At 41.7% G+C, this 57,671-nt stretch carries 45 protein-coding genes and 4 pseudogenes (1 of these 49 running past the window's edge); 22 read left to right on the top strand and 27 right to left on the bottom strand.

The window, feature by feature from the left end; translation table 11 throughout:
* From IPH84_13170 to lysA, 3 genes and pseudogenes are all read left to right on the top strand, one after another.
* Window positions 1–1,629, top strand: partial view of a glycoside hydrolase family 3 C-terminal domain-containing protein gene (locus tag IPH84_13170; GenBank protein MBK7174153.1) — the 3' portion only. Its footprint begins 621 nt before the window's first position; 1,629 of the gene's 2,250 nt are visible here — the last part of the coding sequence; its start codon lies off the left edge, out of view; its stop codon occupies window positions 1,627–1,629.
* Between the two features lie 245 nt (window positions 1,630–1,874).
* Window positions 1,875–3,209 (top strand): aspartate kinase, encoded by a 1,335-nt coding sequence (locus IPH84_13165; GenBank protein ID MBK7174152.1) that lies wholly within the window; start codon window positions 1,875–1,877, stop codon window positions 3,207–3,209.
* A gap of 14 nt (window positions 3,210–3,223) precedes the next feature.
* A pseudogene (gene lysA, locus IPH84_13160) lies at window positions 3,224–4,380 on the top strand (diaminopimelate decarboxylase).
* A gap of 33 nt (window positions 4,381–4,413) precedes the next feature.
* Here the strand turns inward: lysA and IPH84_13155 are convergent.
* On the bottom strand, window positions 4,414–4,737 hold the full coding sequence (locus IPH84_13155; protein MBK7174151.1) for a hypothetical protein: 324 nt from the start codon (window positions 4,735–4,737) through the stop codon (window positions 4,414–4,416).
* 321 nt (window positions 4,738–5,058) lie between these two features.
* Complete coding sequence (locus IPH84_13150; protein MBK7174150.1) at window positions 5,059–5,634, bottom strand: hypothetical protein; 576 nt, start codon at window positions 5,632–5,634, stop codon at window positions 5,059–5,061.
* A gap of 156 nt (window positions 5,635–5,790) precedes the next feature.
* Between IPH84_13150 and IPH84_13145 the strand changes: the two genes are divergently transcribed.
* Window positions 5,791–6,501, top strand: coding sequence for a hypothetical protein (locus tag IPH84_13145; protein MBK7174149.1), 711 nt, complete (start codon window positions 5,791–5,793; stop codon window positions 6,499–6,501).
* A gap of 76 nt (window positions 6,502–6,577) precedes the next feature.
* Window positions 6,578–6,976, top strand: a complete 399-nt coding sequence (locus IPH84_13140; protein MBK7174148.1) for a cyclase family protein — start codon at window positions 6,578–6,580, stop codon at window positions 6,974–6,976.
* Window positions 6,977–7,192: 216 nt separating this feature from the next.
* Here the strand turns inward: IPH84_13140 and IPH84_13135 are convergent, their stop codons facing one another.
* The 4 genes and pseudogenes from IPH84_13135 to IPH84_13120 all read right to left on the bottom strand — a co-directional run bounded on the left by IPH84_13135 (window position 7,193) and on the right by IPH84_13120 (window position 9,457).
* Window positions 7,193–7,459 (bottom strand): hypothetical protein, encoded by a 267-nt coding sequence (locus IPH84_13135; protein ID MBK7174147.1) that lies wholly within the window; start codon window positions 7,457–7,459, stop codon window positions 7,193–7,195.
* Window positions 7,460–7,541: 82 nt separating this feature from the next.
* Window positions 7,542–8,048, bottom strand: coding sequence for a hypothetical protein (locus IPH84_13130; protein ID MBK7174146.1), 507 nt, complete (start codon window positions 8,046–8,048; stop codon window positions 7,542–7,544).
* A gap of 83 nt (window positions 8,049–8,131) precedes the next feature.
* Window positions 8,132–8,308, bottom strand: a complete 177-nt coding sequence (locus IPH84_13125) for a hypothetical protein (protein MBK7174145.1) — start codon at window positions 8,306–8,308, stop codon at window positions 8,132–8,134.
* Window positions 8,309–8,419: 111 nt separating this feature from the next.
* Window positions 8,420–9,457: pseudogene (locus IPH84_13120) on the bottom strand (patatin-like phospholipase family protein).
* Between the two features lie 361 nt (window positions 9,458–9,818).
* On the opposite strand from IPH84_13120, the pseudogene IPH84_13115 reads away from it, so the two are divergent.
* Window positions 9,819–11,739 (top strand): annotated as a pseudogene (locus IPH84_13115) (DUF4914 family protein).
* 65 nt (window positions 11,740–11,804) lie between these two features.
* On the opposite strand, the gene IPH84_13110 reads toward IPH84_13115, so the two are convergent.
* The 12 genes from IPH84_13110 to ndhC form a co-directional block, all read right to left on the bottom strand.
* Window positions 11,805–12,170, bottom strand: coding sequence for a hypothetical protein (locus IPH84_13110; protein MBK7174144.1), 366 nt, complete (start codon window positions 12,168–12,170; stop codon window positions 11,805–11,807).
* A 42-nt stretch (window positions 12,171–12,212) separates the two neighbouring features.
* Complete coding sequence (locus IPH84_13105) at window positions 12,213–13,640, bottom strand: NADH-quinone oxidoreductase subunit N (protein MBK7174143.1); 1,428 nt, start codon at window positions 13,638–13,640, stop codon at window positions 12,213–12,215.
* A gap of 56 nt (window positions 13,641–13,696) precedes the next feature.
* On the bottom strand, window positions 13,697–15,211 hold the full coding sequence (locus IPH84_13100; GenBank protein ID MBK7174142.1) for an NADH-quinone oxidoreductase subunit M: 1,515 nt from the start codon (window positions 15,209–15,211) through the stop codon (window positions 13,697–13,699).
* A gap of 15 nt (window positions 15,212–15,226) precedes the next feature.
* Window positions 15,227–17,143, bottom strand: a complete 1,917-nt coding sequence (gene nuoL / locus IPH84_13095; GenBank protein ID MBK7174141.1) for an NADH-quinone oxidoreductase subunit L — start codon at window positions 17,141–17,143, stop codon at window positions 15,227–15,229.
* An 83-nt stretch (window positions 17,144–17,226) separates the two neighbouring features.
* Entirely contained in the window at window positions 17,227–17,544 is a 318-nt protein-coding gene (gene nuoK, locus IPH84_13090; GenBank protein ID MBK7174140.1) for an NADH-quinone oxidoreductase subunit NuoK, read from the bottom strand.
* 64 nt (window positions 17,545–17,608) lie between these two features.
* Window positions 17,609–18,127 (bottom strand): NADH-quinone oxidoreductase subunit J, encoded by a 519-nt coding sequence (locus IPH84_13085; GenBank protein MBK7174139.1) that lies wholly within the window; start codon window positions 18,125–18,127, stop codon window positions 17,609–17,611.
* A gap of 30 nt (window positions 18,128–18,157) precedes the next feature.
* On the bottom strand, window positions 18,158–18,640 hold the full coding sequence (locus IPH84_13080; GenBank protein MBK7174138.1) for a 4Fe-4S binding protein: 483 nt from the start codon (window positions 18,638–18,640) through the stop codon (window positions 18,158–18,160).
* 32 nt (window positions 18,641–18,672) lie between these two features.
* Window positions 18,673–19,761 carry an NADH-quinone oxidoreductase subunit NuoH gene (nuoH, locus tag IPH84_13075; GenBank protein MBK7174137.1) on the bottom strand — a complete coding sequence of 363 codons (1,089 nt, stop codon included), beginning with the start codon at window positions 19,759–19,761 and terminating at the stop codon, window positions 18,673–18,675.
* A gap of 51 nt (window positions 19,762–19,812) precedes the next feature.
* On the bottom strand, window positions 19,813–20,880 hold the full coding sequence (locus tag IPH84_13070) for an NADH-quinone oxidoreductase subunit D (GenBank protein ID MBK7174136.1): 1,068 nt from the start codon (window positions 20,878–20,880) through the stop codon (window positions 19,813–19,815).
* A gap of 68 nt (window positions 20,881–20,948) precedes the next feature.
* A complete protein-coding gene (locus tag IPH84_13065; GenBank protein ID MBK7174135.1) occupies window positions 20,949–21,404 on the bottom strand; it encodes an NADH-quinone oxidoreductase subunit C in 456 nt (151 codons plus the stop codon).
* A gap of 91 nt (window positions 21,405–21,495) precedes the next feature.
* Complete coding sequence (gene nuoB / locus IPH84_13060; GenBank protein MBK7174134.1) at window positions 21,496–22,032, bottom strand: NADH-quinone oxidoreductase subunit NuoB; 537 nt, start codon at window positions 22,030–22,032, stop codon at window positions 21,496–21,498.
* On the bottom strand, window positions 22,023–22,373 hold the full coding sequence (gene ndhC / locus IPH84_13055; GenBank protein ID MBK7174133.1) for an NADH-quinone oxidoreductase subunit A: 351 nt from the start codon (window positions 22,371–22,373) through the stop codon (window positions 22,023–22,025). The genes nuoB and ndhC overlap by 10 nt, the downstream gene beginning before the upstream one ends.
* 366 nt (window positions 22,374–22,739) lie before the next feature.
* On the opposite strand from ndhC, the gene IPH84_13050 reads away from it, so the two are divergent.
* Window positions 22,740–23,099 (top strand): cation transporter, encoded by a 360-nt coding sequence (locus IPH84_13050; GenBank protein MBK7174132.1) that lies wholly within the window; start codon window positions 22,740–22,742, stop codon window positions 23,097–23,099.
* An 11-nt stretch (window positions 23,100–23,110) separates the two neighbouring features.
* On the opposite strand, the gene IPH84_13045 is transcribed toward IPH84_13050, so the two are convergent.
* Window positions 23,111–24,115, bottom strand: a complete 1,005-nt coding sequence (locus IPH84_13045) for a YhdH/YhfP family quinone oxidoreductase (GenBank protein MBK7174131.1) — start codon at window positions 24,113–24,115, stop codon at window positions 23,111–23,113.
* A gap of 173 nt (window positions 24,116–24,288) precedes the next feature.
* On the opposite strand from IPH84_13045, the pseudogene IPH84_13040 reads away from it, so the two are divergent.
* From IPH84_13040 to IPH84_13020, 5 genes and pseudogenes are all read left to right on the top strand, one after another.
* Window positions 24,289–25,646, top strand: a pseudogene (locus IPH84_13040) (peptidoglycan synthetase).
* A gap of 32 nt (window positions 25,647–25,678) precedes the next feature.
* Complete coding sequence (locus IPH84_13035; protein ID MBK7174130.1) at window positions 25,679–25,966, top strand: hypothetical protein; 288 nt, start codon at window positions 25,679–25,681, stop codon at window positions 25,964–25,966.
* Window positions 25,963–26,952: a hypothetical protein gene (locus IPH84_13030; GenBank protein MBK7174129.1), complete on the top strand. Its 990-nt coding sequence runs from the start codon at window positions 25,963–25,965 to the stop codon at window positions 26,950–26,952. Before IPH84_13035 ends, IPH84_13030 begins: the two co-directional genes overlap by 4 nt.
* 94 nt (window positions 26,953–27,046) lie before the next feature.
* Window positions 27,047–28,474, top strand: a complete 1,428-nt coding sequence (locus IPH84_13025) for a hypothetical protein (protein MBK7174128.1) — start codon at window positions 27,047–27,049, stop codon at window positions 28,472–28,474.
* A gap of 364 nt (window positions 28,475–28,838) precedes the next feature.
* Window positions 28,839–33,113, top strand: coding sequence for a CoA activase (locus tag IPH84_13020; GenBank protein MBK7174127.1), 4,275 nt, complete (start codon window positions 28,839–28,841; stop codon window positions 33,111–33,113).
* Window positions 33,114–33,249: 136 nt separating this feature from the next.
* On the opposite strand, the gene IPH84_13015 is transcribed toward IPH84_13020, so the two are convergent.
* Window positions 33,250–33,813: a hypothetical protein gene (locus tag IPH84_13015; GenBank protein ID MBK7174126.1), complete on the bottom strand. Its 564-nt coding sequence runs from the start codon at window positions 33,811–33,813 to the stop codon at window positions 33,250–33,252.
* A gap of 139 nt (window positions 33,814–33,952) precedes the next feature.
* Between IPH84_13015 and IPH84_13010 the strand changes: the two genes are divergently transcribed.
* Entirely contained in the window at window positions 33,953–34,567 is a 615-nt protein-coding gene (locus IPH84_13010; GenBank protein MBK7174125.1) for a nicotinamide mononucleotide transporter, read from the top strand.
* Window positions 34,567–35,088: an ATP-binding protein gene (locus tag IPH84_13005; GenBank protein ID MBK7174124.1), complete on the top strand. Its 522-nt coding sequence runs from the start codon at window positions 34,567–34,569 to the stop codon at window positions 35,086–35,088. Before IPH84_13010 ends, IPH84_13005 begins: the two co-directional genes overlap by 1 nt.
* An 83-nt stretch (window positions 35,089–35,171) precedes the next feature.
* Here IPH84_13005 and IPH84_13000 read toward each other — a convergent pair whose 3' ends face one another.
* The gene (locus IPH84_13000) at window positions 35,172–36,164 is read right to left on the bottom strand and encodes a DUF255 domain-containing protein (protein ID MBK7174123.1); all 993 of its coding nucleotides are present in this window, start codon (window positions 36,162–36,164) and stop codon (window positions 35,172–35,174) included.
* Between the two features lie 338 nt (window positions 36,165–36,502).
* Here IPH84_13000 and IPH84_12995 point away from each other — a divergent pair, with 338 nt between their 5' ends.
* Together IPH84_12995 and IPH84_12990 are read left to right on the top strand one after the other, a co-directional pair.
* On the top strand, window positions 36,503–37,690 hold the full coding sequence (locus tag IPH84_12995; GenBank protein MBK7174122.1) for a glycosyltransferase: 1,188 nt from the start codon (window positions 36,503–36,505) through the stop codon (window positions 37,688–37,690).
* Window positions 37,691–37,964: 274 nt separating this feature from the next.
* Complete coding sequence (locus IPH84_12990) at window positions 37,965–39,230, top strand: polysaccharide biosynthesis C-terminal domain-containing protein (GenBank protein MBK7174121.1); 1,266 nt, start codon at window positions 37,965–37,967, stop codon at window positions 39,228–39,230.
* Window positions 39,231–39,235: 5 nt separating this feature from the next.
* Here IPH84_12990 and IPH84_12985 read toward each other — a convergent pair whose 3' ends face one another.
* On the bottom strand, window positions 39,236–40,021 hold the full coding sequence (locus IPH84_12985; GenBank protein MBK7174120.1) for a class I SAM-dependent methyltransferase: 786 nt from the start codon (window positions 40,019–40,021) through the stop codon (window positions 39,236–39,238).
* Window positions 40,022–40,265: 244 nt separating this feature from the next.
* On the opposite strand from IPH84_12985, the gene IPH84_12980 reads away from it, so the two are divergent.
* The 4 genes from IPH84_12980 (at window position 40,266) to IPH84_12965 (ending at window position 45,755) form a co-directional block, all read left to right on the top strand.
* A complete protein-coding gene (locus IPH84_12980) occupies window positions 40,266–41,669 on the top strand; it encodes a M20/M25/M40 family metallo-hydrolase (GenBank protein ID MBK7174119.1) in 1,404 nt (467 codons plus the stop codon).
* A 131-nt stretch (window positions 41,670–41,800) separates the two neighbouring features.
* On the top strand, window positions 41,801–42,745 hold the full coding sequence (locus IPH84_12975) for an SPOR domain-containing protein (GenBank protein MBK7174118.1): 945 nt from the start codon (window positions 41,801–41,803) through the stop codon (window positions 42,743–42,745).
* A gap of 185 nt (window positions 42,746–42,930) precedes the next feature.
* Complete coding sequence (locus IPH84_12970; protein MBK7174117.1) at window positions 42,931–44,811, top strand: type IIA DNA topoisomerase subunit B; 1,881 nt, start codon at window positions 42,931–42,933, stop codon at window positions 44,809–44,811.
* A gap of 137 nt (window positions 44,812–44,948) precedes the next feature.
* A complete protein-coding gene (locus IPH84_12965; protein MBK7174116.1) occupies window positions 44,949–45,755 on the top strand; it encodes a choice-of-anchor J domain-containing protein in 807 nt (268 codons plus the stop codon).
* A gap of 246 nt (window positions 45,756–46,001) precedes the next feature.
* Here IPH84_12965 and IPH84_12960 read toward each other — a convergent pair whose 3' ends face one another.
* From IPH84_12960 to IPH84_12940, 5 genes are read right to left on the bottom strand one after another with little or no spacing between them, the layout of a single operon-like run.
* On the bottom strand, window positions 46,002–47,219 hold the full coding sequence (locus tag IPH84_12960) for a PKD domain-containing protein (GenBank protein MBK7174115.1): 1,218 nt from the start codon (window positions 47,217–47,219) through the stop codon (window positions 46,002–46,004).
* A 25-nt stretch (window positions 47,220–47,244) separates the two neighbouring features.
* Window positions 47,245–48,582: a RagB/SusD family nutrient uptake outer membrane protein gene (locus IPH84_12955; GenBank protein MBK7174114.1), complete on the bottom strand. Its 1,338-nt coding sequence runs from the start codon at window positions 48,580–48,582 to the stop codon at window positions 47,245–47,247.
* Between the two features lie 16 nt (window positions 48,583–48,598).
* Window positions 48,599–51,505 carry a TonB-dependent receptor gene (locus tag IPH84_12950; protein MBK7174113.1) on the bottom strand — a complete coding sequence of 969 codons (2,907 nt, stop codon included), beginning with the start codon at window positions 51,503–51,505 and terminating at the stop codon, window positions 48,599–48,601.
* Between the two features lie 23 nt (window positions 51,506–51,528).
* The gene (locus tag IPH84_12945; GenBank protein MBK7174112.1) at window positions 51,529–52,818 is read right to left on the bottom strand and encodes a cyanophycinase; all 1,290 of its coding nucleotides are present in this window, start codon (window positions 52,816–52,818) and stop codon (window positions 51,529–51,531) included.
* On the bottom strand, window positions 52,812–54,773 hold the full coding sequence (locus IPH84_12940; protein MBK7174111.1) for a cyanophycinase: 1,962 nt from the start codon (window positions 54,771–54,773) through the stop codon (window positions 52,812–52,814). Before IPH84_12940 ends, IPH84_12945 begins: the two co-directional genes overlap by 7 nt.
* A gap of 96 nt (window positions 54,774–54,869) precedes the next feature.
* Here IPH84_12940 and IPH84_12935 point away from each other — a divergent pair, with 96 nt between their 5' ends.
* Together IPH84_12935 and IPH84_12930 are read left to right on the top strand one after the other, a co-directional pair.
* Window positions 54,870–56,045, top strand: a complete 1,176-nt coding sequence (locus IPH84_12935) for a beta-aspartyl-peptidase (GenBank protein MBK7174110.1) — start codon at window positions 54,870–54,872, stop codon at window positions 56,043–56,045.
* Window positions 56,046–56,180: 135 nt separating this feature from the next.
* On the top strand, window positions 56,181–57,671 hold a 1,491-nt coding region (locus IPH84_12930; GenBank protein MBK7174109.1), incomplete at its 3' end, for a M20/M25/M40 family metallo-hydrolase.

Below are 57,671 nucleotides of genomic sequence, written 5' to 3'. Positions count from 1 at the left end.
CCTGAATCGGAGAGACATCGTTTTGATGCCTGGCCTCCTTTAAGAGATCTCTATGATACTTATCTCCCTGCTTTTGAAGTGTTGGTAAAAGAAGCAAAGGTGTATTCTGTCATGAGTTGTTATAATAGGGTATATGGTGTACCCAGTTCAGCCAGTAGTTTCTTATTTGCTGATCATCTGAGGAATAAGTGGGGATTCAAGGGATATGTGGTCTCTGATTGTTGGGCAATATCAGATATATATAATTTCCATAAGTATGTTCCCACTGCTGAACAGGCTTCAAGTCTCTCAGTCAGGGCCGGAACTGACCTGGCTTGCGGCCCGGAATATGGAAGCCTGCTTAAAGCCGTGGAATTGGGTTATATTTCAGAATATGAGATAGATATCGCTGTAAAGAGATTGATGGAAGCCCGTTTCAGGTTAGGCATGTTTGATCCTGCCGGTTCAACCCCGTATGCTCTCATTTCACCTGTCGAAAATGACACAAAAGAACATCATGAGTTGGCACTCAAAGTAGCCAGGGAGAGTATTGTACTTTTGAAAAATCAGGACCAATGCCTGCCCATTTCTTCCTCAATACGTAAAATCGCTGTAATTGGGCCTTATGCGGCCGATACTTCCGTTCTTTTAGGAAATTATAATGGCACTCCTTCCTCACCCATTACCATCCTCAGGGGAATTCAAACACATGCCGGGAAGAAACAGAAAATAAGCTACGCCCAGGGTGTTGAAAGGCCTGAAATACTGAGCCGCCGGCTTCAGGGGATCACGGAAGGTGAAGTTGATGCAGCTGGCATCAAATTGAAAGAGGAAGCCATTCAATTAGCCAAAATTTCTGACATGGTGGTTTTTGTTGGGGGGATTTCACCAAACCTGGAAGGGGAGGAGATGGATGTCAAAGTAGAAGGGTTTGCCGGTGGCGACCGTACAACATTGGATATTCCCGTATCCCAGCAAAAGCTGCTTGAAGAATTATCTAAAACCGGGAAACCAATTGTACTGATTCTCACCAATGGAAGTGCCTTATCTGTTCCATGGGCAAAAGAGCATATCCCTGCGATTGTTGAAGCCTGGTATCCCGGGCAGGAAGGTGGAAATGCAGTAGCCGATGTTATTTTTGGGAAATATAATCCTGCCGGCCGCTTGCCTGTCACCTTTTATAAATCTGTTGAAGACCTTCCGGCTTTTGATAACTACTCGATGGAAAACAGGACGTACCGGTACTTTAAATCTGAACCTTTATTCCCATTTGGCCATGGATTGAGTTTTACTGAGTTCACGTATGGAAACATAAAAATAGACAAGCGATCCTATAATATCACGGATACCCTGACTATTTCCATACCAGTCACCAACAAAGGAAAAGTATCCGGGGATGAAGTCGTACAATTGTATGTGGAATCACCTGAAAACTCTGGCGACAACCGGAACAGGTACCTCGTTGGTTTCAGCAGGATTCATATTCCGGCCGGAGAAACAATGATTGTCAAACAAAAAGTTCCGGTTTCCAGGCTGAGAATGTATGATTCCATGATTGGTAACTATGTGATTTCTAAGGGTACTTATCTATTAATGGCTGCTGCTTCTTCATCCGATATAAGACAAAAAATACCTCTGGTGATCCAATAAAGTACGTTTTGCTGAGTCTGACAGACCTTCTATGTAGCATCAGTAGCTGAACGTTCTCTTATGTTGATGGTCATTTATCGGTCAGCAGGAAACAATATGGTACTTTTAAATGTTAGTTTTCTTAATCATGACAATGGTTTCTGAAGATTTCTTCAGGATAGACATTAATGGACTAAGACCCGGGAAATAAATACAGTAATCAACAGGCCCTTTAAGTAGTCGAGGGCGAAAAATTCAGACAGATCATGCTGATCCAGAAATTTGGAGGCACTTCCGTAGGTTCTGCGGAAAGGATGAAACTTGTAGCAGCACTAATTATCCGGGATGATTTACCCAAAATTGTGGTATTATCTGCAATGAGCGGAACAACCAATCAATTGGTGGAGATTGCTGCTTTTTATACTTCTAAAAAGAATGAAGCAGCATTACAATCTATTGATAAGCTTCATGATCAATACAAAACTGTGGTTCATCAGCTATATTATTTCGATGAATATAAGCAGAAGAGTTTACATTTACTCGAGTCACATTTTGAATACCTGAGAAGTTTCGCTTATGATATTTTCACTGCAAATGAAGTAAAATGTGTCCTTGCCCAGGGTGAATTGATCTCGACTGCATTATTCCAGTTTTATCTCGAAGAGTGTGGAATTGAATCAAAGTTAATTCCTGCATTGAATTTTATGCGGATTGACAGAGATGGGGAACCGGATACATTCTATATCAGGCAAAACCTTGAAAGAGAGCTGTCATCATTGCCCGGGACTTCCATCTTCATTACCCAGGGATTTATATGCAGAGATGTTTTTGGTGAAATTGATAATCTGAAAAGGGGAGGAAGTGATTATTCGGCTTCACTGATCGGGGCTGCTGTTGATGCCAGTGAAGTACAGATCTGGACCGACATTGACGGATTTCATGATAATGATCCAAGGATTGTTAAAGATACCCATCCAATCGCTGCTCTTTCTTTTGATGAAGCAGCTGAGTTGGCCTATTTCGGAGCCAAGATTCTTCATCCTGCTACCATTCAACCGGCGAAAACGGCTTCAATTCCCGTCAGGGTTAAGAATACCCTGGATCCTGATGCTTTTGGAACATTGATTTCTGACATCAGCATTGGTGCTGCCGTAAAAGCTGTGGCAGCCAAGGACGGTATAACCGCGATCAGGATCAAGTCGGGCCGGATGTTACTGGCTTATGGATTTTTAAGTAAGATTTTCGAGCTTTTCGAGATCTATCGTACACCTATTGATATGATCGCCACTTCCGAAATAAGTGTTTCCCTCACGATTGACGACACCACGAACCTTCATCGTTTAATTGCAGATATCGGGAAATATGGAACAGTGGAAATTGATAAGGATCAGGTAATTATATGCATTGTTGGTGAAGGAATTGCTGGGAATACTAATGCCATGCGCCTGGCACTGGAGGCATTAAAGGAAATTCCGGTGAGGATGATCTCATATGGAGGATCACAAAACAATATATCAATCCTGGTTTCCTCTTCTGATAAGAAACAGGCTTTGAACTGCCTGAGTGCAAAACTATTCAGTCATAAGGATCAATTGAGTTAAATAAAAGGGCATACATGTTTACTAAAGAGACCATAGAAGCATTTGGAAGGATGAATACTCCTTTCTATTTCTATGATTTGGATTTACTAAGGAAAACCCTGGCAAAAGCGATTTCATTGGCTGATTCCTATGGTTTTCACCTTCATTACGCGCTGAAAGCTAATTCCAATCCTGAAATTCTGCGAATTATATCTGCTTCAGGCTATGGTGCTGATTGTGTGAGTGGTAATGAAGTATTAAGGGCAATAGAAACCGGCTTCCAACCCGACCAGGTAGTTTTTTCCGGCGTTGGAAAAACAGATCTTGAGATCAGTCAATCCATTCAATCAGAAATACTATGTTTCAATTGTGAATCTCTGCAGGAATTGGAAATAATTGATTCCATTGCACGGGGATCAGGCCGGAAAGCCAGGATAACTTTGAGGATCAATCCGAATGTACCTGCTTACACACATAAATATATCACTACCGGGTTGGAGGAGAATAAGTTTGGGATCAATCCCTGGGAATTTGATGTAGTGCTTGAAAAACTTTCCGTCCTTCCTAATCTTGAAGTTATTGGGCTTCATTTTCATATTGGTTCTCAGATCACTGACCTGGATGCCTATAAAAATTTATGTATCAGGGTAAATGAAATCAACCAGTGGTTTCAGCATCAGCATCTGTTCCCTAAAATTCTTAACCTGGGGGAGGCCTTGGAATCGATTACCAGCAACCTGATTCTTCAGCGATTCCTGATTTTGAATCCTATTTCTCCATCTTCCATGAATTCCTGGAAATGGAACCCGGTCAGGAACTCCATCTCGAACCCGGAAGGGCACTTGTTGCACAATGCGGAAGCCTGATCACAAAGGTGCTATATATTAAACAGGGTATAAATGTGGATTTCGCTATTTGTGACGCAGGAATGACTGAACTGATTCGTCCTGCACTCTACCAGGCTTATCATAAAATTGAGAACCTCACAACCACCTCTCCACACATAAAGAAATATGATGTGGTTGGTCCTATCTGTGAATCCAGCGATTGTTTTGGTAAAATGGTGACACTGCCTGAAACAGTCAGAGGTGACCTATTGGCAATCCGATCTGCAGGGGCATATGGAGAAACTATGGCATCCCGCTATAACCTGAGGAACCTGGTGGGAGCTGTTTATTCAGAAGAGTTGTGATTTCCTTATCATTATGTGTTCCATGCCAGATTTTCAAACGAAAACCAGGATAAACTGGCATAGAAAGCCTATCGTGAATAATATCGCACCCACAATTAAGGCGGATTTTCGTGTCGATTGCTGATTAATAAGCTTATAAGATAATGGCTTGGCAAGGTGTTCTACCAGCCAAATATGTATCCTTTTATAGAAAAAGACAAATATGAAGTAAAGGATTAAAGCAAAGAGCAAAATGAGATAGTAGGAATAGAGCTCTGAAGAATTTACACCTTCTCTGCTGGCATTCATTCCCTTAAGGATACCACTTACTGCTGAGGAGACACTGAAAACGGTAATGAACAGGATGAGTAAGATCATTGGAATAGCGGCAATAAGGTTTTTCAGGCCTTTCTCAAAAGCCTTTAATTTCGTATCACCCAGAAGTTCAGGGGCCGCAAACCAAAAGCCAAAAACTGCAAAAGCATACCCGTTGCATTAATCCATTTCATAAGTTAAGATTTTTGAATCAGAAACCGATCATTAATAAAATAGCAAAGCCTCCAATTAAAGGCTCATCACATTCATCATAAAGCTTAAAAGAATGCTCCCCGGGTTTGAACCATGTCTTGCAGGTCCATAAAGAACATGGCTTCGAAGGCAAAGGCAAACAATTCACCAAGTATAATGACCATCCAACATTCAAAACATTGGAAAAAGAAACCAAAAGACGGGCAGGGTAATCAGGTTAACCAGGATGACAAAAAGAAGGATTTTCAGTGGTTTTTTTGCCAGCTTCAAATACACAAATGCCACCATGATTTCAAGGGCAAGAGTGAGCATCAGGGCTTTAAGAAAAGCTGACCATACGGAAGAATCTTTCATAAAAGGAGTGACATCCCTCACTTCCAGGCGATCATCCAACACTGTGATTTCATATTGCGAATTGAAACTTTCATTTTCGAAGACATTGCTTTCCCTGGTTCTATCCTCAAACTGAATGATGATTTTATGATAATCCTCATAACCATAAGAAACAGATTTTGCAGTTTCCTGGTTTGCATTGAATCTCTGTGGACCTTGCCGTTGCAAGGTATCACATACGTTAAAGGTCTGAAAACGACTCTCAAGCTGCCAACCCTGGATAACTTTCACCGGGTTAGTGGTTTTATAGACCAAACGGAACTTCATTGAAGGTTTAGGTCCGGCGTCAGCAAAAAGGAATGAATGACATGCAAAAAGGAAAACAATAAGGATTAAGCAGTACTTTTTGATCATAATTCTTTATTGATGTTGATTTTGAGTATGATTCACAAGGACATGAAAAACAATTCCATGATGCCTGTTTCAAACATGAATAGTTATTGACAACTTGATTCGAAATTAGTCATAAACAACAAACATCCTATACCTTTGTTGCAAACATAAACATTTATGGCATCTTTTATCCTTTCCAAATCGACCTATATACGTGGCATACAGTGTTTGAAATCATTGTATCTGAACAAGCACCGGCCTTTTCTAAGGGACAAGCTTTCGGAAGAGCAACTCGCCAAATTCTCAAGGGGCCATATTGTTGGAAAACTTGCACAGGATCTGTTTCCTGGTGGAGTAGAAATGCCACGACCTAGTGATGCCTCTGCCAGCAAGACAGCTAAAGCCATAGCCGAGGGCATTCCTGTTATTTATGAAGCTTGTTTTATTCATAATGAAGTTGTAGTAGCCCTTGATATATTAGTGAAGCAGGAAAGTGGTTGGATTGCTTATGAAGTAAAAAGCAGCAGTGCTCTCAGCGAAACCTATTTTCAGGATGCCTATATACAGGAATATGTCATCAGGGGATCGGGACTTGACTTGAAGAATTTTTTCCTTATTCACCGAAATATAAACAATGAGATTACCGAAGCGACACCTTTGGATGAGTTATTCATTTTTACGGAACTTCCCACTCCGGCAGATGATCTTACTTCGTTAATTGAAAACAGGCTCATTCAGATGAAAAGCACCCTGGAGTTAAAGAACTCCCCCGGAATACCTCCCGGGAAACAATGTATGAATCCTTATCCCTGCGATTTCAGGGGAATTTGCTGGAAAAATCTTGGCGAAGAAGAAAAATCAGAACTACTTTTGGCTGGCAGGAAATAGAAAGGCCGGGGAGTGATTTTGCCAGGTATTTCTGAACTTCCAGATGTTTATTGCTGAATTTCAAAATGAAAAGAAAATGACGATTGTTGACCTTACTCATACCTTGTATCATGAAATGCCTGTATTTCCAGGTGAAAAATCACCGGGCCTTACCCGTGATCCATTACCGGAGAGTGCCGGTTATGTTACGCATCGGCTTGAAACAAATATGCATACCGGGACTCATATGGATGCCCCAATGCATGCGAAATCAGGTGAATTGACCATTGATAGCTATCCTGCAGAGTTTTTTATCAGGGAAAGCGTGGTATTGGACGTAAGAGGTGAAGCAATAATCAGGATGCGGAAGGAATGGTTTTCAGTTTTTGAAAATATCCCATTATCCTGTTTTGCAGCGGATACGACAAGAAATGGGGTGATGATAAATACTATTATGATTACCCTGTTTTTGAGGATGAAGTTGCCCTGGAATTAAAGAACAGGGGTGTAAGAATTGTTGGATTTGATTCACCATCGCCTGATAAATCACCATTTCGGTTTCACAGCATATTCCTTGAAGGGAGATAGGTTCATGATTGAGAACCTGGCAAAGCTTGATCAGTTGTTAGAGGTTTCAGAAGTGGAGTTTATGGCTTTCCCCTTGAAAATAAGAGCTGAAGCCTCGTTAATCAGAGCGATTGCCCGTTACTGATCAATGGAGTAATTCTGAAAGTTTTTTCTCCAATTCCTCACCACGAAGTTTCTTGGCTACAATTTTTCCTTCCTTATCAATGAGGACAGTAAAGGGAATTGCGGTAACACCATAGGCCGCTGCACCTGCCGATTTCCAGTGCTTGAGATCACTTACATGGTTTGGCCATACAAGTTTATCGGTTGCAATCGCTTTCAACCAGCTTTCACGATCCTTGTCGAGTGAAACGCTGAATACTTCAAAATCCTTTTTCTTTGAATTTAGCATAAGCTTTCCACAACATTCGGGTTCTCTTTTCTGCAAGGCCACACCAGGATGCCCAGAAGTCAATCAGGACTACTTTTCCCTCTTAAGGATGAAAGGCTTCTTTCCACACCTTCCGGGTCAGCAAGTTTAATGTCAGGGGCCAGAGATCCAACGGCCGTTTTTCTTTCCACGTCAATCTGTTTGTGGTATTGCTCCACAAATGGAATATGAAATAAGATTTATACAATGCCTTTTCCATCTGATCAATGAAAGCAAAATCTGTTGTCATATCAAATTTATCCTGCAGGAACATCCAGGCCAGGGTGCCCGGCATCTTTTGAAATTCCCTAAGCAGCAGATTCTTCTGTAGGGAGTCGTTTTTCATGAATTCAGCGATAACCATTGGTGAGAGAGAATCCCTTTCCGTCGATTTCTGAATGTTATTATACTGAGTGTTCAAACTATCTCTCCTGGCATCAAAGGGTTGAAGGAGGTTAATGGTACGATAGAGGAATTCTGTTTGTGGTGACCCATCAATCTTCGCATCAATGCCTAGTTTGGCAGTGGGAGAGATCAGGTTTACCTTTTCGCCGGGGGATAAGATTAACATTAAATAATTATTATCATCCAGCCGTAATTTATAGACATCTGTCTTACTGATAGGTGCATTGATTTTAAAATTTCCTTCTGCTGTTACTTCACCGGCGCAAAATCTTCGGAACCGGCCTGGCTTAGGGTATCCAGGTAGATCATTGAGAATCCGCTATTGCCTGGTAGTTTACCATTAAGTGTTGCTATTTCAGCCACCTGAGCATGAACGGAGATGATTGAAAGAAAACCGGTAATGAAAGTAAGCAGCTTAATTCTCATAGGAAATGAAATTGAAAAGAGTGTTATTAATATAAACAGGCAGGCAAAGATACTGATTTTCTGCCTGCCTGTTTTATCATCACATTAGCCGTATGACTCTGTGATTTTGATTTATTTATTGGCGATGAGTTGTTCCACGATATACTCTAACTTTTCTTCGTTTTCAGAAACAAAGCGCATACCAGCTTCCTTCAAAGCAAGCATATTTACCGGACTTGCATTATCCATAGCCGCTGCGCAGGTGCACGCTCAGGTTCCCAACGATAATAATCCGAATTGTCAGGCAGTGTGATAGTAGCGAACATTTTTTGCAATTGATAGTTAACAGTTTCAGAGTTTCCTGACATAAGAATATCAATCAAGGGCAGTATCCAGCCCGCTAAACCCCAATCTTTAGCCTGGTTATAATTGTATGGATCACCTTTGGAACCGGTCCCAATCGAGAGCATTAGCATGTTCTTAGCCATGGGTTTATCCATTTTCCGGGGTGATGCAATACCGAATCGAAATCAGGGTACGTGCCTCTGCATAAGCACACATCGCTGGATTATTCGCAAACACTCCTCCATCAATAAGATAGTAAGGTGTTCCATAAACGGATTTAATATTTGCCGTTTCAAAAATAGTAGGTGCCGCTGAAGTAGCCCTGGCAATATCTCTTACAAGGAAGTCTTTCACCGGGTTGTCGACCGCATCTGCTTTATTGAAAAATTGGGCTTTACGCCTGAATATATCATAAGATGTAATCAAACAGGGTTTTAGTAATTCACTCAACTTGAGGTTCCCAAGATAATCTTTCAGGCTGTCTTCAAGAGCATCTGCTTCATATTTCTCATCAGTAACACTTAATCCACTTCTTAGCTTATGCCATAATCCTACATCAAAGATCTTATTACCTTTTTCCAGGTAAAGGTCAACTGCCTCCTGGGCTGTAAACTTAGGCCGCCCATCTTTATTGGGTGTCAAATAAATACATGAGAGTATTCCGCCTGTGCTTGTACCGGCAATCAAATCAAAATAATCACTTAATCGCACAGCGTCACCTTCTTTTGCCCTCAGCCGGGATTCGATGTAAGCTAATACTACACCCGGAAGGATACCCCTGATCCCGCCACCATCTATTGATAGGATAGTCACTTTTTTTGCCATAGAAACTGTTTTATTAAGCATTAAACAATATAGATATATAGATTTGTTTGTCTCTAAACAATTCAATATGGACTTTGGTTCTTTATCCTTTCCAATAATAATTCATTTTCTTTCTCCTAAGTTACGAAATATTTACCGCATGCTTGATTTGGGGTTAGCATCCTGAAAAACTGGAAATATCATCTTTATACACTGAGACAAAAGCAATTATTAAAAAAGGCCTTCTTTCAAAAACTTTTTAACTATTGGACACGAGTATTATTTAATTGTAAGATCATTACCAAAAATGATATTTCAGCCGGATTGTAAGTAATTTTGTTCCCGATTTGAGGTACAGTTATACTTGCTAATATTGCTAATAATGAATAAAATTGATATATTAGAAAATGTTGGTAGTTTTCTGCCACTTTCAGTTTCTAACCTTCTTCGGAATTGTAAGGATTTTACATTATATAATTATACAGATGAGCTATTAGCTGCATCCATGGGAAGCGACCATTCTCTGACTTATGAAGTGAAATACGATATTCCGGGGAAGGGTTTATACACCGAAGTAGTCCTGCACAAAGTAAGCAATGGCATTTCAGCCAATTTCACGGATCCATATATGCGACGCCGGGATCCGGATACCATGTTCATTGCTGATCAGCTTCCTACCGATAAGGTCCGTTTTTCAGATAAATTCGGGTATCCCTTTTCACAACTACAGAATGAAACCTTTGCCTGGTTAAAGGAACAGACGCTTTCAGTCTTTCTTTTCCAGGCGGGTCCCGATTCTATGGGAGTGGGAGGTATAGCTATTGTTCCCTCAAATGCAGCGTTTTTTGCTTTTGGACTGGCAATGCTTCAGAAAATGATTTCCTTTGAAAGCATACCTAATGGATTTAGCATCGAATCAGTTGTATTTGTGGCTCCGACCTTCCGTCATACCCATTTTGGCGGCAAACAGGTGGTGGTGCATAACAGGACTGAATCTGCGCATGAGGTGTATTCCTATAACTTGTATCCGGGACCGAGTGCCAAGAAAGGACTTTATGCGGTATTACTTGATAAGGGTGAAAAGGAGGGCTGGATCACGGCTCATTGTTCAGCCGTCCAGGTTTCAAGTCCATACGATAACATCACTACCTTTATGCATGAAGGGGCTTCAGGCGGGGGAAAAAAGTGAAATGTTGGGACATATTGTTCGGGAACCGGAAGGCCAGGTACTGATAGGTGTAAACCTTGAGACCGGTGAACGACGTCTTATTTCTATTCCCCAGTTCTGCACATTCAACCCGGTTGCAGATGATATGGCTTTGTGTCATCCTTCTGTCCAGATGAATAATGGCAAACTATCAATAATCGACGGGGAGAATTCATGGTTTATAAGGGTTGATGGAGTAAAGGACTATGGTGATGACCCTTTCCTTGAAAAACTTTCCATAAAGGTGAAAAGTCCGCTTCTCTTTTTGAATATTGAAACACAGCCCGGATGTACTGCATTGATATGGGATCACATTGAAGATGCTCCTGGTAAGAAGTGCCCCAATCCGAGGATTATTGTTCCCCGTTCAATTGTTCCGGGAATTGTGAATGGACCGGTTAAAGTGGATGTGAGAAGTTTCGGTGTGCGCACTCCGCCTTCCTCCAGAAATCATCCTTCCTATGGTATTATTGGACTTTTCCACATATTGCCTCCTGCGCTTGCCTGGTTATGGAGGCTTGTTGCTCCCAGGGGTTATGCGAATCCTAGCATCATTGGAACTGAAGCAATGGAAAGTGAAGGGGTAGGTTCTTACTGGCCTTTTGCAACCGGTGAAATGATCCATCATGCCAATATGCTGCTGGATCAGATTGCAAGGACACCGCGTACCCGCTTTACGCTTACCCCAAATCAGCATATTGGTATCTGGAAGGTAGGATTTAAGCCTCAGCTTTTTATGAGAGAATATCTTACCCGCAGAGGCAATGCAAAACTAAGGAGTGATCAATATCAGCCTGCCCGTTGCCCGTTACTGGGTTACGAATTAAACTATATAACTATTGAAGGTGGCAAAATCCCTTCCCGCTTTCTTAAAGTCTATAATCAGCCTGAAGTAGGTAACGATGGTTATGATGCAGGTGCAATGATTCTTACTGAATTCTTCAGGGAACAATTGAAGAAATACTATAAGCCTGAATTATCTGAAATGGGAAGGAATATTATTGATGTTTTCCTAGCCGGGGGAAGTGTTGTGGATTATGAAGCAATCCTGCCTATGGATTATCAATATGCATTTAATCAAACAGATTCAGAATAAATCCAAAAAAAAGCAACCGGAGAAAATCCGGTTGCTTTTTTGATTGTTTGAAAGTGGTTGGAAATCTATTCTTTATAATACCAAGCAGATCCACCTGGTTTCATTTCGTCTTTTTTAAGCCAATACTGATCTACTGAGTCCTGGCTTTTTTGATCCCAATAAGCTGGAGATACTTTCTGGCCTTCTGGTGTTTTTAAAGCCATTTCATAAACAGCAATAACCGGGTTAAACACCAGGTCTGTTACCCCAAGGGTGAATAAAGTGGGACTTTCTTCAGTTTCCTTTTTTTCTTCTGCCTGTATGACCACGAATTTATTGAATTCCAGCAGTTTCTTCAGGAATGCAGCCCTGTCGGCAGTTGCACCTTTCTCAACGATGGTACACCGGGTACCTTCAATTTCTTCTACTATATGTTTGGCTTTCAGTGGCATGATATGCTGATTTTTTTGGTTACCCTATTGCGGATCATGTGATTAATAACTAATCCCTATGCTCCAGGTATTAATAAGTTCATAAATCTGGCTCCAGAAACCTAGAATGGCGATACCAGCCACGCAGGCCAGTAAACCGATTCTTGTGGCCCAATCACTCTTAAAGTAGGAAATCGGGGTCTCATTTTTATTGATGAACATCGCTTTCACAACCAGCAGGTAATAGTACAAGGAGATCGTAGCATTGAGAACGGCTATTAAAACGAGCCAGTAATACCCTGCAGATGCTGCTGCTGTAAAAAGGAAGAACTTCCCGAAGAAACCGGCAACCGGTGGAATTCCAGCCAGGGAAAACATCGAGAGGGTCATTAATAGGCTCAATTTAGGATTAGTTGAATATAATCCATCATAATCATCCATTGTTTCTTTACCGGTTTTTGCTGATATAGCTGCAACAACACCGAAAGCTCCCAGGTTGGAAAATATATACACCAGTACAAAATAGATTACTGAGGTCATTCCAGTAACATTGCCACCCAGGATACCTAAAAGGATGAAACCTGCTTGTGCAATCGAAGAAAATGCCAGGAATCTTTTCATGTTCTTCTGACGCATAGCAAATAGGTTACCAATGGTCATGGTGAGTACTGCAATGAGGTAGACCATATCTCTCCACAAATAAGCAATGGAGTGAAAGACTGTAAAAAGGATGATGATCAGGATAAATGAAGCTGCACCTTTCGAAATCACTGAGAAATAGGATGTCACATTAATTGGCGATCCTTCATATACGTCGGCAGTCCACAAATGGAAAGGAACCAGTGAAATTTTGAATGCCATCCCTGCAAAGAAGAAAATGAAGGCAAGTATCTGCATGGGACTGTTGGAATATAGCTGTGCAACATTTTCAAAATAGAGTGATCCTGTGGATCCATAGATAAGAGAAAGTCCGAACAATAGTATTCCTGATGAAAGGGCAGAAGAAAGAATGAGTTTAATCCCTGCTTCAGCGGATTGTGTCTGATGATGGGTATAAGCAGCCAGTGCAGCCATTGGAATGGTGGCTAATTCAAGACCAAGATAAAACATCAGGAAATCACCCGAAGATATCATGAAATACATTCCAACCAGGGTGGAGAAAAGCAGGATGAAATATTCACTGATCTTTTCCTTATTATCAGGCTTTTTGAGCCAGGCAACCGATTGGAATAATATGATCAGAACCCCTACATTGAGGATGTTCTTCATCATGGAGGTGAGTTCTGATGACCTGTACATACCACCGAATAAAACTCCGTTATCAGAAGGAAAAAATCCAACCACCGTATGCGCCAGGAAAAGGGTGATTACAATGGGGATGATAAATTCCTTTTTTCCCGGTTTCAGGTTAAGGTCAATAATGAGGACAAGCAATGCCAGTATGCTTAGCAATATTTCCTGTCTCATTGTTAAAAAATCCGTAAAACTCATAGGTTGTATTGGTTTTGAATCCTTATTTCATTCATTTAATTAACATCCCGGTCAGCCTAAAACAAGCTGGCGAAAGGAAGTCCTGTAAGCTTTTCAACCATCGGAGCCAGGCTGTATCCGATCATATCTGATAACCAGAGAGGTGCTAGTCCAATAGCTGCAATGGAAACAATAAGAGTAACTGTTGAAAGTCTTTCATACCATTTTGCATCCGTGAGGTGGAGATGGTGCTCATCTACCACTGGTCCGAAAAGGATCATTCCCACAACCCTGAGGATGTAGACCGCTGTTACAACGATAGATGAAGTAGCCAGGATGGTCACAACACGGTGGAAGGTGTCAGTGTGTTGGAAGGCTCCGATGAAAACTGTCATTTCTGCTACGAATCCACTTAATCCGGGTAAACCGAGTGAGGCAAGTCCACCAATCACCCATGCAACTCCGAGGAAAGGAATAATCTTCATCAATCCACCCATCTCATTAATCATCCTGGTATGGGTACGGCCATAGATCATCCCGATCAGGGCGAAGAAGAGGGCTGTCATCAAACCATGGGAAATCATCTGTATGATGGCTCCATTCATCGCGGTTTCATTCATCATTAACACAGCAAACAGAACGAGTCCGCAATGGCTCACTGAGGAATAGGCATTGATATATTTCAGGTCTTTTTGCCATATGGCACCAAAAGCACCATAAACTACACTGATGGAGGTTAAAATGATAAATATCCAGGCTTGTTCCCTGGCTGCTTCTGGCATCAGGAACATAGCAACCCTGAAAGCACCGTAACCTCCCAGTTTCATTAATACGCCTGCATGGAGCATAGAAACAGCGGTAGGGGCAGAGGCATGACCATCAGGTGACCAGGTATGAAAAGGAAAAAGTGCTCCAAGTATTCCGAATCCTATGAAAGTAAAAGGAAAGAGGAAGCGCTGCATTTCAATAGGAATGGTAATGGCCGAAATATCAAGCAGGTTCCAGGTGAGTGGACCACCATCAGGTGCTGAGTTGAAATATATCCCCAGGAGGCCTACCATGATAAGTGCAGAACCTGCCATCAGCATAATGGTCAGCTTCATAGCTGAGTACTCCTTTGGACCTGACCCCCAGATACCAATAAGCAGGTACATCGGGATTACAGCCACCTCATAAAACAGGAACATAGTAAATAGGTCCAGGGAAATAAAGAAACCAAATACCCCTGATGCCAGTAGGATCAATGAGATGAAGAACTCCCTTGAAAGGTATTCTACCATCCAGGATGCAAATACCCCGGCAAATACCACAATAGAAGTCAATGCTATCATTGCGACAGAAATCCCGTCGACCCCGATGGTATAATGAATATTCAGGGTGGGAAACCAAAGGGCATCATACATGAAAAGCATGTCAGCCGTATTGCCGGCATTTCTTTCGGCAAGGTACATGTAGATGAGTATACCTGAGAGGATGAGCTGTATTCCCATACCTATCGCGCTTACCAGGCGTGTTTGCTTCATATTCTTAGTGAATACGATAGCAATAATAGTGAGGATGGGGATCAGTACAAAAAGGCTTAATATATTCATTGATTTTGTTTTTTATTACCAGAGATACACGAAGATGATAACAAGGGCTATGGCACCAGAGATAAATACAAAGGCATATTGTTGCACCCTTCCTGATTGGAGTCCCTTGATGCTGACAGAGGCAAACTGGGTAATACCGGCAATTCCATTCATGGTTCCATCCACTACATGCCTGTCGAACCATGCTATCGGACGGGAAATATAATTGAAGATGATCTTTTTTGTAACGAACAGATAGACTTCATCGATGTAGAACTTCCTGTAGGCCCATTTGTAAAAATAACCGAAGATTCCAGCCATTTTTTCCGGCATCCCGTTTACTTTTCTGTACATTATTGTTGCAATTGCAATTCCTAAAACAGCGATCAAAATGGAAGGAATTGCAATTCCCCATTCGGTATGCAGATCAAGAGGCAAACCATCGGAAGTTACCAGGTCATGGAAAGGAAGAAATCCGGTGGTTACAGCACCAAAAGCAAGTATCATCAAAGGGATTGTCATTACATAGGGCGCTTCATGAGGGGTGTGATGATAATGTGTTTCCTTGCCCCAGAAAATGCTGTAATAAAGCCTGAACATATAGAATGCGGTGAGCCCGGCAACTGCATATTCAATGAAGAACAATATTTTGTTATGATGGTAGGCAGCAACCAGTATTTCATCTTTGCTGAAAAATCCTGAGAATGGCGGTATCCCTGCAATGGTTATACAAGCTATCAGGAAGGTGATATGTGTTATAGGCAGGTATTTACGCAAGTTACCCATTCCGCTCATATCATTTGAATGCACAGCATGGATCACTGCCCCGGCACCCAGGAAGAGGAGGGCTTTGAACATGGCATGGGTAAACAGGTGAAAATTTGAAGCCATAAAGCCTAGTCCATCATGCCCGCCGAAACCGGAAACCCCGAGGGCAAGCATCATATAGCCGATCTGCGACATGGTTGAATACGCCAGTACACGCTTTATATCAGTCTGGGTACAAGCTATAATTGCCGCAAACAGTGAAGATATTCCACCCACCCAGGCTACAACCGTTAGTGCATCCGGCGCTCCAAGTGCATATACAGGGAAAAGCCTTGCTACCAGGTAAACCCCTGCAACAACCATTGTAGCGGCATGGATTAATGCTGAAACAGGAGTGGGGCCTTCCATTGCATCCGGCAACCAGATGTGCAGCGGAAACATAGCCGACTTCCCGGCACCTCCCATAAAGATGAATATCAACGACCAGCTTAATACAGATAATCCCATGAAAGCAGCACCACCACCTTGTGAGATGGCAGGACCGGTTGGATTCACCAGGGTCTGGAAATCAAAAGTATTGGTATTGAATGAAAGCATCAGGATACCGATCAGGAATCCCAGGTCAGCAAACCGGGTGACGATGAAAGCCTTCTTGGAGGCAGCAACAGCACTGGGTTTCTCATAATAAAAACCAATGAGCAGGAAGGATGAAACCCCAACAAGCTCCCAGAAGATGTACATCTGGAAAATATTGGTTGCCAGCACAAGGCCCAGCATCGAAAAGCTGAAAAGAGACAAGAATGCAAAGAACCTGTGAAATCCCCGTTCTCCCTTCATATATCCAAGGCTGTAGATATGCACCATCAAAGAAACTGTAGTGACAACCACAAGCATCATAACTGAAATAGGATCAATCAGAGCTCCCAGTTTGATGGTTAATGCATCCGTCAGATTCAGCCAGGAGATCTCGAATGCCTTGATTGAAGTATAGGCGGTTCCTTCAGCATGCCCGGTCCAGAAATAACTAATGGCAGTAACATAGGAAAGAATAGCACCAAAGGCAAGCCCCGCAGTACCGATCAAACCTGAAACCATCGGTTTCATCTTATGCCCTGCAAGCCCCGTAAATAAGAATACTGCAAGGGGAACCAGCGGGATTAGTATCGTATAGGAATAGTTACTCATAAGCTTAATTGTATTCAGTTCTTATTTCTAATGTTTTTATCCAGGTAATCAATCTTAATAAGCTGATGCTGATTCAATTGTGATTAATTCTTCATCTGGTCTACATTATCCACATCAATCGATCTGAAATTCCTGTAGATATTGATAATGATGGCGATAGCAACGGCAGCTTCTGCTGCAGCAACGGCAATCACAATAAGACTGAAGAAATGTCCTGCAAGCTGGTCAGGATAGAGGTATTTATTGAATGCAACGAAATTGATATTCACTGAATTCAGGATTAGCTCTATCGACATTAACATGGTAATCAGGTTTCGCCTGGTGAGAAACCCGAAAATCCCGATGAAAAACATCAATGTACTGATTACCAGGAAAAATTGAAGGGGTATGGTTCCGGTCATTAGGTGGTATATTTTGGGTACGCTTTGTGATAAACTATGTTTCTGTTCCAGGAATTACTGATTCCTAGTTTTCTCCTTTTAATTTCTCTTTACGGGCAACAATAATGGCTCCGATCATTGCAGCCAGAAGGAGTATAGAGATCACTTCAAATGGAAGGGCATAACCGTTTTCTCCATAAGAGATCAGGGCTGTACCAATATCTTTTACTGAAGTTCCGGTAGCAGGTTGGGTAGTGGGAACAAAAGTAAACCTGAGAATGGTCATTAGGGTAAGCACTGCTCCTGCAACAGCTGCAAGGGCAGATAACAAGGTCTGTTTTATGTCAGCAACAACAGCTCTTTCACTGATATGGCTGGTTAGCAGGATGGAGAATATAATAAGTACTACGATACCACCGGCATAAACCGTTAGCTGCACTGCGGCAAGGAAGCTGTAACTGAGCATGAAATACAATCCTGCGGTACTGATGAGCACAAATAACAGGTAGACAGCAGCCCGGAGGATCCTGCGGCTGGTAACCGTCATCACGGAGAAGATGAGGATCATTCCGGCCAATATATAAAACATGATCTCGCTATTCATGGTTCTTTTCTTATAAGTTTCCTAATTGTTTTATTCCTTCACTCCGGCCATAATCTTTGAACCGGGTTTATTCAATACTTTGGTGAGTTGAGTGCGATCCCAATAGGCGTGTTCGAAGGTCTGAGCCATCACAATTGCATCTGAAGGACAGGTTTTTACGCATAAATTGCAGAATGTGCACATCCCCAGGTGATAAATATGCTGGTCGATGATTCTTTTCTTCTTGCCTTCTTCAGTAAGGATCGATTTAGTGATGATTTCAATAGAGCCATTCGGGCAATTCAATTCACAAATCCCACAGCCTGTGCATGCATGCTCATTGTTTTCATTGTGGGGCATCACTACCTCACCCCGAAAACGTTCGGCAATAAACAGCTTCTCCCTGTTTTCAGGATATTGCTGGGTAACATGTTTCCAGGGAGTGAAGAAGTATTTTGCCGTGACCTTCATCCCAATGAGTAAGGTCCATACTCCCTTGAATATTTCTGATATATAGTTGAGGAATGATTTCATCTCTTTTCAGTCTATTTACTTTGTAGATTATCTTACCAATGCCAACCCATCAGGACCAGGAAAGCCATTAAGAGTATGTTGAACAGGTTGATTGGAAGCAGGTATTTCCACTCCAGGGTAAGGATCTGGTCGACCCTGAGCCTTGGGAAAGTCCATTTGAACCACATAATGAGGAAGATAATACCCAATACTTTCATGAAGAACCAAACCAATCCGGGAATGAAGTCCATGATGGCATTGAATCCATCCCAGCCGCCAATATGGAAAGGCATCCATCCACCCAGGAATACTATTACTGCCATGGCTGAAACGATGAACAAGTTGATGTATTCTGCCAGGAAGAAGAAGGCAAATTTTATCCCTGAATATTCTGTATGGAATCCTGCGGTAAGCTCCGATTCTGCTTCGGCAAGGTCAAAAGGACCACGATTGGTTTCTGCAGTACCAGCCACGATAAATACCAGAAAGGCAATTACAGCAGGAATATGTCCTTTGAAAAGAAACCAGCCTTCCCTTTGCAGGAGGACAATTTCTGAAATCTGCATTGTACCGGCCAAAATTACCATTGTGATCAATGAAAGACCTACTGATAACTCATAACTGACGATCTGGGCTCCCGAACGCATACCCCCGATCAGGGAGTATTTGTTATTACTGGCCCAACCTGCTAATAATACACCGATTACTCCCACTGAAGAAACTGCAGTAACAAAGAAAATCCCGATATCGAAATCCAGGGCTTGTAAGCCGGGGGCAAATGGAATTACAGAAATGGTGAGAAATGGCACTATAATTACTACAAATGGTGCCAGGTTGTATAAAAAGGAATCAACACTCTTGGGTTGTATTAATTCCTTCATTAACAATTTAATGAAGTCGGCAATGGTTTGCAGTAAACCCCATGGACCAACCCTCATAGGGCCAAGCCTTTGTTGAAAAGCTGCACAAACCTTACGCTCGGCATAAACGAGGAAAAGTCCGAAGACAGCTACAAACAGGAGATAAAGAACCCCAATGATTGTCCATTCAATGATTAAAGTAAGCAGGGGAGTAGTGCTCTCCAGCAAAGCCTGATGAATGGATTGGGTGATGGGTGTAAAATCGTATTTTTCGAATTCCATTCTATAATGGGTTTATCGTTTTACTTGCAATTAGGACTTCTCATTCAAAACTCATCGGTCGATATCCGGGATTACCAGGTCGAAGGTAGCCATGATGGCAACCAGGTCGGCGATTTTCCAACCTTTAGCTATGTGATTGATAGTGAACAGGTTTGAAAATCCAGGTGAGCGGAATTTAACCCGGTAAGGATTTTTCTTTCCATCACTAACGATAAAGACTCCAAATTCACCCCTGGCTGATTCAACCCGCTGGTAGTATTCGCCTTCAGGAAGTTTGATCACCCCTTTCATTTTAGCTGAATAATCACCTTCAGGGATGTTATCAATCAGTTGTTCAATAATGGCCATCGATTCCCACATTTCAGCGATCCTCAGCTGGTAACGCCTGAAAGTATCTCCTTCGGTTCCCAGTGCTTCATTGAATTTAACCAGAGGATAGGCACTATATGGATGGTGCTTCCTGACATCGCAACTGAATCCTGATGCCCTGCCGGTAGGTCCTGTTACACCAAAAGCGATGGCATCTTCCTTACTCAGGATTCCCACACCTTTGCTGCGTTCCTGGAAAATCACATTCCCGGTGAGCAACTGATCATATTCAGGTAGTTTCTTTTTGAATTTCTTGATAAACTCTTTTACTTTCCTCTGGAAATTTGGGTGAATATCGAACATCAAACCACCCGGAAGGCTATAATTAACGGTAAGCCTTGCACCACAGGTTTCTTCAAAAATGTCAAGAATATCTTCCCTGTCGCGCAATCCATAGAAAAAGGTTGTTAGTGCACCAAGGTCCATCCCGGTGGCACACCACCATAGCTGGTGAGAAGCAATACGTTGCAACTCGGCCATGATAGTCCTGATATATTTAACACGATCAGGAATCTCAACCTGTAAAGCATTTTCAACACAAAGTGATACCGCTTCATTATTCATATGGGCTGAGAGATAGTCCATACGGTCGGTGAGATGAGGAATCTGAGTATATGACAGGGATTCTGTCATTTTTTCGATACCGGAATGGATATAGCCGATGTGAGGTTGTACATTATGTACTATTTCACCTTCCAGTTTGACCAGCAAACGCAGAACACCGTGAGTTGACGGGTGTTGTGGACCCATATTAACCAGGTATTCATCAGTCGCAATGGTATCGGAAGTGACCTTTTTTTCTATCAGTTCGATCATAACTATCTTTCTACGATATGGATTTCATCAACATAATCTTTGCGGAGAGGGTATCCCCAGCCTTCATCAAGAAACAACCTTCGCAAATCCGGATGATTATTGAATTTCACTCCAAGCAGGTCAAAAACCTCCCTTTCATGGAATTCAGCGGTCGGCCAGATATCACAAACAGTATCAATCGCAGGGTTTTCACGTCCGGATGTTTTTACTTTCAGGACAATGAAATGCTTGAATTTGGTTGATTCCAGGTGATAAACTACGCTCATATATTCCGGGTAATCAACCCCTGAAAGGCAGACGAGATAATCGAAAGCAGTTTCCTGCGATTCTTTAAGGCTCTGTGCTACCTTATGAAGTTCATCAGCACCTGCAATCACCTCAACATACTGGGTGCCTTGCTTCACCTCAGCCCCGGGAAACTGTTTGCTGAGATAGGTGATTAATTCTTCGTTTAACATATCATGAATTTTAAGTAATCGATGTGTAACTGCTTCCGGTTTAATAAATAATGCTGCCTGAAGCTGTTTTCACAACACTTACCTGTTATGATTATTTTTTGATCATCCCTTTGAAATTCTTCTCCCTCTTAATCTTCTTCTGAAGCTGTAGGAAAGCAAAAAGCAATGCTTCGGGCCTTGGCGGACAACCCGGGACATATATATCAACAGGGATCACATGGTCGGCTCCTTTTACAATTGAATATGAATTGTAGTAAAAAGGACCACCGGAAACAGCGCAGGCGCCCATTGCAATTACATATTTTGGATCTGCAATCTGGTCGTAGAGCCTCTTCAGTACCGGGGCCATTTTATAATTGATGGATCCGGAAATGATGATCATATCTGCCTGGCGTGGTGTCGCACGGGCGACTTCATAACCGAAACGGGCAAAATCATGCCTTGAAGCACCGGTTGCCATCATTTCTATTGCACAACAGCGGGTACCAAAAGTCAATGGCCAGACAGAATTTGACCTGGCCCAGTTAACCAACGCATCGAGTTGTGTAAGTATGATACTTCCCCCTCCATATTGCTCGAGGATGGGGAAATCATTGGTTTCGAATTCCTTTTTAGAGCTTATTCCCATTTCAATGCATGTTTTTTCCATCCATACAACAGTCCTAGTCCGAGTATGAAAAAGAAGATGATGATTTCAATGAATCCCGTTAACCCGGCAGTTTTCATTACAGTTGCCCATGGAAAGATAAATACTGTTTCCACGTCAAAAATGAGAAACAAAATGGCAAAGAGATAATACCCTACGGTATATTGCAGCCAGGTACCTCCAATGGTCTCAATTCCACACTCATAGGGCTCAAATTTAACCGGATTGTACGAAGTGGGGGGGACGTAACTGGAGAACACTAAGGCTAGCCCAACAAGGACTACTGCAACAATAAAGAAAAGTACAAGTGATTGACTTTCCATAGTTTACGAATTATTGTTAATTTTTTTTAATGCGTGCCAAAAGTATTGAATTAGAAATATCAAATTATGTAAGTTATTGAATATTTTCGTAATTTAGAAAGTGTCTAATTAATATAGGTTACATATATCTATGTTTAAAGCCATGCTGTCATTATAATTCCAGGAAGAATTTCAGATGATTCATGTCACGTTTATATTATTGACACATTAGAATTGAGAAAGATATTTATTTTCTTTTGTCAAGGAATTGTTAAAAGTGAAATCTGCATCCAAATTGATGCTTACTTTGTATCTGAAACTAGTTAATTGTTTACCAAAAGATTAATCAGGCGTAATTAATGATCATGTGAATTTAATAAAATCCCTATGAAAGCAAGACTCGTCAGCGTTATATTAATGACAATCTTAATAGCCTGTCAAATTCAGGCTCAGGATACCAAAAAAGCCAGTATTGCCATCCAGACCTCAGCACAATGTGAACAATGTAAAGAACGAATTGAAAAAGCTCTGGCATTTGAAAAGGGAATTATCAGTTCAAACCTGGACCTTGAGACTAAAATTGTTACTGTAAGCTTTAAGACCTCCAAAACATCACCTGAAACAATTCGTAAAGCCATTGCAGCTGTTGGTTATGATGCTGATGAAGTGAGAGCTGATGTTGAGGCTTATGAAGCATTACCTGGTTGCTGCAAAAAGCCGGGTGATCCTAATCATATTCCTCACTGATACCTGAAGATTTATTCATTATCATGCTTCAGGACAACCCTGCCAGCAATTTTGCCTTGCAGAATTTTTGTTATGTACAGATCAAGGTCCATGAGATTGGTTTCATGAATCAATTCCGCTGGTAGTGTAGGTTTCCAGACATTTGACAGTTTTTCCCATAAAATCTTTCGGTTTGCCATTGGTGTAGTGGCTGAGTTCACTCCTAACAGGTTTACTCCATTCAGGATAAAGGGGAACACGGTGGTATGAAGTTCAGGGGATGATACATTTCCGCAACAGGCAATATTTCCATGCTCAGCACACGACTTTAAAAGAGTTGCCAGTATATTCCCTCCTACGGTATCGATTGCCCCTGACCATCTTGGGCGAAGTAGTGCTTTTCCCGACAGGTCATCGGTTTCTTTCCTGTCGATAACAGTCTTTGCCCCAAGTTTTCGAAGTAGGTTTTCCTGTTCAGGTTTGCCGGTGGCTGCTATTACATCAAATCCCAGTAATGTTAACATAGCTACAGCAAGACTCCCAACCCCGCCGGTAGCACCTGTCACCAATATTGGTCCGGCCTGCGGTTCCTGTCCTGATCTCAGGAGGTGATGAATCGAAAGTGCAGCTGTGAATCCTGCAGTTCCAAAGATCATACTTTCTTTAAGTGACAATCCTGCAGGTTTTGGAACAATCCATTCTGCCGGCACATTGATATATTCTCCAAAACCTCCGGAGGTATTCATTCCCAGGTCGTAACCTGTAACAATCACCTCATCACCTTCCCTGAAAAGTCCGGAATTGCTTTTTATCACAATGCCTGCAGCGTCGATTCCCGGGGTATGAGGATAACGCCTTGTAACGCCCTTGTTTCCATGTGAAGATAAGGCATCTTTATAGTTTAGTGATGAATACCTGACCCTGATTAAGACTCCACGTTCAGGGAGTTCACTGGTATTTAACTGTTCAATTTGCCTGCTGAACAGGCCATTTGGGGTTTCTGTTACCCGAAATGCTTTATACTGGGTTTGAGACATGGCTATTGAGTTACAAATTCTTAGTATTGTCAATCAGGTTGTAATAATACTCATTTTCTGATTTCCGATTCAAGGATGAAGCAGGAAACTATTATCCAAAAACAAAAGATGAAACAGGCAAATTGAATAATTATCCTTTGGGCTTACCTATATTTGCATGAAATATCCCTTTGATGAAAATTCATTTTATTGCTATTGGCGGTTCAGCCATGCATAATCTTGCATTAGCCCTGCATTTTAAAGGTTATAAGATCACAGGATCAGACGATGAGATTTTTGATCCTGCCAGGACACGACTGGCTGCCCAAGGCTTATTGCCAGAGAAATTGGGCTGGTTTCCCGAAAAAATTACCCATGACCTCGATGCTGTTATCCTGGGTATGCATGCCCGTTCCGATAACCATGAATTGGTCAGGGCTAAAAGGATGGGACTGAAAATTTACTCCTATCCCGAATTTCTATATGAACAAAGTAAGGATAAATTACGGATAGTGATTGGGGAAGCCATGGGAAAACCACTATTACGGCAATGATCCTTCACGTGATGAAGCATGTGGGTATGGACTGTGATTTCATGGTTGGTGCAAAGCTTGAAGGCTTCGAAGTGATGGTAAAATTGTCCGAAAAAGCACCATTCATGGTATTTGAAGGCGATGAATACCTGACAAGTGCTTTGGATCCCAGGCCAAAATTTCATCTTTATAAGCCTGATATTGCCCTCATCAGTGGAATTGCATGGGACCATATGAATGTTTTCCCCACTTTTGAAAAGTATGTGGAACAATTCAGGATTTTTGCAGAAATGGTGCCTGACAATGGATGTATTATCTATACCCAGGATGACCCTGAAGTAACCAAACTTATCTCCAGCCTTGGTGGAAAAGCCCTGAAGCAACCTTATACAGTGCCATCCTACCAGATACACGATGGAGTAACCATCCTTGATACTGCTGAAGGGAAAGTTCCTTTAAAGGTTTTCGGAAGACATAACCTGATGAATATGGAGGGGGCCAGGCATGTTTGTAATCTGTTGGAAATTAGTGACAAACAATTCTATGAAGCCATCTCCAGTTATCATGGTGCTTCCAATCGATTGGAAGTAGTGGCTGGCAACGAACATTGCACTGTTTTCAGGGATTTTGCCCATGCACCCTCGAAATTGAAAGCAACCATCCAGGCTGCCAAGGAGCAGTTTCCGGATCGTTGGTTAGTAGCTTGTTTCGAATTGCATACTTATAGCAGCTTAAGTAAAAACTTCCTTTCGCAGTATGCAGGATCTATGGAAGCTGCTGATGAGGCAATTGTCTATTTTTCTCCACATGCCCTTGAATTGAAAAAGCTGCCAATGCTTCAAGCAGCCGAGATAAAAAAAGCATTTAAGAAAGAAAAACTCCAGGTTTTCACCTCTCCAGCCGTTTTGAAGGAAAACCTGTTAACATCCAACTGGGAAAAAATGAACCTGTTGATGATGAGTTCTGGTAATTTTGATGGATTGAATATCAAAGAATTAGCAGTAAAGATTACGGGTTAAGCATTTGTATTATCAATTTTTAAACTTCAATTATGAACAAATTTTCATTTATACTGATTTGCTTAACACTTTCTTCTGTCATCGTTTTTGCTCAAAATAAGTTTTTACCGGCTTATGTAATTCAGAATGATGGAGATACTATTAAGGGCTACATCGAATATAAGCAATGGGGACAAAATCCTGAGAAAATCAATTTTAAAGCCGATCTTTTAACTCAGGTTGAAATTTTTAAACCGTTGGATATAAAGGCGTTTTTTGTCCAAAATGAATTGTATCGATCAGCTATCATTTTCGTGAAACGGGTTCAAACTCGACCATGAATCTTAAAGTTGGAGGGGATCTGGACCTAAAGCAAGATACTACCTTTCTGAAAGCCTTATTTATAGGAGAAAAAAGCCTTTTTTTTCTTTTGGATAAAAACAAAAAAGAACAGTTTTATATTCCAATTGATACGGGCTATGACCTTTTGATTTATAAAAGATATCTGAAGAATACCGGCCAGGAAATGCGTCCCGGGGAGGGGAGCCAGATTATTGAAAACGCCAGGTATAAAGGACAATTATTGAATTATATGAAGGATTGTAATTCGATAGTGCCAATGATTTCAAAAACGGCCTATACCCAGAAAGATCTGTTTACACTTTTTGATTCCTATTATAAATGTGTTCCTTCGGGAATAAAATATAAAAGCACGCAGGAAAAGGTAAGCACCAAGTATTCAATTCTTGCCGGAATGTCAATGACTACGATGAATTTCAAAAGTGATATGTATAAAGTTTTGAGACAGACAGAATTTTCACCGTCCTATAATTTATATGTTGGATTTAGGTTTGATTTTATTTTTCCCAGGAATTTTAACAAATGGTCGGCAGGAATCGAATTAGGCAATTCATCCTATAAATTTAATGGCATACATAATGAATATGAAAGTGCTCAGGTATATACAATTACTGAGACGAATATTTCTGCTTCTTACCTCAAAATCAACAGCATACTCAACTATTCCGAGTTTTTTGGGAAGTATAAGGCAACATGGGATCTTGGATATTCGTATGGTAGAGCTTATAATCTTACAAACTTACAGACAAAAGAAACCAAGATTTATACTACTGAACGAACAGAATCAATTCCTGCCATTAATGAGATCCGGCGTTTCGAGCAAGGTTTGCTTTTTGGAATGTCATTGAAGTACTCATTCTTCAGTGTTGGACTTAGGTATGAAGGTGGAAATGGTTTTTCAAATTCGAGTAATATTGGCACCAGGACCAATCGCTTTTATGGTCTGCTGATATTCACTTTTAAATAATAATAGAGTGAAACTGTTTTAGATTCTCCTGATAAGGCCTTACTTATTGACCTTTAATCAAGTCATGTTCTCCGATAAAAAAATCCTTACTCTAATGCGTAATACTATAAGCCTTCATTACTTCGGTTTATTTTCATTTGCATTATTACTGATTCTTATTTCATGTAAAAAGGACGATACACAAGGAAAGGCACTTATACAATTTTTATTGATAGATCATTATAATAAAGCAACTTTTATACTTGACGATATCGAAGGTTATGAAAGCTCGAATATTACCTATAAAGTATATCTGGACGACAGTCTGGTTGTAGAACAATTAGGTGTAAATACCCTCACTATCAATGGGTTAATCGAAAATTCAGAATATTCCGGCCATATAGAAGCTTTTTTTAATAATACACTGGTTGGGACTGGCGATTTTCATTTCATTACCCAGGTGAATATGCCTCCCGACAAGTTTGAGATTACAAGTCTTACGGCTACAGCCAATGAGATTGAAATCGAGTGGTCACAATCCAAAGATCCGGAACATGAATCTGTGATTTATAAGGTTTTCATTAATAATGTTTTACGTGATTCTCTTGTCGGCGAAACCTCCTGCATGGTAGCAGGACTAACCCCATCACAGGTGTATCATGCAGAATTGATCGCATCCGATTTTTCAGGAAAATCAAGTAACTGCAAGTTTTCTTTCTATACCACCGAAAATGAGGATTGCGAATTAGTGTACAAGCTCCTGGAGTTTCAGGGCCTAAAAAGGGAAGCAGTTTGGTTTAAACCTAAAGAGCCTTCAGTTCAGGGGTTTCCATTAATAGTGGATCTGCACGGTGCAAATGGGAAAGCCTGGAACCTGATGCAGGGAAATCATTTCAATACCATGGCATCGAGGGAAGGATTTATCCACCTGATGCCCCAGGCTCTGCAAGGTTCTTACAATGGGGAAACGCTTTTTCAATGGAATGCCCATTTTATTTTCCCTTGGGATGATGCAGCTTATCTTGGTTATTTGGTTGAAATAATGAAGCATGAATATTCGGTGGACAGCAGCAGGCTTTATCTAACAGGAATGTCAAATGGAGGATTTATGACCTTCTTCGCGGCAGTGCATTCAATGACGAAGTGGGCAGCAATTGCGCCTATTGCAGGTTTGATCAGCAATAATGTATTCTCAGATTATACTCCCGGAAGATCCATCCCTCTTTGTTATATGCATGGCACAGATGACCCTGTTGTACCTTATAATGGTTCTCCTTCTACACAGGATATCATTGATTTCTGGGTAGCCAATAATCAGTGTGGTCCGATTCCTGAGATTACGCAACTACCTGACATTAACAGCCAGGATGAATCCACTGTAACACTTTATGTTTATCCCGGGTTTTCAGGTCAATCAGAAGTCCGGTTATACAAGATCAATGGCGGGGGACATTCGATCCCGGGAATAGAACCTGGTGCAAACAGGGATATCAATGCTTATGAAGAAATCTGGAGTTTTTTTAGCAGGCATCAGGTTCAATGAAGTTTTCAAGCTTCTCTAATCGTTAGCCATCCTTAAGCGGGTGAAACCCGCTTGATCAAAATGAGGATATAACTCAATCATTTTCAGTATTTGATACTATTATAAAAGGCTAAAATGCCGTGAATAGGAATGATGAGTCTAAAAAAATGATCTCATTTCTACACATTATTATTGATTTTCTTTACATCATACTTATCTTTATTGATAGTTTAAGTATCTCGTTCCATTTTTTGTCTGCTTGTATTCTCAGGGGATTCACTTCCTGAATTTCATTATTCTTCGCAAGCGAGGCTTCTGACTCCTGAATTCTTAGGTAAAAAGTATTTTTTGACAATCTCTATATTTTCATGTAATCTCAATGAATATGATACTTCAAAAAGGTCAAAAGGAGCGGAAAGCTAATCAGAATGTCCATGTTGGTATTGATATTGGCTCTATTTCAGTCAATACTGTGGTAATTGACGATTCTGATTCAGTAATTGAGGATAGGTATGATTACTGTTATGGTAAGCCCTTCGATGTGCTGGTAAGGGTTTTTGAGGATATAATACTTTCTTTTGGATTTGATTCCATACGTTCAGTAGCTTTCACTGGATCAGGAGGCAAGCAGGCAGCAGAGTTAATGGGTGGCAGTTTTGTTAATGAAATCATCGCTCAATCCACTTCTGTTGGAGTTTTGTACCCTCAAATCCGCACCATTATTGAAATGGGGGGTGAGGACTCAAAGTTGATTTTCATGGAGAATGGTACATCTGCTTCTTATTCCAGGTTGTCAGATTTTGCCATGAATAGCCTTTGTGCAGCAGGCACTGGTTCTTTTCTGGATCAACAGGCAAACCGTATTGAAGTGCCCATAGAAATTGAATTCGGGAAACTGGCATTACAATCGGTTAATCCACCCCGGATTGCTGGTCGTTGCAGCGTTTTTGCCAAGAGTGATATGATTCACCTTCAGCAAATTGCCACTCCGCTTCATGATATTGTGGCAGGGCTGTGTTTTGCGGTTGCAAGGAATTTCAAGAGCACACTCGGCAGGGGAAAGAAATTTGAAAAACCTTTCGTTTTCCAAGGTGGAGTAGCAGCCAATGCGGGGATGGTCCGTGCTTTCAGAGAGATCTTTGAACTCAATGAAGAAGAACTGATCATTCCAACCTACCATGCGTCCATGGGTGCTTTAGGCGCTATTTTTCATAGTATCAGGCATTTGAACGGCAGTATTGAGGCTTTCAGAGGGATAAAAGAAATGAAGGATTACCTGGATTCTGACAGGAGCAATTCTGCCAGGCTGACTCCTTTGAAAATGTCAAAAGCCTTGTATAATAAGGATGTTAAGCAAATCCCGCCGGGGGTTAAAAAAACAGAAGTTTACCTGGGAGTGGATGTAGGTTCACTTAGCACAAATGTAGTGTTGATTGATGCAGAAAATAATGTACTTGCAAGGAGGTATCTCCCAACGGCTTCAAAACCCCTGAATGCCATTCAAAGAGGGTTGAAGGAAATTTACCTGGAAATTGGGGACAAAGTTGATATTATAGGGGTAGGAACCACAGGGTCAGGACGCTATCTTACAGGTGACTTTATTGGTGCCGACACTATTCAGAATGAAATCACTGCCCAGGCTACTGCAGCCATTGCCTATGATCCTGAAGTAGATACCATTTTTGAAATTGGAGGGCAGGATTCGAAATATATCAGTATTGAGCATGGTGTTGTCGTTGATTTTGAGATGAATAAAGTATGTGCAGCCGGTACCGGCTCTTTCCTGGAAGAGCAATCTGAAAAACTGGACATCAGTATTATTGACCAGTTTGCCGGAATGGCATTGGAGTCTGAAAAACCGGTCAGATTAGGAGATCGATGCACGGTTTTCATGGAGTCGGATCTGAATTCCCACCAGCAAAAAGGAGCAGGACTTTCTGACCTGGTTGGTGGACTGGCTTATTCCATTGTTCAGAATTATATTCAGAAGGTGGTAGGTGATAAGCCCATTGGAAAAAAGATTTTCTTCCAGGGTGGTGTTACCAATAATAAAGCTGTGGTTGCGGCATTCGAAAAGGTGACCGGGAAACCAATTATTATACCGCCTCATTTTGATGTCACCGGGGCAATCGGAGCCGCAATCCTTGCACGGAATTCAATGGTGCCTGGTCAGAAGACAAAGTTCAAAGGGTTTCATATCAGTGAGATGCCTTTTTCTATTTCAAGTTTTTCATGCAATGCATGCACCAACCATTGTGAGATTCAAAAGGTAAAGGTAGAAGGGGAGAGCAGGATACTTTTCTATGGAGGACGCTGTGAAAAATATGAAATTGAAGAACGAAAGGGAAAAGGCCGGGATATTCCAAATCTTTTCGAGGAACGGCTATCAATGCTTATGAATGATTTCAGGGAGGAACCGGAAAATGGAAAAATATCGGTCGGAATTCCGCGGGCATTGATGGTGTTTTATCAACAGTTCCCTTTCTGGAGAAGTTTCTTTGAGGAGCTTGGATTCAGAGTGGTGATTTCTGATCCCTCTGACCAGCAAATCGTCACACGCTCCATTGACCTGATGGTTTCGGAAACATGCCTCCCGGTAGAACTCGTGCATGGACATGTAAATAACCTCCTGGAGAAAAAGGTAGATTTTATTTTTCTTCCTTTCATAGTGAATGCAAAAGGTTCAAAGGAAAACCCTACGAATAACTGCAATTGTCCCTGGATACAATCCTATCCCTTCATGGTCAGAAGTGCTTTTACAGATTCTGATTCCAGGGATAAATTCCTGACTCCGACCCTTCATTTTCGCTATTTTGAACGCGCCTTGAAGAAAGAATTGCCTGGATTTATGAAAGAGAAATTTGGCATCCCTTTATCAAAAACGCTCAGAAGTATAGAAACTGCTGATGCTAAGCAAATCAACTTTGACGAATGGGTTATCAGGCGCGGGAAGGAAGTACTTGCCAACCTGCCTGAAGATAAGAAAGTCCTGGTGTTGCTCGGACGTCCTTACAATACTACTGATCCTCTGCTCAACCTGAGGCTTGTGGAGAAACTGATCAATCTTAACACGCTTCCTGTACCTGTAGATTTTTTGCCATTATTGGATGAGAATATTTTTAGTGATTATCGGATGATGTATTGGCCCAATGGTCAGAAGATCATGTCTGCAAGCAGGATCATCCGGAAAAATGATCAACTGTTTGCTGTTTATTTGGGCAACTTCAGGTGTGGTCCGGATTCTTTTCTCACTCATTTTGTGCGAAATGAAATGAAAGGTAAGCCATATCTCCATCTTGAAGTGGATGAGCATAGCGCAGATGCAGGGTTAATAACCCGCTGTGAAGCCTTCCTGGATAGTCTTGCCGGTTATCAGAAAGTAAAAGCAGCAAGCAGTCAGGCTGTTACTTCACAGATTCTACATTCAAGGAGTCTTGACGGACGAAAACTTTACTTGCCTTATGCCGGTGATACTGTTCATGTGATAGCTGCAGCAGCCCGAAGTTGTGGAATTGATGCCGAAGTTCTTCCCATGCAGGATGCTGAGGATCTGGAAATTGCAAGAAAATATACCAATGGACAGGAGTGTTTTCCTGCCATCTGTACAACAGGCAGTTTCCTGAAAAAGCTCATGGAACCCAATGTTGATCCCAAAAAGGTTAGCTTCTTCATGCCTGACCATAATGGGCCTTGCCGATTTGGGGATTATAATAAACTGCACCGTATCATTTTCGATAAACTGGGGTATAATGATGCCCACATTATGACCCCCAGCAATGAAGACGCCTATGCTGACCTTGCAGGTGATAAATCAAGAACTTTTCGGATGAATGCCTGGAGTGGAATCGTGGGATTGGATATACTCAGAAGGCTTCTCCAGGAAAGAAGGCCCTATGAGATCATAAAAGGGGATACAAATCTCGTTTACCAGGCATGCCTGAATGATCTCATTCATTCGGTAGAAAATGGGGCTAAAGATTTGGGTGTAATTTTGGAGAATGCAGGCAGAAAATTCAGCGCTATAAAAGCTGATTATACTGTCCGAAAACCTGTGATAGCTGTAGTCGGAGAAATTTTCATGCGTGATAATCCATTTTGCAGCGGACACCTCATTGAGAGACTCGAAGCCTTAGGTGCCGAAACCATTATCTCACCATTTGGTGAATGGCTTCATTATTCATCTTACAGGTATTGGCGCGACAGCATGTGGAAAGGAAACATTAAAGGGTTGTTCAAATCAAAATTTCAGCAGGTTTACCAGCATTTCACGGCAAAGCAACTCACTAATAAGGTGAAAGGTTATCTCAACCTTCGGGAAGACCTGGAAATAGATCGTATCCTTGAACTTTGCAGTCCTTACATTCATAAGGATTATGACGGTGATCCGCCCATTGCCCTGGGATCAGCAGCAGGATTGGTTGAAATGAAAATTTCCGGAGTCGCGAATATACTTCCATTCACCTGTATGCCGGGGACTATTATATGTGCTGTTTCCAATGATTTCAGGAAAGATCATCATAATATCCCATGGTTAAATTATGCTTACGACGGACAGGAAGATAGCAGCATTGAAACCAGGTTACAGGCCTTTATGCACCAGGCGAAGGAATACTCCGAATCCAATGAATTTAATAAAGCCATTGACTGGTTCAGAAATTAGGTATACTCATGCCTGGCAGGTTTGCGATCCGTCGGCTGACGGAAACTGCTTAGAATGAGTTATACCGGGAGAAGGAATTGCTCCGCCGGTTGGCGGATCGCAAATCTACACGATTCGGTATAAATGGATTGCAGGATTACTTACCCCTGGAGCTTTGTTTCCATGCGTCAAGCATGCTTACTGTGCTCGAATCAGGTCGTGCAATAATGGTTGTAAAGCGCATGGTTTTGGTATCTGCCGGCCAGAAAATCACAGGCATATGTTCACCCCCGAATTCCCCGTTGCATTGCTGGAAGTTTTCCCCATCATCGTTAACAGCACCCATACTAAACATAAATGGCCCTTGTTTATGATGCTGATATAGTCTTACTGCCGATAAATCAGTGAATTCCATGACAACTTCTCCACAAAGTTGCCCATCCTGTTCAAATAACCGTTTTTTGAATTTTGTGGCTTTAGGAAAATCCCTTTCTATTTTTTCTCCATTCAACCACATATCCATCAGCTCATCATAATCCACTTTTAGCTCACCTGCAGAATCAAGAGAGTTGGAGAAAATATTGATATACCGAATGGTTAATCGTCCCGAGTTTTCACCGGTCATTTGAAATGTGTACTCTTTCTTTTCACAGGTCAGGCAACTGCTTAATCCGGCAATCAAGAATAGTGTTAGTGCTATGAATGCATAAGGCTTCAGCATGAAACAGAGATTTAGGTCAAAATTACTAAAATACCGCTTCAGGCAAATGTCTTTTATTTGAACCGTATGAATTGGCTATTGATACTTAGTCCTGGGGATCAATGAACTTTTCTACCTTTGCCAATTCTTGCCCTATATCATGGAGTTAGCTACCCTCTTTTCCGAGGTTTATCAAAATCTGTTGAACACTTCCCTCACTGAATTCATCGCAGTGATTTTTGGTTTGTTAAGTGTTTGGTATGCCCGTAAGGAAAATATCTGGGTTTATCCCACCGGAATTATCAATGTATTGATTTATGTATACCTGTGTTTTCATGCCGGTTTGTATGCTGATATGGGTATCAATGCATTTTATTTTCTCATGAGTGTATATGGATGGTATCGATGGACACATAAGGATAGCGAAAGTCATCAACTCCCGATCTCGGTCCTTAACAGAATTCAATGGATATATGCCATAGTAGCAGTTTTGGTCTTCTATATAATTGTAAGATTCGTCCTAGTACGTTTTACAGATAGTACTGTTCCGGATTTTGATTCATTTACCACAGCCTTGTTTATTATAGCAATGTGGTTGATGGCTATCAAAAAAGTAGAGAACTGGATTTTCTGGATAATCGGGGATGCTTTGGTGATTCCGCTGTTCGCATACAAAGGCCTGGCATTCACAGGATTCCAATATATAGTTTTCCTGGTTCTGGCCATTATGGGATATATTGAATGGAGAAAACGTTTCAAAAAATCAATGGCCTGATGTTACGGATCGCGATAACAGAGCCTGAATCAACAGGCAAGTCATGGCTGGCTGAGCAGTTAGCTGAACATTATGGGACAGTTTGGGTGCCGGAATATGCCCGTGAATACCTGGAGCAATCAAAGGGAAAATATGGCTTTGATGATATTCTCAAGATTGCTGAAGGACAACTCCGAAAAGAGGAAAAAGGATTGTTGGATGCATCGGGAATCTTGTTTTGCGATACGGATTTTATTGTAACCCGAATCTGGAGTGAGGTGAAATTTCAATCCGTTCATCCCTGGATTTTAGAACAGGTGTACAATCACAGGTACGATCTCTATTTACTATGCAATACTGATCTGCCATGGGAATATGATCCCCTGAGGGAACATCCGGAGATGCGGGATGAATTATTCAAAAGGTATGAAACTGTGCTGAAAGAGATCCATGCAAACTACAAAATTGTAAGCGACCTGGGTGAGATGCGAAAGCAAAATGCCATCAGGTTCATTGAAGATTTACTATCCGGTCAGCTATAGAATATCAAAGGTTTGATACCGATAAATGAACCATTTCCCGAAGAAAGAAAATTTGAATGAAGCGCTGAGGCTTTTGTAATTCTTTAGATATCGGCCTTAAAGGTTTTGATGTATTCGGCCAGTTTTTTCGTTTTATAGGCGCCTGAACCTACAAAATTGATTAAAGCATAGAAGTTCAATGGTCCCAGGTAGGACTGTTGTTTGTAGATTTCTTTCTTATCCGGGCTAAAAAAGAGGAGCGATGGGAACTTGTAAGAATCACCGAGTTGTAATGTTGCAAGTTCATGAAATTTCTCAGGTTTCATCAGGTTAAAATAGGGTTTATCCCACACCAGGGTATCTTTTGTTTGTGCATCAAGACGTACACAATAGAAATTCTTGTTCAGGTATTCAGCAACTGTTGGATTTTCAAAAGCATTGAAAAGCATCACCTGTGAACCAACATTTAAACGGGCATACCAATTGATGAATAAAAGTTTAGGCTCTTTTTTCTGAAGTTCCAGAGCCTCGCTGAGGGTATGCCATTTGATTGGGTTTTCCAACATCTTAGCCATATTGATCATAGGATAAGCGACCTGGTAGGATTGAAACCACAGATGAAATGGGGTGGTCTTGTTAATTTCTTCCGCAAAATACACCAGGATTGACCTCATTTCATACCGGCTTTTATATCCTTTCATCACAATTCCGGAATTCTCCTTGCTGAAGAATAAAAAGGAAGGATATACAGGCTCTTTGCCCAGAACTTCAGTTACAATACTGTTGATCTGCTCACCCTTTTTTATAAAATAAGTTTTCCCATTTAACCATTGGATTGCGCTGTCCGTAACATTAACAATAACCGGATAAAAACGAGGCTTCAGATAAGTACAGATCTCTCTTTTTGTAAAAATATTCTCAAGCATCATTGTACAGGTATCCTTGCCTGGCATATTAAAAAATACCATTACAGGTTTAGGATCCTTACTTCTTAATGAGATCACTTCTTCCATTGTTTTCCAGTAAACAACGGTATCAGTTGTAACCTGGGCATCTGCTTTTGGAGAAAAAAGAAAGAGAAATTGAAAAAAATGCAAGGATTAGAATTCGTTTAAAGTCTGTTTTCATGTGGTATGTACAATAATTGACTGATTAAAACGCTACAAAAATACTATTAGATACATTAAGGCGTAAGTAAATATGAATCTTTAACAACTAAATGGAGCATTTCACATTATTGCCAAATTTAGTGCGGAGATTACTACCTTTATGTTAAGTTGCCATTTATAATCAATTGACGTGCCAATATTTACTACTGCCATAGTTTCGTAAACCATTTATGTATTTCTCCCTTTGAAGAGTCAAATATGATCGGATTAACTCATTGATTGCACTTATATCCATTGATTTTTTACATTTGGCAAGGATTACAATCATGAAGACAGGAAAACCAAGGATACTTTATTTGCCAAGGTGGTACCCAAACCGCAGGGATCCTATGCCCGGACTGTTTATTCGCAGGCATGCCATGTCAGTGAAGGATTATGCTGATATCGCAGTGCTTTATGTACACCTGAATTTTGAAAGGGATACACCAACTTATGAAACAGTAGTTTCTGAGGAATTTGATATTCATGAAGTTAGTGTGTATTATCGGGCCAGTCATACCAATATTGCTTTTCTTGACTCAATAATCAATCTTATCAGGTTTTTCAGAGCCCATCAAATTGGATTTCAGAAACTTAAAAAGAATAACTGGCACCCTGACCTCATCCATGTGAATGTTTTAACCCGTTGTGGGATTATCGCATTATTTGAAAAGTTTAGCAAAGGAACTCCATACGTGATCACCGAACACTGGACCCGCTATCTTCCGGGCATGGATAACTACAAGGGCTTTCTCAGAAAATGGCTTACAAAAAGGATTGTCAGGAATGCATCTGCAGTGCTGCCTGTTACCCAAAACCTTCAGAGAGCTATGGAACTGCATGGTTTGACAAACAAGCATTACCATGTAATTCCCAACGTTGTCGATATTAATATGTTTAAACCGGCAAAACAAAAGAATGAACTTCAGTCAAAAATGATTCTGCATGTCTCCTGTTTTGATGATAACCAGAAAAATATCTCAGGCATTCTGAGAGTGCTCAAACGTCTCGCTGCAAAACGGCAGGACTGGTATTGCACAATGGTTGGAGAAGGGATCCATTATAATAAATTGGTTAGGTTGGCTGAGGAGATGCACCTTAAGGATCGGTTTGTCTATTTTACCGGGTTGAGGGAAAATGAAGAATTATCGGAATTGATGCAACAAGCTGATTTTCAGTTGATGTTCAGCCGATATGAGAATTTGCCGGTAGTAATACCTGAAAGTTTTGCTTGTGGTGTCCCTTTTCTTTCAACGAATGTAGGAGGCATTGCTGAGCATATTCATTTGAGCCTTGGCAGGTTGGTCCCATCAGAAGATGAAGATGCATTGCTCCGGGAAGTTGAATTTATGCTGGATCATCCTGCTGAATTTGATAAACAACAAATCAGGCAATATGCACTGGATCATTTCAGCCAGGAAGTTATCGGACGGCAGATATGGGAGGTTTACCAGGAGGTTCTTAGTGCAAAATGAAAAATGCAAAATGAAAAATGCAAAATGAAAAATGCAAAATACAAAATGAAAAATGCAAAATGTAAAATGTAAAATGTAAAATCCAAGAGCCATCCGCCAGTTGGCGGACCAAAATCCAAAATCATACATTAAACATCATAAATAAAACATCAAACATCCGACATCCGCAATTATAAATCCGCAATCATACATCCGCAATCCGACATCAAACATCCGACATTAAACATCCGACATCAAACATCCGACATCAAACATCCAACATCAGACATCAGACATGCTGAAAAAGATCATCCATACTTTCGGAATCCGGGCTTTTTCAGCTGTGATAAACCTGTTGATCGCCGTCCTGTTATCGAGATATCTTGGTCCGGAAGGGAAGGGGAGCCAGAGTATTATTATTACGACCATCAGCTTCATCCTTATTTTTTCCAACCTGGTGGGTGGGGCAACATTGGTATACCTGGTACCTCGCTTTGAAGCTTATCTTTTGCTTGTCCCTTCCTATGCCTGGACATTGCTCATGGGAGTTGCATCCTGTATAGTCCTTTACTTCACAGGACTGGTGGAGGCAGAGTTTGTTCTACATATCAGCATACTGGCTGTGATCAATTCATTCATGAGTATTCATTCCAATTTGCTGATTGGGAAACAGAGGATCAAAGAATCAAATCAACTGGTCTGGTTGCAGTCGGTAATACTGGTGATTTCACTGCTGGTGTCTTTCCTGGGGTTTGGCTTGATGTCGGTAAATGCCTATATAATTTCACTCTATGTTTCCCTTGGGTTATGTTTGCTGATAAGTACATTCCAGGTCAGGGAGTATTTAGCAGGCTTGAAATTGTTCCCCATTATTCAGTTTCTGCCTGTTGTCAGTCAGATGTTCAGGTATGGCCTTCAGAACCAGGTAGCGCACATTACCCAACTGTTAAGTTTCCGGCTTAGTTATTATGTTCTCGGCGAGTATAAAGGGTTGGCTGCAGTGGGTGTATTTGGTAATGGTATTTCCATAGCTGAGTCCATCTGGCTTATTGCAAAGAGTATGTCACTGGTACAATACTCATGGGTGGCCAATTCTGATGATAGAGAAAAGTCAGCCGGTATGACCATGAAATTGATCAAACTTGGATTCCTTTTGAGCCTTATTCTGATGATACCATTACTGGTGCTGCCGGTTTCTGCCTATAGTTTTATTTTTGGACCCGGGTTTGGAGAGGTTAAACAGGTTATCTGGACGCTGGTGCCAGGGGTGCTGATTTATAATTTTTCCATTTTACTCGGTCATTATTATTCCGGGACGGGCCGGTATTATGTAAATACACGAATATCTTCCGCAGGCCTGGTTATCTCAGTTCTGCTGTATTTCATGCTCATTCCTTCATTTGGTATTTCAGGAGCAGGTTTGGCAACCTCCATTTCCTATGTATTTACCTCTGTGTTATTCCTTTGGTTCTTTGCAAAGGAATACCAGGGATGGTATAAGGATTTGCTTATAACCCAGGATGATTTTACCAGGCTGAAAGATTGGCGAAAATTGTTTTAGAATTTCTATTTGACTGTTAAATCGACCCTGAAAGATACCTTTTGATTTCTAGCCGGTGACTTGAAATTTGGCAGATAAACGGCACAAAGTGTATTGGCTACATGGAAGAGATGTCCGTGTTTCGAGGGATCTGTTCCATCGAGGATGGCGGATAACACTTCATATCGTACCTTTTCCGGATTAAAAGCATAATCATGCCATACCACTACAGAATTTTCGTGCAGCAGATTTGAAAAAACCTTACGGGTATCATTCAGGACTCCCTCATAGTGATGATCCCCATCGATAAAGACCAGGTCAAATTTTTTATTCAACTTGCTGAAATCAAAACTAAAGGAGTTTGCTTTCAGGTGTTGCACATTTGCCAGGTGCTTTGATAAAACCGCATGTTGAAGGATATATTCTTCAGTCATACCCAAAGCTCTTTTTTCTTCATCCGGCAGATCCATGGTCATACACTCAGCCACAACCGGACTGACATTTGCAACGCTTTCACCCCTCCAGGTACCTATTTCAAAATACGATTTTGCCTGAACCTTTCCGGCAAGAGCCCTGAGCAAAGCAAGATCGGTAGGGAGGGAGCCGCCATCCAGGAATAGGAAAGGTTCCACTTTGTCGGTGAAAGGACCGAAAAGGTCAAGGAAATTCAGTTGAGGGAGTTGTCCTGTCTGTGAGTGGTTCTTTTTTAAATAATTCTGCCAGCGATCATTATCTTCCAATACGAGGTTAAGGAGATATGGATTTCTGAGAATGCTGAAGATTGCCTGAAAACTTTTCCTGATTTTATTCATTCCTTAAGTATCCTGGGAATATGGCCTGCCTGATCCGTAATGCCTCCAAAAGTAAGCATAATTGAAAATCAGCGGATAGAAATCATCGAAAAATGAGAGTCGCCGGCACACAGGAAAGTATCATCAGATATCAGTCTGTATTTATCAATAAAATTAGTGTCTTTAAAAACAACGTTGAGCCTTCAAAAAAACTAAATTCACAGCCTATAAAGAGCGAATGGGTTTGATTTATATTCCAAGGTTTATGGTAAGATTTTCTAAGTTTATTTTTCTGGCAATTCTTCCCTTTCTGGGAATAAGTGTTTCAACAGCACAGAATATTTCCGGCATAGAACAGAACCTTCGTCAGGATATTGGTGCCCTGGCACATGATTCAATGTTTGGCCGTGAAGCCGGCTCTCCTTATGAGTTAATGGCTGCGACTTATATAGCAGAATCTTTTAAAAAGTCCGGACTGGTCCCTTTTCATAGCAATGATGGATCTTACCTGAAAAAATTCAATTTCCAGAATTACCAGTTTCAGGAAGGAAAATTGGCAATCAATGGAATACAATACAAAAGTGGGGTCGACTTTGGTGCCGTTGCCGGGTCAGCCGATGGTGAAATCAATGAGGTTGAAATCTATGACAGTGAAAGCACAGATCTAAAAGATGCGACTGGTAAAGCCATTTTATTCGATCTGAAAGGCAGGAAGAAAATGAGTCAGAAAGCGATCCGACAGAAACTTGATAGTATAGAATCGATTGCTGGTCAAGGTGTTGCAGCCATCATACTATATAATGGTAAGAATTCGGAGTTCCGCAACCTTTTGTTTTTTGCTGATTCTACATCTGACTTTAAAGTACCAGTTGTATATGTTTCAATGAGTCTTGCAAATCAGATCAAAAAACTAGATCACCCCAAAGCTACTTTACTTGTTAAAATAAACCGTACAAGACCTGCAGCCTATAATGTTGCTGGCTATCTCAACAAGGGAGCTGCTAAGACCATTATCGTTGGTGCGCATTATGATCACGTAGGAACACCGGGAGTGAAAGACCCAAAAGTGGGAGAGCCAAAGATACATAACGGTGCTGATGACAATGCCAGCGGAACTGCCGCCATTATGGAACTGGCAAGGTGGGCCTCTGTTCAGCCGGATCTGAAATACAATGTTCTGTTTATCGCATTTGGTGCAGAAGAAAAAGGCCTTTTTGGTTCTAAAAACTTCTGTAATTCCCCTGATTTCAGAAAAGAAGAAATTGCCTGGATGTTAAACCTTGATATGGTTGGACGTTTCAACTGGAATGGGAAAAACAACCTGTTTGTCCTGGGGTTAGGATCATCGCGTACCTGGAACAAAATATTAAAATCAATGGGAAAAGGTGATTTCAAATTCAAAAAAACGAAAGGTGCTCCCGCCTTTTCCGATCATCACCCCTTTCTTGAGAAAGGGATTCCTGTGATCTATTTCACTACGGGCTTACATGATGATTACCATAAACCAATAGATGATGCAGAATGGATCAATTACAACGGTGAAGCCCACATTGTTGACTACCTTCAGACATTGATACTGAAGATGCAATCAGTTACTCCTCCGGAATTCAAAAAAATATCTTTCTTTCACCAGGTAGGTGCAGTCTTCAAGATCTTTATTTTCAAATAACAGACTTTGAATATCGGGAGGAAAGAGCCGACACTTCAATACAGTTGTTTTCTTTGATGAAACTGACAATTGACGTATCTTTACAGCGTAAATGAATGTTAGAAGGATAGTATTTCTTATTTGTTGATCGTATGCGTATAATCATTTGTTTTCTGGGCATCATCCTGTTTTTTCATTTAAACGGTCATTCACAGGATGTACCTGTTAAAACAGTCAATGACCCCGGAGATAATTTCTGTGTGTCGCAGGAAGAAATGATTCTCTTCAATCTAGTGAATGACTTGAGAAAACAAAGTAAGCTTTCAGTTATTCCTTTATCGGGTTCACTAAGCCTGGTTTCGCGCATTCACATTGAAAACCTGCTGACCTGGAAACCCCAGGAAAGTGGATGCAACCTGAATAGCTGGACAGAAGGTCCGGGATGGTCTTCCTGCTGTTCCAACAAGGATCCGCAAGGGATCCGGTGTATGAACAGCAAACCCTCTGAAATTACTGATTATACGGGTAAAGGATATGAACTGGTTTACTGGGAGGAGGAATCTGCTTCTGCGATTGAAGCTTTTGAGCTCTGGAAACAGGTCCAGGCTTCAAGGGAAATGATTCTTAATAAAGGCAAATGGCAATCCAAAGAATGGAAAGCCATGGGTGTCGGGGTAAAGAATGGGTATGCAGTTCTGTGGATGGGCGATAAAAATGACAAACCCTCCAATATCCTTATTTGTGGAACAGATTCTTTAGTTCAGCATTTGGCCACTAAAACCCAGGATCTAAAAGTTGACGATGGTAAAGTCATTAAGAAGGAAAATAATGCAGCAAAAGCATTGGAAATCACAACTGATGCTGATAATAAAGAATCACATCATTATTTTATTGTGGTTGCAAGTCATAAAACTGAAGAACCAGCCAGACAGGAAGTCAGTGATTTAAAAATCAAGGGTTACAATGATGCAATGGTTGTTAAGTCAGCCGATCGGTTCAGGGTTTCACTTGGCTCATATCCTACCGAATCAAAGGCCAAAACAAGGATAAAAGAACTAAAGCCCTCATTTCCTGATTGCTGGCTTTTAAAATTATAAGATACAGTATTTCTTATTTGACTTTTGTCTTATACTACTGTGATTCTTTCAAGGAGCAGTTCATCATCTCATTTTTCAACTTTTTTTCACGGATTAAGAACAGCCCCCTGTGCATAACTTCTGCTAAAAAGGGCATTACATGGCCTGTTTAGAATTTTCAATTGATCTATATTTGCCTCAGAATTATGGAAACACAAGGCAGTTATAACGAAGACAGTGTCAGGTCATTAGCCTGGAATGAGCATATCCGTCAACGTCCGGGTATGTACATTGGTAAATTGGGAGATGGATCTTCTCATGATGACGGTATTTATGTTCTCCTGAAAGAAATCACGGATAACGCTATTGATGAGTATGTAATGGGCCATGGCCGCACGATTGAGGTGGTGATTAAAGATCAGTCGGTGAGTGTACGTGATTATGGCAGGGGGATTCCACTTGGAAAGCTCATAGAGTGCGTAGGCCAGATGAATACCGGTGCAAAATACGATTCTAAGGTTTTTAAGAAAGCTGTGGGATTAAATGGTGTCGGTTCTAAGGCAGTTAATGCATTATCCAGCCATTTTACAGCTCAGTCGATCCGTGACGGGCGAACAAATATTGTAAATTTTGCCAAGGGTGACCTGGTGAAAGAGACTGGGGAAGAACCATGTGAACTCCGGAATGGTACATTGATTACCTTCACACCCGATGAAAGCCTGTTTGTAAATTACCATTTCATCCCCGAGTATATAGAGCAGATGCTCTGGAATTATTGTTACCTCAATAACGGCCTGGTTATATATTTCAACGGGCAGCGTTTCCAGGCTAAGAATGGTTTGCTGGATATGCTCGAGAAGGTGAATAATGGCAATCCTAAACTCTACCCGCTTATTCATATTAAGGAAGATGATTTCGAATGCGCATTTACACATAGTTCGCGGCAATCAGGTGAAGAATATTATTCATTTGTCAATGGCCAGCACACTACCCAGGGTGGAACTCATCTTGCCGCCTTCCGTGAAGCATTTGTAAAAACAGTCAGAGAATTTTACGGGAAAGATTTCGAACCGGGTGATATCCGGTCATCATTGGTTGCTGCAGTCAGTGTCAGGGTTTCAGAACCGGTGTTTGAATCCCAGACCAAAACAAAACTTGGTTCATCTCACATGGAACCCGGTGGCGTTACCGTGAATAAATTTATTACAGATATCCTTAAGAAACGCCTTGATAACTTCCTCCACATGAATAGCGATGTGGCTGAATCTTTATACAGGAAAATCCTGCAGAATGAAAAAGAGCGTAAAGAGTTAGCCAGCATAAAAAAGTTAGCGAAGGAAAGTGTTAAGAAAGTCAGTCTTCATAATAAAAAACTCAGGGACTGCAGGGTTCATTATAATTCAAATGATGAACGTAAACTTGAAACTACCTTATTTATCACTGAAGGTGATTCAGCCAGCGGAAGTATTACAAAAAGCCGTGATGTGAATACCCAGGCTGTATTTTCACTAAAAGGTAAGCCATTGAACTGCTTTGGAATGAATAAAAAGGTGGTCTATGAAAATGAAGAATTTAATCTCCTGCAGGCTGCATTGAATATTGAAGACGATATTGAAAACCTGAGATATAATTATATAGTTATTGCTACCGATGCCGATGTTGATGGAATGCATATCAGGTTATTATTGCTGACATTTTTCCTGCAATTTTTCCCTGATCTGGTTAAGACAGGACATGTCTTTATCCTTCAAACTCCATTATTTCGTGTAAGGAATAAGAAAAAGACGACCTATTGCTATAATGATGAAGAGCGGGTGAATGCCATCAATGAATTAGGCCCCAACCCAGAGATCACCCGATTTAAAGGTCTGGGCGAAATTTCTCCCGGTGAATTCAGCCATTTTATCGGGCCTTCAATGCGGCTGGATCCTGTAATCCTTAAACACTCCGGTGATATTGATTCCATGCTATCATATTACATGGGGAAGAATACCCCTGAACGTCAACGGTTCATAATTGAAAACCTCAGGCTGGAAGATGATGTCCTCCCTGAAACGAAACCTAAGGAAGTGGTTGTGGCCCTCTGATTTTATTCATTTCTTGCTTTTAATGCGTTATTTTCCAACTGCCTAGGATTTTTACCTCTGGTTTGGTCAAAATCTCGCAATTTTTTATTATAATTGTAAATCAAATAGTCAATTATTTAAATATTAAAAAGAAGCCTATGAAAAAGCCACTACTCTTACTTGCAATGATTGGGATCAGTTTATTCTCTTTTGGACAGACTTACCTTCTGGAAGAATTTTTTGATGACCCTGAGAATCTCCCTTCTACATTCACAACCATCGACCAGGATGGTGATGGTTATATTTGGAGAATAAATACATGGGAGTCTGAAGTTTATGCGGTGTCAGATTCATGGTTAAGTGATCCTGGTGCTTTGACTCCTGAAAATTATCTTGTTACTCCTAAAATCAGCCTGGCTGGTTTATCCGGGACTGTTACACTTCGCTATACTGTTCAGGTTGCTGATGAGGAATATTTTGAGGAAAAATACAAAGTTGCCCTTTCTACAACAGGAAACCAGGTGGCAGATTTCTCCAATGTGCTTTTCACAGAAACTACTACGTTGACTGAGTATTATGTTTGGAAGGAGCGACTGATTGACCTTACGCCATTTATCGGGGAAGATATTTATCTTACCTGGTGTCATTTTGAATGCACCGATATGTATAAATTATTGCTCGATAGTATACAGGTAATCTATAATACCGATGTAAGTGTTAATGCTGAACCTGCTCTCCATTTATCAGTATTCCCAAATCCGGCAACTGATCAGGTGAAGGTTAGCGGTGACTTCGAAAATGCTGAAATAAGCCTTTTCACTGCTGATGGCCGCCAGGTTTATCGTTCAGTTAACGAAACTAAACAAGCCTTCATTCCAGTTTCACGCCTGGAAAAAGGTGTTTACATCTTAAGACTTCAAACCTCTTCTGGAACTATCACCCGAAAAGTGAATGTGACGCACTAATGTGGTTTGTATTTTATACCTGATCGGATAGGTTAGCAAAAATAATGCTGCATTTCCTTTCGGTATAATTCGTCTCAAAGTGATTAATCTGCCAGGAAAGAGAAAGGCTGTCTCAATAAAGAGGCAGCCTTTTGTTTAGGCTGGGGTATGCAGGAAGTCATGGATATAGTTCTTTTGAACACTGCCTGAAAGATGAGAGCTCCATTTACCTTGCAATCCAGTCGCCAAGGCGGTTTCAAGATGATTCTATTGCCCGCCTTGACACAGTTTTACCCAGGATATTTGCATCGCATGCGGACTCACTCCAGTTATCCAGTCTTCCTGACCGGAACCATCGAGGTTTGATCGGATGATTTTCCCGTCGGGATTGGAGTTGCTGATTTTATAACCCCAGAAGAGTTTGTTGTTCTTATAATCGATGGTCATACCCCAGGTGGCTTTGGATCCAAATTCACCGATTTTACCAAGGGAAGTGCCATCTGTATTGCACATATAAATTCCATTTTCAGTAATGGCTGTACCATCAACCGCATATACTGCCATATATACTTTTCTGCTGAAAGGGTTCAGTTCAATCGCTGTTCCATCGATATCGACAATGTGCTCGGTCATCCCGGTTCCATCAAAATTTACTGTAAAGTATCCTCCGGTATAATCGGTTCGGTCATTTACTAAAAAGATTTTTCCGGTAGCAGCATCATACTGCATATCAATGGGATACTCTGGTTCAGATGTGCCAGTATTGATGAAAGGTTCAGGATTGGATCCATCAAGGTTGCAGCGATAAATGCCACCGGGCCTGCCCCAGTATAGCTTATCACCAAGTACCATCAGGGCTTCGGGTGAATCTACAATTTCCTGTCCGGGGACACTCACATCAAGGATTTTTACCGGATTCTTCCCGTCGGCGTCATATTTATAGATTACACCCAATGAGTAGTCAGAGATATATACTTTGCTGTTAATGGTATCAACTGCAATCCCATATGGCCTTGAAAGGTCAACCTTTTCAAAATCCTGCACAACAGGGGCTCCATCACTAAGTATGACCAGGTGTCCGTTTCCACCTTCCGGGCCGCGGGAAGTGAAATACATCACCTGGGTAAATCCGGCTAACGGGTCCTTTACATTGATAACCAGTGTTTTCACCAGCTCGTTATAATACACATCGTTCTCAGGAGTACAGGTTAAAGTAACTGTGTAAAGCCCGGGAGCAGTATATTCTACAACAGGGTTTTCTTCAGTTGAGGTAGCGCCATTTCCAAAATCCCAATGATAACCTTTCGCGTTCAATGAACTATTGGAGAAAGTCGCCGTACAAGGAAAGTAGCCATCATTTGAGAGTGTGAAACTGAAATCAGCAATTGTACTTGCGGGAGGGTTTCCCAGTTCCTTCTTTTCGCAACTGCCTAATATCAGGATCAGCAGGAAGGAGAGTAGTATGAGATGATTTTTCTTTTTCATATTCAGTAAGTTGTTTTAATTAAAATCAATAACCATCGTTCTGCTTCATCAGCTTGTTGGTTTGCATTTCACTCAAAGGAATAGGGAACAGATAATACTTAGGATCAATGCCAAGCAGGGTAGAGGCTGTTTTGGTTCTTACAATGTCATCCCACCTGTGTCCTTCAAATGCAAATTCTATTCTTTTCTCTTGAGCGATTGCAGCTTTCAACTGATCATAATTAGATGCTTCAGTCGATTGTAAGCCAGCTCTTTGGCGAATAGCATTAATATCATCTTGAATAATGGTAATATCCCCAGCGCTGTATGCCAAAGCTTCAGCCCTGATCATGTGCATTTCGGCAAGGCGGAATACATATACACGGTCAGCACCTGATGCCACTTCGTTGTACTTTGTCGCATACACCTTGTTTTCTGAATCATAGGCAATGGAAACATCAAAGCGGTTGTCACCGGTTTCATAACTGCTGATGATCGGGTTTGAAGGTGCAATTTCATAACGTCCGGTAAGGCTCCTGGGATAAAAATACTGTGCCAGCCTGTTGAAATTCTGTGCATCATACACAACTTCAAATACTGACTCAGAAGAATTTGCACCATTGAATAAATCAGCATAGGAAGTTGCCAGGCTATATTTTTCTGAGGCAATTACATCTGTGGCTCTAGCAATCGCTTGCACTGCACTGTTTGCGTCATTACTGTAATGGTAATGGGTCAGGTATACTTTGGCAAGTAAAGCTTTAGCACTGAATTTATTAGCCCTGCCGAGTGAAGAAGTTTCCGGAAGATCTGATTCAGCTATGCTTAGGTCGATGAGAATCTGGTTGTATACAGCATCCACAGAATTCTTTGCCTGGTCAATGTTGCTGAGGTCAAGTGTTGGCTCAGTTTTAACGGGGACTCCGCCAAAATGGTTTAGTAACCGGAAATAGCATAAAGCTCGCAGGAAGTAGAGTTCTCCTGAAGTCTGTGCTTTTTCGGTTTCAGTCATATCATTAATGGATGGTAGTCTCCACAATACATTATTAACACGGTTAATTCCATCATAAGCTGCAGCCCATATGCCTTCAACGATCCCATTATTGGCAGGAATATTATGCTGAAGGATTTGCTGATATTCATAGGTAGTTCCTGTCCAGTCGAGGTTATCTGCTGCCAGGTCGCCAATAATGATCATATTCCGGCCATAGAGTCCGACAGCCTGAAGGGAATTATAGCAGCCTGCAAGGGCTTTTCCAACGCCAGCTTTGTTGGTAATGGCAACATCAGGTGATATTGAAGCCGTTGGTTCTACATCCAGTGCCTTATTACAGGAACTAAGCAAAACGGCAAGTGAAAATAGGAGGTATATAAATTTTTTCATCTCAGTTAAATTTGAATTAGAATTTAATGTCAAGACCGGCAATCAGAGTCCTGGATGTTGGATAGGTAAAGAAATCTGTACCCATGATAATATTGTCGTTGCCATAGTAATTGACTTCAGGGTCCATGCCGAGGTATTGAGTGAAAGTATACAGGTTCTGACCTGTGATATAAGCCCGGATGGATGTGTTCTGGAATATCTTCAGCATCTTTTGAGGGAGTGTATAACTCAAAGTTACATTCTTAATCCGCAGGAAAGAGCCATCTTCAATAAAGCGGGTAGAAAGGTATGAGTCACCCACCCGTGGAATATTAGTGATGTCACCGGGCTGTTTCCAGCGGTTTACCATACGGGTGGTCTGGTTGTCTTCACCTCCTCCTGATTCAAGATAGATAAAGGTTCCGTTGAATATGTCATTTCCATATACCCCCTGAAGGAATACAGATAATTCAAAACCTTTATAACCAAAGGTATTAGTGATACCACCTGTAAAATCAGGATTCGGGTCACCGGTTTTTGTCATGTCTTCTGATGTGATAAGGCCATCATCATCAAGATCATCATAAACCAGGTTTCCTGTGGTTGGATCCACCCCAAGGCAGATCAGGCCATAAAATACCCCGATCGGTTCATCAATCATAACACTGTTTCCACCTCTTCCTAAATCAAGGATAGGTTGGTCCTGGTAGAGTTCTGTGATCTTATTCCTGTTAGTTGACCAATTAAACGTGGTGTTCCAGGTGAAATCTGATTTGATATTCTGGGAAGTAATGGCCAATTCAAGCCCTTTGTTTTCCAGTGATCCAATATTTGCACTGATTGAACTGAATCCGGTTGAAGTAGGGATTGGACGTTCCAATAACAAATCCGTGGTTTTATTCATATAGTAATCAAATACCACATTGATACGGTCTTTGAATAATCCTATGTCAACACCAATTCCTCTTTGCAATGTTGTTTCCCACTTAAGGTCCGGATTGGGTAATTGGGTCGGTGCAATCCCGGAACTTCCTCCATAATTATAACCTCCCCCATACAATCCCAGGGAAGCAAAACCCGGAATGCCATCATTTCCGGTATAACCGTAACTAAGTCTGAGTTTAAGTTCAGAAATGGCATTTACATCTTTCATGAACATCTCTTCCTTCATACGCCAGGCAAAAGAAGCAGCCGGGAAATACCCGTAACGGTTATTCTTTCCGAATTTGGAAGAGCCATCAGCCCTTGCTGTTAAGGTGACAATATATCTATACTTGTAATTATATTTCAGTTGTCCGAAATAGGAGTTCATTCCACTGTTGCCTGCTGATGCCGAGGCTGCCCTGATGGTACCGGCTGATGTTATGTATTGCAGGTTCTCATTAGGGAAATCGATGCCTTCGATATAAGTACTCCGGCTTGCGTATTTTTCAAGCTGATACCCGGCAAGTGCTTCGATATTATGCATCTCATCAAGGGTGGTAGCGTATTGTAAAACGTTGCTGGTCATAAGGTTGCTGACATAAGTAGTGCCTTCGATCCCAAGTCCGTTATACTTTGCCCCCTGCCTGGTTGTTACTGGATCGTATTCATGTTCCCTGAGCAGGTAGAAATCGGCTCCCCACTTACTGGTAAATGTGAAATTCCTGAGGAATTTGTAGGTGCCGAATATATTGGCATTCGTCCTGTTGGTAAATGCCTCATTAACGGTTTCATTGATAATAGCGACGGGATTGGCATAAGGCCCCAGTTCATTGTAAGTACCATCTTCATTATAAACCGGGTAAATGGCAGGGATTGAAAGGGCATTGGGTAAAGGCCCAAAGAGTGTTTGGTCCCCTTCAACCCGGTCGTTTTTTGAGTAGGTAATAGCTACTCCACCACCGATGGTAAAGTTCTGATTCACCTTATGATCCACATTCAAACGTCCGCTGAACCTGTCATAGGCCGTTCCTTTCACTGTCCCTTCCTGGTTGTAGTAATTTCCTGAAATAAACAATCGGGTATTGTTGTTTCCTGTACTAATGGATAATTCGGTATTTGAGGTAGGAGCTCTTTGCAGGATCTCTTTCATCCAGTCAGTGTCAATGCCCTGAATATTGGTGCCTTTGTATTCATTCCATTCCTGTGCGTTCATCAGGTCAAGGATGCGTTCTTTTGGCATAGTCTGCACACCCACTGACTGATTCAGTGTGATGGAGGTCTTCTGGGCATTCCCTTTCTTGGTGGTAATCAGGATTACCCCATTGGAAGCCCTGGCACCATAAATAGCCGTAGCAGACGCATCCTTCAGGAATGTGAACTGCTCAATGTCATTGGGATTTAAATCCGTTAAAGCATCTGTTTCCTGACCGCTATAGCCAATCTGGCCATAACTCCCGGTGATTGTAGTAACCCCATCAATAATGACCAGGGGAGAATTGCTTGCATTTATTGAGCTTCCGCCCCTGAACTTGATGACGTTCTGCCCCCCGGGTGTACCTGAATTCTGATTAATGGTAACACCGGCCACTTTGCCCTGGAGAACCCCGTCAATGGTCCTGATGGGTACCTGTTTGATCTCTTCTGAATTAACAACTCCAAATGAACCGGAAATCAATTTTTTGCTTTCTGTAGAATAGCCAACAACCACCAATTCGCCCAGGTCCACTTTATCCTCTGCCAATTCAACATTTACGACCTTTTTTCCATTGACAGGAACTTCCTGCTTTTTCATTCCTACATAGGAAAATTGCAGTATGCCATCTACAGGGGCTTCAATTCTGTATTTGCCGTCAAGATCGGTTGTAGTTCCCCTGGACGTACCTTTCAGAATGATTGTGACCCCCGGAATAGCAGATTTGTCGGTGGCAGAAGTTACCTTTCCACTCACCGTAACATCCTGGGCCTGAAGCCAACTGACAAAAAATATCAGTGCAAGGAATAAGAGATAAATTTTCTTCATAAATAATTGTTTTGAATGATTGGTTATTGCTTTGGTTGAAGTAACAGGTTAACTGGGTAAATATCCATCAACACTTTCAGAACTGTGCAGGATGTATATTCAGGGGTGATTTCAGCCTCAAAGCCTTCTGACAGCGGCGTTTTGCTGAACCTGATCATATAGGCTGTCTTCGTTCCGCTGATATTGAGGTTCTCAATGCTTCCGGCAGCTTTATTGTTAATTAATTCATTGGTTATCAGATCCCTGAAGGAAGGGTTTTCTCCATTTAATATTCCGGTTTGAATAGTTGCTTCATGGTCATAATACTCATTTCCTTTGATTGATTTTTTGCCCGGAGCCGGACTTGCAGTCTTCTTCTCCAGGTCATAAACATCACCTTCTTCCAGGTATGAAAGTACAACATTTTTTAGCGCAAGTCCCCCGCTGGTGGAAGTAACCTTTGTATCAAAATTCTCCAGAATTGTAACCCCGCCGGCACCTGCAACCTTGAAGCTCTTTGTTGCCGGGTAATAAATGATGGCTGTGTTTTCATCCACGCCAAAAGCAATATTACTTTTCGAGTATTTGCTGTTAAGGGCTACAGCCAAACGGGCCAGTCGCCCTTTTGCATGAAAATGCTGATCAACAATTCCATAAGGGAAAAATCCCAGGCCTGTGGTTATCAGAAGGCTGCCTTTTTCTGCTTCATCATTGATATCAGTGGAAATAGGAAGGGTTAGTGCCCCAAAACTGCTGCCGTTTCCTATCATTACTTCACTCATAATGGCCGCACCGGCACTCGATCCACCGATAACGCCTCCTTTCTGGTATACCTCTCTCACCGCTTTTAGAACAGGGGTTTCTGTTCCATCAGGATTTACAAGGGTTTTCATGGTCCTTAACTGGTCGCCTCCGGTAAACCAGACAGCTGTTGATTTTCTTACAATTTCAGCCAGTTTTGGATCAGACCCATTATTTTTCCATTGTGATTCGTCCACATCGGTTGTGCTGTCATCATCCACCATGGCAATGTTGATGAGATGAATCTGTTCTGCCTTCAATCCATATGTCATCAGGATTTTGCTGAAGCTAACCCATGATTGGGCTGCAACCCCACTGGCAGAAGGGATAACAGCAAACCGAGCCTTTTCAGTTCCACCGGCTAATTCAATCATCTGTCCATAAATGCTCTTGTTATTGGCTTCCAGTCCCCCGCCTACAATTACCAGGCTTCCACCGGTATTTTGAGAATGAATGGTGGTATTGAATGTCACGAATATCATGCAAACAAAAACCAGACTGAGGGAGAAACTATTTAGATACTTAGTTACCATGCTATTTTTAAACTTTTAGAGAAAGGATTATTGATCAACGTTATCTTTAAAATGTAAATTCCATGCGGATAGGATTGCATGCTTAAAATTGCAGGATTATCACTTGGCTGAGAAGTGGCAAGGATCTGGCCTCCGGCATTAACAAGTTCCCATCTCTTAACAGGATATTGAGCATTAATCCTCAGGGTGGAGGTAATTCGGTCGGTAATGATCGACACATGCGGTTTATGTGCATTTTCCGGAACTGATATCGAGGAGGTTTTCCCCATGATAAATGGCCGGGTATCATCAATCAACGAGAGTTGCATCTGGTCGAAACCAGCCACCTGGCGGGGGAGTGAACTTGTGGAACCCGTAGAAGTCTGGGTTGAAAATCCTCCGAGGGTTGCTGTATTGGTAAGTATCATCACCGGGGCAATCCCTTTGCCTGTTAAGGTTGAATTGCCATCAACCGGTGAATATTTCATGAAGCTGTGATTCGTCAGCCATATCCCGTATTTCAGGGTATCTTTTACCATGGCATAAGGCACAGCAGTGGCTGTGTTTTCATAAATATCACTGTTCAGGTAGGTATTGGGAATGATGACACTGTTCCTTAGCAAGCCAAGCCCGGGCCCCAGGGTCATTTCGCCATAGTATGAATTGCCGTATTCCAGGAAATTACCGACAACGGTTTTGCCTGCAAGCCTTGAATCCATTCCCACAAAGGCCGAAATGCTACCGCTTGCTCTAAGCTTTTGTTCAAGATAATTGCCATTAATACTGCCCAGGAAGTCAAGAAGATGCTCAGGATCATTGGATACAAAAAGTACCTTGCCTGCTCTTTGTAAAATACCCAAAGTGCTGGTATCAGACCCATACAACTGAGAAGGTTCAATCATATCTACCTGCATCTGCGCCAGGTTTGTCAGGGCATTCATAAAGGAGGTGGCTGTGCCTGCATTTTCCGAAATAATGGCAATTGCATCCGTTTGGTTTCCTGTCTGCAATACCAGTTCCGACAACATTTCCTGGTTACTGCTTAACAGGTCGCTGCCGCTGGCTAATATGGTGTAATTTCCTGATTCTGTTAAAGTTGATGCATCAATGGGCTTGGTAAGTGAAGTATAGATCGCCTCGCCTGTCACAAAATTATAGGTGCATCCCTGTAGGAGTTGGGTTACACTCACCGAGTCGATGAGAAGTTTATTACCATTTAAGGAAACACTTCCGGTGAGTTTGTAAATATTTGTGCAACCGGTTCCGTAAGCAGTGCCAACCAGGTTGGAATCGATGGCCATGCAACTCAGGTCATCAATGCCTAATCCAATTACATCAACGTTTTCATTGAGTTTAAGGTTCGCCAGGAAACCGCATAATCGTCCGAACCGGCCCCTTTCAGCAAAATGAGTATCGAAAAGATATCCCGGGACAAAGCCGAAGAAATCATCTTCAAGGGTCATGTAAGAATTGTTCGGATTTTCAATGCCTTCATAAGGGTAAACAGTCCCGTTCTCAGCAGTAAAAACAGTTTCCGAAAGTATATGCATGCCAGCTGATGTGCCGCAAATAGTCCCGCCAGCGGCAAAGATGTCCTCTACAGCCTGCTGTAGCATTGTATTCCTGTAAAGCGAATAATATTCCCATTGGTCACCACCCCTGAAAAAGATGGCCTGGTAAGTCATAAGTGTATCGTAAGTTACCTGGCTGTCGGCACTGTCGCGCGTATCAATGGCAAATTCGCGTGCATAAGCAGCTTTACAGTATTGTTTAAGATAAGGGGCCAGGCTTCCGGTGCTTGTGCCGATCACTGCCACTCTTTTTCCTTCCACAGCCCAGGTATAAGCAGGGGTACTCCAGCCAATAGCGGCAGTTTTTTCACTTCCTCCTCCGACAATCAATAACCTGCCCCTCTGGCTGTATGCATTCATTACCAGCATGATGCAGAAAAATGCCAATGAAATATATATCCTCATATCTATATTTGATCCTAAAGCGAATTTAGTCAAACTGATGGTAACTTTGAATAAGCTCAAATTATTTTAGCACCTTTGTGTATAAATAATATCCTTATGCTGACTTTATTCAGGAATGCCGAGATATATGCTCCAGCCTATCTTGGAGTTAAAGATGTTTTAACAGGTGGAAAAACGATTCTTGCAGTCTCTGATTCAATCACTCCACCCACAGGGGTTGAGGTAGAAATCATTGATTGCACAGGGCTTAAACTCATTCCCGGACTCATCGACTCCCATGTGCATATTACAGGAGGTGGGGGAGAAGGCGGCCCTGCCAGCCGAATGCCTGAGCTTCAGGTAAGTATGATGATTGATGGGGGTGTTACCACTGTGATTGGTTGCCTTGGAACAGATGGTATCACCCGTACAGTGGAAAGCGTTTTAATGAAAGTAAAAACCCTTCGGGCCCAGGGTATGTCAGCCTGGATGTATACCGGGGCATACCAGGTTCCGCCACCCACCATTATGGGCGATATAGCCAAAGACATTGCCTTATTTGATGAAATTATCGGGGTGGGTGAAGTGGCGATCTCTGATCACCGTTCTTCAGTCCCTACCTTATCGGAATTAACGCGCCTCACAGCACATGCCAGGGTTGCAGGAATGATAGGAGGGAAGGCCGGTATCCTGAATATGCATATGGGTGATGCACAGGATCCATTCCGTCCGTTGCATGAAGTGGTGGAACATTCAGAAATGAGCTACAGGCAGTTCATACCTACCCATTGCAACCGTAATGCCTATATTTTCGAGGATGCCAAAGTCTATGGAATCAAAGGGTATGTAGATATCACCACCAGTTCATATCCTTATTATGCCGATGAAGAAGTAAAACCTTCCACTGCCCTGAGGCTCTTACTTGAGGCAGGCGTGCCTATCAACCATATTACTTTTACTTCCGATGCATGTGGCTCATTGCCTGGTTTTGACCCTGTTACAGGAAAATTGATTAAACTGGAAATGGGCCTGCCCGATTCAGTCTGGAGAGAGATCAGGGAAGCCGTACTGGATGAAGGACTCACGCTTGAAACAGCCTTGCAGGTGGCCACATCAACCCCGGCAACCCTATTGAAACTCGATTCCAAAGGAACACTGGAAGCCGGTAAGGATGCCGATCTTGTGCTGCTGGACCATGAGTTGAACATTAAGCAGGTGATGGCTATGGGGAAAATGGCCGAAAAAGTCTTTGAAAGAGAAATACTGTTTCACAAATGTTTCATAATTGCGTAATCAGTAAATTTCAAAATAAAGGGCAATTTTACTATTTTGACCCTCCTGAAGGAAAGCTTGGCTTGATACTGAATTCTGTTGCCAAGGGATGAATGCAATTTGACCAGTTACATGATGAGTTTTTATTGACCATCATTGGATGCAAATAGCTATTATTCAATGGGTTATTCCTGCTCAGCCTGGTTTCCTGGCTTTTGCCAGCAGGATACTGTAACTGACAGAATTCCGGCACATTACTATTCAGGGATTCATAAATACCTGTCATCCGAATTACTTGAAGGGCGTGAGATTGGTAACAGGGGTAATGCTTTGGCAGCAGGGTTCATTGCTTCCCAGTTTGAATCATTTAATATTCAACCAGTTAAAGGGAGCTTGCACTATTTTCAGGCTTTTAATGTCCTGAAATACCGGGCAGCATCCTCAATTTTACAAGTGACGAATGAATTTATCGAAGAGCAACCTGCGATTAACCTTGTGGATACTATTGATTATGAATTGATTCCGGGGAGCAGGGAGGTTGATGCCACAGTTCCCATCATCTTCGCAGGATATGGAATTTATGCCCCGGGAAGTTCCTATAACGATTATGAAGGTTTGGATGTTAAGAACAAAATCGTGGTTTTTATTGAAGGATTGCCGGGTAGTGATGAAACTCCAACAACAGTCCTGAAGAATTTTCAGTCGAAGGTTCCGGCAGAATGGGCTGACCTCGCGTATAAAACTAACATTGCCGGGAAACTGGGGGCAGTGGCTGTAATTGAAGTAAAAAATACCACCCTGAAAGAAACCCGGAAAAAGCTGCAGGCCGTAGTCAAATCAGTGGACGACAGCATCCGGAACCTGCCTTATGAGGATGCTTATTATACTCTTACCGGGGATACCGCCAGCGAAACTATACCGGTTCTGAGGTTGAACAGGGAATCGACCCTGAAATTATTCGGTGTTTCTGATTATCGCCTGGATGTGTATATCCGTTTCAGGGATCAGCAACCCGAATCCAGCCTGGTACAAAAAGTCGGACTTAACGGGAAAATTCAAACCAGGAATCATTCAGAAACCATACCTGCCAGCAATATCCTGGGATTGATCCGCGGGAAAGACACTACTCTCACCGTTATCGTTGGAGCGCATTATGACCACCTGGGGAAACGAAATACCGGTATTTATTGCGGAGCTGATGACAATGCCTCCGGAGTAGCCGCAATGTTAGGAATGGCCCGATATTGGTCAGAGAAGAAAGAGGCTCCACCCTGTAACCTGGTATTCGCCTCCTGGTCGGCTGAAGAAAAAGGTTTACTGGGAAGCCGGTATTTTATGAATTTTGGGCTGGAAGTGGATAGTATTGCGCTATATATAAATATGGATATGGTTTCCCGCTCTGATCCTGCCGACAGTCTTGAACGCATCCTCAGCATCGGGACACTGCCCACAAGTGATACACTCAGGAGTATGGCCATGAAGTTGAACAATTCCCTGCCTGTGGCTTTTCAGCTCGATTTATGGGATGTAACCGGGCATACCGGAAGCGATTATGCATCTTTTATTGATCACAAAATTCCGGTGATGACCTTCTTTTCCGGCTTTCATGATGATTACCATTCACCGTTGGATACCTATTCCCGGGTT

The sequence above is a fragment of the Bacteroidales bacterium genome, from assembly GCA_016707785.1.
Taxonomy (GTDB): Bacteria; Bacteroidota; Bacteroidia; order Bacteroidales; family UBA4417; genus UBA4417.
The sequence above is the reverse complement of the archived record's forward strand: the minus strand, read 5'-3'. Positions and strand labels throughout refer to the sequence as shown.

Excerpts from the sequence above, each read along its gene's own strand:
- IPH84_13165 (MBK7174152.1), top strand. The coding sequence starts at position 1,875 with ATGCTGATCCAGAAATTTGGAGGCACTTCCGTAGGTTCTGCGGAAAGG.
- IPH84_13155 (MBK7174151.1), bottom strand. The coding sequence starts at position 4,737 with ATGATCTTACTCATCCTGTTCATTACCGTTTTCAGTGTCTCCTCAGCA.
- IPH84_13150 (MBK7174150.1), bottom strand. The coding sequence starts at position 5,634 with ATGATCAAAAAGTACTGCTTAATCCTTATTGTTTTCCTTTTTGCATGT.
- IPH84_13145 (MBK7174149.1), top strand. The coding sequence starts at position 5,791 with ATGGCATCTTTTATCCTTTCCAAATCGACCTATATACGTGGCATACAG.
- IPH84_13140 (MBK7174148.1), top strand. The coding sequence starts at position 6,578 with ATGACGATTGTTGACCTTACTCATACCTTGTATCATGAAATGCCTGTA.
- IPH84_13135 (MBK7174147.1), bottom strand. The coding sequence starts at position 7,459 with ATGCTAAATTCAAAGAAAAAGGATTTTGAAGTATTCAGCGTTTCACTC.
- IPH84_13130 (MBK7174146.1), bottom strand. The coding sequence starts at position 8,048 with ATGTTAATCTTATCCCCCGGCGAAAAGGTAAACCTGATCTCTCCCACT.
- IPH84_13125 (MBK7174145.1), bottom strand. The coding sequence starts at position 8,308 with ATGAGAATTAAGCTGCTTACTTTCATTACCGGTTTTCTTTCAATCATC.
- IPH84_13110 (MBK7174144.1), bottom strand. The coding sequence starts at position 12,170 with ATGCCACTGAAAGCCAAACATATAGTAGAAGAAATTGAAGGTACCCGG.
- IPH84_13105 (MBK7174143.1), bottom strand. The coding sequence starts at position 13,640 with ATGAGTTTTACGGATTTTTTAACAATGAGACAGGAAATATTGCTAAGC.
- IPH84_13100 (MBK7174142.1), bottom strand. The coding sequence starts at position 15,211 with ATGAATATATTAAGCCTTTTTGTACTGATCCCCATCCTCACTATTATT.
- nuoL (MBK7174141.1), bottom strand. The coding sequence starts at position 17,143 with ATGAGTAACTATTCCTATACGATACTAATCCCGCTGGTTCCCCTTGCA.
- nuoK (MBK7174140.1), bottom strand. The coding sequence starts at position 17,544 with ATGACCGGAACCATACCCCTTCAATTTTTCCTGGTAATCAGTACATTG.
- IPH84_13085 (MBK7174139.1), bottom strand. The coding sequence starts at position 18,127 with ATGAATAGCGAGATCATGTTTTATATATTGGCCGGAATGATCCTCATC.
- IPH84_13080 (MBK7174138.1), bottom strand. The coding sequence starts at position 18,640 with ATGAAATCATTCCTCAACTATATATCAGAAATATTCAAGGGAGTATGG.
- nuoH (MBK7174137.1), bottom strand. The coding sequence starts at position 19,761 with ATGGAATTCGAAAAATACGATTTTACACCCATCACCCAATCCATTCAT.
- IPH84_13070 (MBK7174136.1), bottom strand. The coding sequence starts at position 20,880 with ATGGGTCCACAACACCCGTCAACTCACGGTGTTCTGCGTTTGCTGGTC.
- IPH84_13065 (MBK7174135.1), bottom strand. The coding sequence starts at position 21,404 with ATGTTAAACGAAGAATTAATCACCTATCTCAGCAAACAGTTTCCCGGG.
- nuoB (MBK7174134.1), bottom strand. The coding sequence starts at position 22,032 with ATGGGAATAAGCTCTAAAAAGGAATTCGAAACCAATGATTTCCCCATC.
- ndhC (MBK7174133.1), bottom strand. The coding sequence starts at position 22,373 with ATGGAAAGTCAATCACTTGTACTTTTCTTTATTGTTGCAGTAGTCCTT.
- IPH84_13050 (MBK7174132.1), top strand. The coding sequence starts at position 22,740 with ATGAAAGCAAGACTCGTCAGCGTTATATTAATGACAATCTTAATAGCC.
- IPH84_13045 (MBK7174131.1), bottom strand. The coding sequence starts at position 24,115 with ATGTCTCAAACCCAGTATAAAGCATTTCGGGTAACAGAAACCCCAAAT.
- IPH84_13035 (MBK7174130.1), top strand. The coding sequence starts at position 25,679 with ATGAACAAATTTTCATTTATACTGATTTGCTTAACACTTTCTTCTGTC.
- IPH84_13030 (MBK7174129.1), top strand. The coding sequence starts at position 25,963 with ATGAATCTTAAAGTTGGAGGGGATCTGGACCTAAAGCAAGATACTACC.
- IPH84_13025 (MBK7174128.1), top strand. The coding sequence starts at position 27,047 with ATGCGTAATACTATAAGCCTTCATTACTTCGGTTTATTTTCATTTGCA.
- IPH84_13020 (MBK7174127.1), top strand. The coding sequence starts at position 28,839 with ATGATACTTCAAAAAGGTCAAAAGGAGCGGAAAGCTAATCAGAATGTC.
- IPH84_13015 (MBK7174126.1), bottom strand. The coding sequence starts at position 33,813 with ATGCTGAAGCCTTATGCATTCATAGCACTAACACTATTCTTGATTGCC.
- IPH84_13010 (MBK7174125.1), top strand. The coding sequence starts at position 33,953 with ATGGAGTTAGCTACCCTCTTTTCCGAGGTTTATCAAAATCTGTTGAAC.
- IPH84_13005 (MBK7174124.1), top strand. The coding sequence starts at position 34,567 with ATGTTACGGATCGCGATAACAGAGCCTGAATCAACAGGCAAGTCATGG.
- IPH84_12995 (MBK7174122.1), top strand. The coding sequence starts at position 36,503 with ATGAAGACAGGAAAACCAAGGATACTTTATTTGCCAAGGTGGTACCCA.
- IPH84_12990 (MBK7174121.1), top strand. The coding sequence starts at position 37,965 with ATGCTGAAAAAGATCATCCATACTTTCGGAATCCGGGCTTTTTCAGCT.
- IPH84_12985 (MBK7174120.1), bottom strand. The coding sequence starts at position 40,021 with ATGAATAAAATCAGGAAAAGTTTTCAGGCAATCTTCAGCATTCTCAGA.
- IPH84_12980 (MBK7174119.1), top strand. The coding sequence starts at position 40,266 with ATGGTAAGATTTTCTAAGTTTATTTTTCTGGCAATTCTTCCCTTTCTG.
- IPH84_12975 (MBK7174118.1), top strand. The coding sequence starts at position 41,801 with ATGCGTATAATCATTTGTTTTCTGGGCATCATCCTGTTTTTTCATTTA.
- IPH84_12970 (MBK7174117.1), top strand. The coding sequence starts at position 42,931 with ATGGAAACACAAGGCAGTTATAACGAAGACAGTGTCAGGTCATTAGCC.
- IPH84_12965 (MBK7174116.1), top strand. The coding sequence starts at position 44,949 with ATGAAAAAGCCACTACTCTTACTTGCAATGATTGGGATCAGTTTATTC.
- IPH84_12960 (MBK7174115.1), bottom strand. The coding sequence starts at position 47,219 with ATGAAAAAGAAAAATCATCTCATACTACTCTCCTTCCTGCTGATCCTG.
- IPH84_12955 (MBK7174114.1), bottom strand. The coding sequence starts at position 48,582 with ATGAAAAAATTTATATACCTCCTATTTTCACTTGCCGTTTTGCTTAGT.
- IPH84_12950 (MBK7174113.1), bottom strand. The coding sequence starts at position 51,505 with ATGAAGAAAATTTATCTCTTATTCCTTGCACTGATATTTTTTGTCAGT.
- IPH84_12945 (MBK7174112.1), bottom strand. The coding sequence starts at position 52,818 with ATGGTAACTAAGTATCTAAATAGTTTCTCCCTCAGTCTGGTTTTTGTT.
- IPH84_12940 (MBK7174111.1), bottom strand. The coding sequence starts at position 54,773 with ATGAGGATATATATTTCATTGGCATTTTTCTGCATCATGCTGGTAATG.
- IPH84_12935 (MBK7174110.1), top strand. The coding sequence starts at position 54,870 with ATGCTGACTTTATTCAGGAATGCCGAGATATATGCTCCAGCCTATCTT.